We start from the raw sequence: 54,246 nt of genomic DNA on the forward strand, positions 1-54,246 counted from the left end.
GTATGCCGGTGTTGTATATAGGTATATCACCGGCCCGGAAAGCCACCATCCGCCGAAGGTCATGGTGACTGGAGCCATGCATTTATTCTGAGGCACGGTAAGCGCGAGCGGCCGCGGCCGCCGTCATTCCGGCCCCGAAGCATGGATGCGTCGAACGACGACTTCGTTGCAGTCGCGTCGCCGGCTATACTCGCCCACTTGTGCGCGGTCTCAGGCCGCGTAGAGCCAGCCACCACCTTTCGCTAGCCATTCGAGATTGCGGACTACGACATGATGCGACCGCTGACGATCGCCTGTTTCGCTCTGACCCTGGCCGCCGCTACGGCGTACGCGCAGGAACCCGCCAAGGCGCCGGCCGCGCCCGCCACGGCCGCCCCCGCCGCTGCCGCCCCGGCCAAGTCGCCGGCGAAAGGCAACGCCGAAACCGGTCGCCAGCTGACCTACACCTGCCAGGGTTGCCATGGGGTCACCGGCTACAAGAACGCTTACCCCAACTATCACGTGCCCAAGATCGTCGGGCAGTCGCAGGAGTACCTGGTCAACGCGCTGACCGAGTACAAGAAAGGCACGCGCAAGCACCCGACCATGCAGGCCCAGGCCCAGAGCTTCTCGGACCAGGACATCGCCGACATCGCCGCCTTCCTCTCCAGCGCCAAGTGAGCCGCCCCATGACCCAGATCCGTTCGATCAAGCGCGGCTTCGCTCTGGCTGCCCTGTCGCTGGCCCTCGCCGCCTGCTCCAATGCCGACGCGCCGGCCGGCCACTCCTCGGCCGACCGCAACGCCGGCCACACCTCGTCCTCGTCGGGCCTGCCGGCCGGTCGCATCGCCGAGGGCGAAAAGCTGGCCAGCGTCAAGGGCGCGGCCACCGGCCAGTCCTGCGTCGACTGCCACGGCGCCGAAGGCAATGCGCCGATCGACCCGACCTACCCCAAGCTGGCCGGCCAGTACCACGACTACATCGCCCACTCGTTGCAGATGTACCGCGACGGCGACCGCGAGCACGCGCTGATGTCGAACCAGGCCAAGACCCTCAACGATCAACAGATCGCCGACCTTGCCGCCTACTTCGGTTCGCGCGACAAGGGCCAACTGCGCGACCTGCACGGCATCCACTGAGCCGGCGCCGGGTTCGAGCGGCACACGACAAACGGCCCGCTCGCGCGGGCCGTTTTGTTTTGCGCGGTTTTCTTTCGGACCGCGCCTTGCGCCGGCCCTGGCTGCCGCGCGGCCGACGCCGGGCCGGCGGCCGCGGCGGCGCTCAACCGCCCGGCGGCGGCCGCACGCTGCCGTTGTCTTCCTGCAGGTGCGGCTTGAACGGCACGTCCGGCGGCGGCCGCGCCTGCGCCGGTTGATCGTTGAGGTTGGGGTCGTTGATGCCGCAGCCGCCGCCGGCCATCAACAGCACCACCGAGCACTGGATGCGCTTGCCGGTGCCCGGGATCGGAATCATCACCGTCTGCACGCTGCGCCGCACCCATTCGGCGAGCAGGGTCTCGTTGGGGCGCCAGTACTTGTCGAACGTGGTCGGCTCGTAATCGTTGGGCTTGCGCCGCAGCCAGGTGCCGGCGCGGTCGAGGTCCTTGATCTCCTGAGTGATCGTCCCCGGCGGCTGGCCCGGCGAAGCCGAGCCCGGGGTATCGGCCAGGCGCACGCGGCCGTCGCTGCCGTACAGGCCGGGCGCCTGTCCGGGCTGGCCCGGCTGGCCGCCGGGACGGTTGCGCGCCGCCTCGCCCCAGTCGTCGCCGCGCTTGGGCGAGGACCAGGTGCCCGGGGCCGGCGTCGGCTTGGGGCCGGCGCCCGCGGTCGCGGCCGGCGGGCGCGCGGCGGCGTTCGGCGCGCTCGCGGCGGCATCCACCGCCGCCGCCGCGTCCGCGGCGGAGGCCGGAAACGCCGGCGCCGCGGTCGGCGCTGAGGCGGTGGCCGCCGGCGCGCGCGCGGCCGGCGCCGCGACCGAGGCCGGCGGGCTGGGCGTCGGAATCTCCGCCACCCGCACCGACGGCGCGGCGCTGCGCAGTTGCGGCGCGCTGATCGGACGGGTCGGCAGGTTCACGTTCGGCAAGGCCGGCGCGGGCGTCGGCGCCGGCACCTCGCGCACCGCGACCTCGCGCGGCCGCGCGCTCAAGCTGGGCGCGGCGATATCGCGCTGCGGCAGCTCGCGCGCGATCGGTTGCACCGGCGCGGGCACGTCCTGCGACGGCACCGGCCGGGTGGCGGCTTCCAGCTGCGGCACGCGAATGCTGTCGTCGACCCGGCGCCGGGTCGGCGGCAGGACGAATTCCTGCGGCGCGTCGGGCAAGGCCTTGCTGACCATCACCGGTTGCTCCGCGGCGGGCGGCGGCAATTGCGGCTCGGGCACGTCGCGTTGCGGCACCTCGGGGACCGCCGCCTGCAGCTCCGGCGCCGGCGGCGTCGGCAAGTCCGGCGGCGCCAGGTCCTGCTGCGGCGGCGCCGGCTCGGCCGCGACGGCCTGGCTGGGCGCCTGGGTCTGCGCCGGCGCGGGCTCGGCGGGTCGTTCGCTGGGCTGCTGCTGGCCGCCGCCGGGCCGTTCCGGCGTGCCGTCGCCGACCAGCTCGATCAGGGTCACGTCCTCGCCCCGCGCCGGCGGGCGGGCGGCGAAGTACTGCAGGTACATCAGCCAGATCAGCAGGCCGCCGAAGATCAGATGCCACAGCAGCGAAGCCGAACCGGCGAACCAGCGCAGGCCGCGTTCCTCGCGCGCCGGCGGATGCCATTCCTGCCGCCACAGGGTCGCGAACGCCTGCCAGCGGTTGAGCGCGGCGGCGCGCGTCGGCGGCTGCGCCAAGGGACGCTGCGCCAGTACCGCCAGCACCGCATCGGGAGTGGCGCCGGTCACCGCATCGGCGCGCGCGGGCATCGCATCCAGCCACTGCTGCCAGCCGGCCGGCAGCTCGCCGGGCGCCTGCGAATCGCGGCGCGCCGACAGCCGCAACCGGCGTTGCAGGGCTTCGATGAGCGAGGCGGCGGTGGGCATGGGCTGCGCCGCGCCGCGCTCAGGCCGCGCTGTCTCGGCGGATGTAAGGCGCGTCGCCGCTGTCGTGGTCGGTGGCGTCGCGCACCGCGGTCACGCCCGGCACCTTGCTCATCAGCGTGGTCTCGATGCCCTGCTTGAGGGTCACGTCGGCCATGCCGCAGCCGTGGCAGCCGCCGCCGAAACGCAGCACGACCACGCCCTGCGCGGTCACTTCCTGCACCGCGACGTTGCCGCGGTGCTGAGCCAGCTGCGGATTGATCTCGTGCTCGACCACCCAGTGCACGCGCTCGACCAGCGAGGCCGAGTCGGCCGGCGCCTCGCCCTTGATCTTGGGCGCGCGGATCTGCAGCTGGCCGCCGGTGGCGCGGGTTTCGTAGTCGATCTCGGCGCCGTCGAGGTAGCGCACGCTGTCGGCCTGCAGCCAAAGGGTGAAGCCTTCGCAGTCGATCGCCCACTCGTCGCCGTGCAGGTCCGCCGGCTCGGCGAACTCCAACCGCACGTCGGCGCGCGGCGTGCCCGGGTGCATCGCCGACAGGCGCACGCCCAGCCCCGGCAGGGCCTCGCGTTCGATCAGCTTGCGGAAGTGCGCCTGGGCGGATTCGGAAATATTGATCATCGGGCTATTCTAGCGGGGTCGACGCGACCGGAAGTCGCGCGCCTATCCTACGACCGCCGTCGATACGATTCCGTTCAGCGGAACCGGTCGCGGTGCCGACGCATCGCCCCGGCCGCCGCGCCGGGCCGCCAGGAGTCCGCCATGAACGACCTCATCCCCCTGTCCCAGGCCCATTGCATCGCCCGCCGCGGCAGCGAGCACCGGCTCAGCGAGGCGCGGGTGCGCGAGTTGCTGCCGCAAGTGCCGGGCTGGGAGCTGGCCGAAGACGGCCATGCCCTCACCAAGACTTTCCGCTTCGACGACTACTATCGCACCATGGCCTTCGTGAACGCCCTGGCGTTCATGGCCCACCGCGAGGACCACCACCCCGACCTCGGCGTGCATTACGATCGCTGCGTGGTGCGCTACTCGACCCACGACGTCGGCGGACTGAGCGAGAACGACTTCATCTGCGCCGCCAAGGCCGAAGCCCTGACTGGTTGACTGCCATGACCCTGCACCGTCCGCTGTCCCTCGCCCCGGCCTTCGCCGCCGTCCTGGCCGCGACGCTGGCCGCCGGCTGCCAGCGCGCGCCCGAGGCGCCGATCATTCCCTCGACCCCGCTGCGCGCGGTCGACACGCCGCCGCCGGAGTATCCGCAGACCATCGGCTGCGACCAGATCGGCGGCAAGGTGGTGCTGCAGCTGACCGTCGGTCCGGAGGGCAAGCCGACCAAGGTCAACGTGCTCGAAGGCAGCAAGGTCGCCGCGCTCGACCAGGCCGCGGTCGACGGCGTGCAGCGCTGGCGCTTCGAGGCTGCGACCCGCAACGGCAAGCCGGTCTCCACCGACATCCAGGTGCCGGTGACCTTCCACGCTCCGAGCGAACGGCCGCCGCACTGCGGCGCGGGGCCGGCCGCCGGCTGATCCGGCGGCGCCTGGAAGGCGGATCGGTTCGAACGCCTGGCCGGTCGAAGGCCAGGCAGGCCGCGGCGCGCGCAACGCCGCGGCGAGGTGCATGCCCGCCCTGCCCGGCCCGCGCTTAGCCCAACCGGTCCAGCACCTCGATCAACTCCGGCGCCAACGGCGCGTTGAGCAGATAAGGCTCGCGTCCGCCGTCGAGGGCGAACTCCAGGGTCGAGGCGTGCAGGAACAGCCGGCGCAGCCCGGCCTGGTCGCGCAGCCGCTTGTTGGCCTCGGCCTCGCCGTACTTGTCGTCGCCGGCCACCGGGTGGCCGATGTGCTGGGAATGGACCCGGATCTGGTGGGTGCGGCCGGTTTCGATCCGGACCTCGCAGTAGGACTGTCCGCCGCGGCGTTCGAGCACCTTGAAATGACTCAGCGAGGGCTTGCCGTCGCGGTGCACCTGGACATGGCGCTCGCCGCCCTGGCGCAGGCCGATGTGCAGCGGCGCGTCGACGCTCATGACCCCGTCGGGCATGCGCCCGGTCAGCAGGGCCAGGTAGCGTTTGGCGATACCGCCCTCCTCGCGCATCAGCGCCTGCAGCTCGGTCAGGGCCGAGCGCTTCTTGGCCACGATCAACAGCCCGGAGGTGTCGCGGTCCAGGCGGTGGACCAGCTCCAGGGTCTGGCCGGGGCGCAGCGCGCGCAAGGTCTCGATCGCGCCGAAGCTGATCCCGCTGCCGCCGTGGCTGGCGACCCCGGAAGGCTTGTTCAGGGCCAGCAGGCGGGCGTCCTCGAACACGATCGCCGCGTCCAGGGCGTCCATGAAGCCCTTGGGCGGGGTCGGTTTGTCGCCGGCCTCGCTGAGACGGACCGGCGGGATGCGCACCTCGTCGCCGGCCTCGAGCTTGCACTCGGCCTTGGCGCGGCCGCCGTTCACCCGCACCTGGCCGGAGCGGACCAGCTTATAGATCAAGGACCTGGGCGCGCCTTTGAGCTGGCCGAGGAGGAAATTGTCGAGCCGCTGGCCGTCGCGGTCGTCGGGCACGCGCACGGTGCGCGCGCCGCTGGAGCCGGGGTTTGCTGATTGGGTCATCCCGAAGCGTTATCTGTTACACTCGCGACGCGAGATAAGGTTTTGATTTCGCTGGGAGTTGTACCGGTCTTCGCGCCTGACAAGCGTGCCTACCGGTACGGGGCCGAAAGCCCCTCCCGCGATTCCGATCCGCGTCTAACCACTGCCCACGGGGCAGCCATGTTAGCAGCGACGGAGCGGCGGAACCGGCCATCGCCCGATGGGTCAAAGCATCGAGATGAACACCCGTGCGGCGCCAGAGCCTGCGCTCCAGAAGAGCCGGCTCGAAGCTGCCGCCGCCCCGCCCCGAGCGACGTTCGCGTCGCCGGCCCGAAAGAACTGGAAAGGTAACAAGCGCTCCCGCGGCGTGCCGTGGTGATGTAGCGCTGGTAGTGGAGGCCTCGCCGGCGCGGCGGGCGGCCCGCAGACCTGCGGCCGGCGCGCGCGACGGAGCGGACTCAGTTCCCAGATAGCGAAACGCCATGGCGTTCCGCGCGGTAGAGCGCGCGAGGAACGCAACAATGAAGCGCATGCTGATCAACGCGACGCAGGCGGAAGAACTGCGCGTCGCCATCGTCGACGGCCAGAACCTGTACGACATCGACATCGAACAGCCGTCCAAGGAACAGAAGAAGTCCAACATCTACAAGGGCCGCATCACCCGGCTCGAGCCCTCGCTGGAAGCCGCCTTCGTCGATTACGGCGCCGACCGCCACGGCTTCCTGCCGCTCAAGGAAATCTCCCGCGACTACTTCCAGCCCGGGGTCGACCACAACAAGGCCGGCCTGCGCGAACTGCTGCGCGAAGGCCAGGAGATCGTGGTCCAGGTCGACAAGGAGGAGCGCGGCAACAAGGGCGCCGCCCTGACCAGCTTCATCTCCCTGGCCGGCCGCTACATGGTGCTGATGCCGAACTCGCCCACCGCCGGCGGCGTCTCGCGCCGGATCGAGGGCGACGATCGCGCCGCGCTCAAGGAGGCGATGGACAAGCTCAACATCCCCGACGACATGGGGGTGATCATCCGCACCGCCGGCGTCGGCCGCGACGCCGAAGAGCTGCAGTGGGACCTGGACTACCTGGTCAGCGTCTGGAAGGCGATCACCGACGCCGCGCTGAGCAAGCAGGCGCCGTTCCTGATCTACCAGGAGTCGCGCCTGATCATCCGCGCCCTGCGCGACTACATGCGCCCGGACATCGGCGAGATTCTGGTCGATACCGACGAGATGTACGCCGAAGCGCGCGAGTTCGTCGAGCAGGTGATGCCGCACAACCTGCGCAAGCTGAAGAAGTACGCCGACGACACCCCGCTGTTCAACCGCTTCCAGATCGAATCGCAGATCGAGAACGCCTACGAGCGCACCGTGCGCCTGCCCTCCGGCGGCGCCCTGGTCATCGACCAGACCGAAGCGCTGACCGCGATCGACGTCAACTCGGCCCGCGCCACCAAGGGCGGCGACATCGAAGAGACCGCGTTCAACACCAACCTGGAAGCGGCCGAGGAAGTCGCCCGCCAGATGCGCCTGCGCGACCTTGGCGGCCTGGTGGTGATCGACTTCATCGACATGTCGTCCAACCGCCACCAGCGCGACGTCGAGAACCGCCTGCAGAACGCCCTCAAGCAGGACCGCGCCCGCGTTCAGATCGGCCGCATCTCGCGCTTCGGCCTGCTCGAGCTGAGCCGCCAGCGCCTGCGCCCCTCGCTCGGCGAGTCCAGCCAACTGGTCTGCCCGCGCTGCGACGGCCACGGCCGCATGCGCAGCGTCGAGTCGCTGTCGCTGTCGATCCTGCGCGTCGCCGAAGAGCACGCGATGAAGGAGAACACCGGCCAGGTGCTGGTGCAGGCGCCGACCGAGATCGCCAACTTCCTGCTCAACGAGAAGCGCCGCGCCCTGTTCGAGATCGAGCAGCGCCACGACGCGCCGATCGTGATCGTCGCCGACGAGCAGCTGGAAACCCCGCATTACGAAGTCACCCGGGTGCGCGAGAACGAGCTCGGCGAAGAATCCAGCAAGCCCAGCTACCAGCGCGGCACCCAGCGCAAGCTGCCCCTGCACGCCCTGACCAAGGCGCACCTGAACATTCCGGACGCGCCGGCGGTCACCAACGTCCGCCCGGCCCAGCCGGCGCCGCTGCGCGAACCGCGCGAAGCGCCGGTCGCCGCCGCGCCCGAGCCGGCTCCGACGCCCGCGCCGGTCGCCGCGCCGACCCACTCGGTGGGCCTGGTCGAGCGCATCCTGCGCATCTTCCGCGGCACCCCGCAACCGGCCGCTCCGGCCGCCGCCGAACCGAGCGCGCGCAGCCAGGACAACCGCGGCCGCAACGAGCGCAACGAGCGCAACGGCCAGCGCCGCGGCGAGCAGCGCAACGGCAAGAACGGCCGCGACGGCAGCCGCCGCGACGAGCCGCGCCAGGAGCAGCGTCGCGACGAACAGCGCCGCGACAACAAGGCGCAGGCGCAGAACCCGCAACCGCAGCAGGGCCAGAAGCAGAAGCAGCCGGCACAGGGCCAGCCGCAGCCCAAGCCGCAGCAGGCCCAGGCCAAGCCGCAGCAGGCCGGCCAAGGCCAGCCGCAGCCCAAGCCGCAGAACGAGGCGCGGGCGCAGAACGAGGCCAAGCAGAACGAAGCCCGGGCGCAGAACGAAGCGCGCCACAACGAAGCCCGCCAGGGCGAGCAACGGGCCCAAGCCGACAAATCCGGCGAAGAGCGCAACGCCGCGCCGCGTCCGCCCAAGCCGCCGCGCCAGGACGCGCCGGCCGAGGCCGTCGCCGCTGCGGTGGTGCCGGCCGCGGTCGTCGCCGCCCAGGCCGGCGCCGGCGCCCCGGTCGCTGTTGCGCCGGTCCCCGCCGTCGATGACGCCGCCGCCAAGACCGAGGCCGGCGCGATCGAAGCCGACGCCGACAAGCGCGAAGGCGATGCGGCCGACGCCGCCGGCGAAGGCGGCGGCCGCCGCCGTCGCGGCCGTCGCGGCGGCCGTCGCCGTCGTCGCGGCAACGGCGAAGCCGGCGCCGCCGGCGAAGGCGCGCTGCAGGACGAGAACGCGTTCGACGACGAAGACGAGATCGGCGGCGAGCCGCTGCCGGCTCCGGCCGCGGCGCACCGCTCGCAGCCGGAATTCGACTTCGACGACGACCTCGGCGCACCGGCCGCCAAGCCGGCGGCAGCGGTCGTCCCGGCCGCGTCCTCGATCGTCGCGCCGACCGCCGCTGCAGCCGCAGCCGATGCGGTGACCGGTCTGGCAGTCGAATCCGCTACCCCGACCGCATCGACTCCGGCCACGCAGCCGGCGGCCGCCGAACCGGTGCGCGAGCCCGTGCTCGAACCGGCCATGCCGGTGATCACCCGCCAGCCCGAAGCCGCCCCGGCGGCCGCTCCGGCCCAGGACGCGGCGATCGCGATCGAACGCGTCCAGCCGGCGCTCGAAGCGGCGCCGAGCGCGCCGGCCAAGCCGGACGTGGCCGAAGCGGTCGTAGTCGAACCGCAGCCGGTGCAAGACACCGTGGTCGAAGCCGAAGTGGTCGCACCGACCGCGGTCGAACCGCTGGTGATCGAGCCGGTCCAGGCCCCGGCCCCGCGCCAGGCCCAGGCCGAAGCGCCGGCCGTGCATGCGGCGGCCGTGCGTGCGGTAGAAGCCGAGCGTCCGGCCTCGGCCGAGCGCGAGGTCGATACCGCTCCGGCGACGACTCCGGCCGCCGAATCCGCTGCGGCCCAAGCGCCGACGGCCGTTGCGCCGAGCGCCGTCGAAGCCTCGGCTCCGATCGAAACCGCCGCGGCCGAAGCCGCGCTCGATCCGGCGCCGGCCGCCGATACCGCGGCCGTCCCGGCGGCGCCGGTCGAAACCGTCGTCGAGCCGGCGCCTGTTGCTGCGCCGGCCGCGATCGAACCGGCCACGCCGCGCACCGGCAGCCTGTTCGACCCCCTGCCCTCGCCGCAGGCCCCGAACCCCTCCGACGCCGCCAACGCGGCGGTCGAGGGCGAGGCCGATGCCGCCGACAGCAAGGGCGACGACAGCGACGAACGCCGCGCCTAACCCGCCGCGCTCGTTCCCAGCGTCGACGAAACCACCGGCCGCGCGAGCGGCCGGTGGTTTTTTTGTAGTCGTGGTTCGAAGCGAACACCCGCCTGCGTCGCACCCTCCGCTCGCGCCGAGAGGCAACAGCAAATCCCCCTGCCCCTTTTTCAAGGGGGGGAACAGCAAGGCACGCGCTAGGCGCGGGCAAGCGTCGCCCTCGCAAAGAAACGGCAGAACGGCATCTCGCAGGGAAACGGGCAACGCTTTCGTGGAGCAACAGCAAGAAGCCCACAAGCTCGCCGCATACCCAGCCGATCGCCTTCCCCCTTTGGGAAAGGGGGCAAGGGGGGATTTGCTCTTGCTCTGCTGCCGAAGCAGCCCCGCGCGGCTAGCGCCGTGCGATCACAGCGAATGCGCCGGATCCGCCAGCCCGTACTGCGCCGCCAGACGCGCCAGGGCGATGGTGTCGGTGATCGCCAGCTTCTCGAACAGCCGGGTCTTGTGGGTGTTGACGGTCTTGGCGCTCAAGCTCAGGCGCTTGGCGATTTCTTCCTGGCGGAACCCCTGCACCAGCAGCAAGGCGATCTCCAGCTCGCGCGGCGAGAGCTCGTCGAACGGCGACGCGCCGCCGTCCAGGTTCGACAGGGCCAGGTTCTGGGCGATGTTGCTGGCCAGGTAGCGCTTGCCGCGGGCGACGTCGCGGATCGCGCGCAGCAGCTCGCTGGCGTCGCCGCCCTTGCCGACATAGCCCGAGGCGCCGACTTCGAGCAGGCGCTTGGGCATCGGCCCGTCTTCCAGCACCGAGACGATGATCACCCGGGTGCCGTGATCGCCCTTGATGATCCGCTCGGTCACTTCCAGGCCGCTGACGCCGGGCAGGTGCAGGTCGCACAAGACCACGTCGGGCTTGAGCTTGCGGATCAGCGGCATCGCCTCTTCGCCGCTTTCGACGTCGCCCAGTACCTCGATATCCGTTTCCGCAGACAGGATCATGCGCATGCCGGTTCGCACCAGCGCATGGTCGTCGACGATGAAAACACGGATGGTCATGTCCTTCCCCTGCCGCAGTGCTGCCACGACAAGGAGGCTACGCGGCCGCTTTGTGCGGTGCAAGGCACTGATAATGTTACTAGGTTCACAATGACCGCTCCGCTTCGCCCATCCCATTCCGAGGATCTCATGCAACGACGCCGCTCCGTTTCGCTCGTGACCGCCATCGCCGCCGCGCTGTGGCTGACCGCCGCGGTTCCCGCCCTCGCCCGCGAAGCGGCGCCGGCCGCGGCCGAGCGCTGGATCGGCGACGTCGGCGCGATCGCGCAGGCAGACGCCGGCGAGGGTCGCCGCGTCGCGATCGAACGCCGCCTCGACGCGATCGGCCTGCGCTGGAATGCGCAAACGTTCGAAGCCGGCAAACACGGCCGCGGCACCAATCTGCTGGCCGACGTGTCCGGTCCGGCCGATGCGCCTTTGCTGCTGTTCGGCGCGCACTTCGACCGGGTCGGCGAAGGCCGCGGCGCCACCGACAACGCCTCCGGCAGCGCGACCGTGCTGGCCCTGGCCGAACGCTTCAAGCAGCGTCCGCTGACCCGCCATCGCGTCGCGGTCGCGTTCTGGGACCTGGAGGAAGCCGGCCTGCTCGGTTCGACCACCTACGTCGCCCAGAATCGCGCCAAGCCGGCGCTGTACGTCAATTTCGACGTGTTCGGCTGGGGCAAGACGCTGTGGATGATGACGCCCGAGGCCGACACCGCCCTGGTCGCGGCCAGCCGCGACGCCGCCCAGGCCGGCGGCCTGAGCCTGGCGCCCGGCGAACAGTATCCGCCCAGCGACCATCGTTCCTTCCTCAAGGCCGGCTGGCCGGCGGTGTCGTACTCGCTGATCGGCGCCGAGGAAGTGCCGCTGATCCTGGCCGCCTACCGGCGCGAGAAGACCGCCGAGACGGCCAAGGTGATGCGGGTGATCCACAGCGCCCACGACACCCTCGGCGAGATCGATCCAGCCGCCGCTGCGCTCGGCGTCGACGCGGTCGAGGACGCGATCCGGCGCTGGGACGCCGACACCCGTCTGGCACCGACGTCGAAGTCCGAAAACGGCAAGTAAGCGACACTGGGCGCAGCCGATACTGCGCCCCTTTCCGAGGAATTCCCCGATGTCCGCTACCGCCGATCGCGCCGCGCAGTTCCACCGTTTGCATCGCGACGGCGTGCTGCTGCTCGCCAATTGCTGGGACGCCGGCAGCGCGCGGCTGATCGAAAGCCTCGGCGCCAAGGCCCTGGCCACCACCAGCGCCGGCGTCGCCTGGGCGCTGGGCTATGCCGACGGCGATCGCTTGCCGGCGCAGCGTCTGATCGATGCCGCCGCCGGCATCGCGCGCGCGATCCGGATCCCGCTGTCGATCGACGTCGAAGGCGGCTACTCCGACGATCCGGCGCAGGTCGCCGACACCGTCGCGGCGCTGATCGACATCGGCGCGGTCGGGATCAACCTGGAAGACGGCGGCGCCAGCCCCGAGCTGCTGTGCGCGAAGATCGAGAGCGTCAAAAACGCCGCCGCCCGGCTCGGCGTGCCGCTATACCTCAATACCCGCACCGACGTGTACCTGCGCGGCCTGGCCGCGCAGGGCGAACGGGTCGAGGCCACCCTCGCCCGCGCCGCGCTTTACCGCGAGGCCGGCGCCGACGGCCTGTTCGTGCCCGGCCTGACCGCCGAAGCCGAAGTGCGCGCGATCGCCGCCGGTTGCGGCCTGCCGCTGAACCTGCTCGCGCGTCCGGCGCTGCCGCCGGCCGCCGAGCTGCAAAGCTGGGGCGTGCGCCGGCTCAGCGCCGGATCGGACCTGGCCCAATCGGCCTATGCGCGCTTGGCCGGGCTCGCCGGCGGCTTCCTGCGCGATGGCGACTCGCGGCCGCTGCAGGCCGAGGCGATGGAATACGGCCGGCTCAACGCCTTGTTCGACGAACGCTGAGCCGCACACGAACCGCAACGGCGGCAAGCCCACCTGCCGCCGTCGCAGGCATCGATTCAACAACGAGGAGTCGGCACCGACGATCCGGCCTGCGCTTCTGCTCGGCCAATCCCGAATCCCCCATCCCGGCAACTCAGAACGTCCCCGCCGTCGGCCGAACGATCACCTCGCTGACGTCGACGTCGTCCGGCTGCTCGATCGCGAAGGCGATCGCGCGGGCGATCGCATCGGGCCCGATCGCGATGCGGCGGAACGCCTTCATGCCTTCGCGCGCGGCCGGGTCGCTGATGCTGTCGGCCAGCTCCGACTCGACCACGCCGGGCGAGATCGTGGTGACCCGGATCCGCTCGTTCTCCTGGCGCAGGCCGTCGGAAATCGCCCACACCGCGAACTTGGTCGCGCAGTACACCGCACCGGTCGGCACCACGTAGTGCGCGCCCAGCGAGGCGACGTTGACCACCTGGCCGTAGCCCTGCGCGCGCATCGCCGGCAGCACCGCGGCGATGCCGTGCAGCACGCCGCGGATGTTGACGTCGATCATCCGGTTCCACTCGTCGAGCTTGAGCGCGTCCAGGGTCGACAGCGGCATCACCCCGGCATTGTTGACCAGCACATCGATGGCGCCGAACTGCTCCTGCGCATAGGCCGCGAACGCGGCCACGTCGGCGGCGTCGGTGACGTCCAGCACGCGCTGGCGCACCTGGCCGCCGGCCGCCGCGATTTCGTCGGCCAGGGCCTGCAGGCGCTCGCCGCGGCGGGCGCCGATCACCACCCGCGCGCCGCGTGCGGCGAGCAGGCGCGCGGTGGCCTCGCCGATGCCGCTGCTGGCGCCGGTGATCAATACGGTCTTGGCCTGGGTCGCCGGAACGGTTTGGATCGAAGACATGGCGGAACTCCTGGGAAGTGAAGTGGCGGACGCGGTCCGTCCGGCCTGGCGCCACTGTCCTCGGCCGGGGCCGGGCGGCGGTAGAACGATCGCCGGCGGTTCTTGCACGATTCTCCAAATCGCGAACGCCAGCCTTGTGGGCACGGCAGGCGCGGAGGATCATCGCCGCATCCCCGACCGGCGAATCCGCGCGTATTCGCCTGGTTTTTCCCTATCTCCGCCACGGAGCGCCGATGTCAGCCCTCGCCGAACTGACCGACCTGGTTGCCCGAAACGCCGCCGACGACGGCATGTATCCGACCGCAATCCCGCGCCTGGCGCTGATCCGCAGCGCCGCCCCGACCGAGGCCCTGCACGTGTTGCACGAGCCGGCGGTGTGCATCGTCGTGCAAGGGCGCAAGCGGGTGCTGCTCGGCGATCGGGTCTACGAGTACGACCGCAACCGTTACCTGACCGTATCGGTCGATGTGCCCATCGTCGGCCAGGTGATCGAAGCCACGCCCGAGCGGCCTTATCTGTGCCTGCGCCTGGACCTCGACCCGGCCATGCTGGCCGCGCTGTGGATGGAGATGGGCGCGGCGCCGGCCGCCGCCGCGCCCGGCCCCGGCCTGATGCTCGGCGAACTGGAACCGGAACTGGTCGACGCCGCCTTGCGCCTGCTGCGCCTGTTGCGCACGCCCGACGACATCGCCCTGCTCGCACCGCTGATCGAGCGCGAGATCCTGTACCGGCTGATGAAGGGCGAACAAGGTCCGCGCCTGCGCGAGATCGCCCAGGCCGACAGCCGCCTGGGCCAGGTCCAGCGCGCGATCGGCTGGATCAAGCGCCATTTCCGCGAGCCCTTCGATCTGGGCGAAATCGCCGCCCAGGCGCGGATGAGCCCCTCGACCCTGCATGCGCATTTCAAGTCGGTGACCCGAATGAGCCCCTTGCAGTACCAGAAACAACTGCGCCTGCAGGAAGCGCGCGGACTGATGCTGGGCGGTGCGCTCGACGCCGCCAGCGCCGGCTACGCAGTCGGCTACGACAGCCCCTCGCAGTTCAGCCGCGAGTACAGCCGCCTGTTCGGCGCGCCGCCTTTGCGCGACGTGGCCCGGCTGCGCCGGAGCCCGGACGCGATGCGCGGCGGCTAGGCCTGGGCGCGCAGCCAGGCCAACAGCGCCGCCGCCGGCGATTGCGGCGGCAGCGGCTGCGGCGACAGCAATTCGTAGCGGCTGCCGTCGGCGACGAAGCCGAACGGCGCTGCGAGCAGGCCGGCGGCGATGTCGTCGCGCACCGCCTGCCAGGGCCCGATCGCCACGCCCAGGCCGGCCGCGGCGGCTTGCAGGCTGAAATAGAAATGCTCGTAGCGCTGGCCGCGCCGGGCCGGCAGCGCCGCGCCGCAGGCCCGCGCCCAATCGTCCCAGGCCCCGGGCCGGGTCGCGGTATGCAGCAGGCTGGCCTGCGCGCGCAGGCGCGGCCGCGCGCCGGCGGTCAGCCACTGCGCGCGCGTGCGCGGGCTGCACACCGGGCCGATGCGTTCTTCGAACAGGAATTCGGCATGCGCGCCGGCGCGGTCGAAATCGTTGCGCCGGATCGCCAGGTCGACCTCGCCGAACGGCACCGGCCCGCCGCCGGCGACCAGTTGCAGGGCGATGCCCGGATGCTGCGCCTGGAAGTCGGCCAGGCGCGGAATCAGCCAGCGCATCAGCAGGGTCGGCTCGCAGGACAGGCGCAACGGTTGCGGCCCGGCCGCGGCGCGCAGTTCACGCACCGCCGCGCTCAAGCCGTCGAACGCGTCCGCCGCGGCCTCGCGCAGACGCGCGCCGGCCGGGGTCAGCCGCACCCGCTGATGGCGGCGTTCGAACAAGGCCACGCCCAGCGCGTCTTCGATCGAGCGCACCGCGCGGCTGATCGCGCCGTGGGTCAGGTGCAGTTCCTGCGCGGCGCGGGTGAAGCTCTGCCATCGCGCCGCCGCCTCGAAACAACGCAGGGCTCCCAGCGGCGGCAGGTCGATACGCGAAAATCGTGAGTTTTTCTCACCATCTGTGTGATCAATCATCGTTTGTGGCCCGGCAGCGGCCGGCCTAATTTAGCGCCGAACCTCCACTTCCGCGCGGCCGCCGGCATGCACGAATCGATAGCCGTACTCACCATTACCCTGATCGCGGTGATCAGCCCCGGGCCGGACTTCGCCATGGTCTCGCGCAACAGCCTGCTGCTGTCGCGCCGTGCCGGCGTGCTGACCGCGCTCGGCATCGGCCTGGGCGTGTGGGTGCACGTGGCCTATACGCTGTTAGGCGTCGGCCTGGTGATCCAGCAGTCGCTGCGCCTGTACGCGGCGTTGAAACTGATCGGCGCGCTGTACCTGCTGTGGCTGGGCCTGAAGATGCTGCGCGCGCCGGCCGGCGAGGTTTCCGGCCCAGCCGCGGCGACGCCGCTGTCGGACCTCGCCGCGCTGCGCACCGGCTTTCTGACCAACGCGCTCAACCCCAAGAGCACGGTGTTCGTGGTCAGCCTGTTCCTGCAGGTGGTGCAGCCGGACACGCCGCTGGCGCAGCGCATCGGCTACGGCGCTTTCGTTTCCGCCACCCACGTCGCGTGGTTCTCTCTGGTCGCGCTGGCCCTGTCCGGCGACGCGGTGCGCGCCCGCCTGCTGCGCGTGCGGCACTGGCTGGATCGCGTATTCGGCGGTTTGCTGGTCGGCTTCGGCGCCCTGCTCGCGGGTTCGGCGCTGCGGCGCGGTGGGCCTTGAGGATCGGTCGCGACGAGCATTGAAGGAACCGTCGCGATGAAGCCCTGGATCCCCGGGTTCGCGGGGATGACGGCATGAGCGGCTTCGCGAGCATGACGGCATGAGTCGCCGCGGCGAAACCCACCGCCGTCATCCCCGCGAACGCGAGGATCCAAAGACTTCAGTGCCATGTCGCGGCGAAGTCCTGGATTCGGCCTTAGCGCGACCGGCGACACACCGATCGTGCGACAAGGCTCCCGCCCCATCGCCGGCCCGCAGGCTCAATGCGAAAACAACACCGGCACCGGCGCATGCTCGAGCAGATGCCGGGTGACGCCGCCGAGCACGTCCTCCAGCAGCCGCGGATGGCTGTAGCCGCCGGCCACGATCAGGTCGGCGCCCGATTCGCGCGCATGCGCCGCGACGACTTCGCCGACCGGCCTGTGTTCGGCGCTGCGTCGCACCAGTTCGGCCGCAATGCCGTGCCGCTGCAGATGGCTGCCGAGCAGGAACCCCATCGGGTCGGCGCACGAGTCGCGTTCGAAATCGTGATCGACCATCAGCAGATCGACCGAGCGCGCCCGCGCCAACAACGGCATCGCATCGTGCAGCGCGCGCGCCGCCTCGCGCGAGGACTTCCACGCCAGCACCACATGTTCGACCCGGCCGTCGCCGGCCCAGTCTTCGGGCACCAGCAGCACCGGCCGGCCGGAGCCGCCGAGCAAGGCGGCGAACAGGCGTCGCCGCGCCGGCGCCTCGCGCTGGCCGGTGCCGAGCACGGTCAGGTCGGCATAGCGCGCGTGCTGCACGCAGACTTCGCCCGGGGTCAGCCAGAACGACTCGCTCTTGCGTATCGACCAGCGCGCGGTTTCGCCGGCCAGGCGCAGCTCGGCCGCCTCGGCGATCGCATCGGTGGTCGCCAGCGCGCTTTCGCGCATGGTTTCGTACAACCCGGCCGGGTAGTAGTCCCAGGCGTCGGCGACCGGTGCGGCCAGGCTGACCCCGACCAGGGCCGTCACCTGCCCGCCGCCGGCCTCGGCCAGCGCGCAGGCCGCGCGCAGCACCGGCGGCTGGATGTCGCCGAGCAGCAACGGCACCAGGATGTCCTTGAACATGGCCTATCCGCGTGGGAGACGGCGCCAGCTTGGGCGATCCGAGCATGGCGCGGCTTGATCTGGATCAGGTCCCGCGCGATCGTCGATCGCGGTCTCCGGCCGGGCGTCGCGGCGGGTCTTGCGCGGTCGGTCGGCAAGCCGCGCGCGGCTTGCGGGCGCTGCCCGATGAGACCATCCTGGGCATCGTACGCCGCCCGTTCGCGGGCCGCTTTCCCGCCATGCGAGCCCGCCGATGGATCCTGCCGCCGCATCCGCTCCCGCACCGAAACTGCTGCTGGTCGACGACGACCCCGACATCGCCTCGCTGCTGGGCCGCTACCTGCAGGCCAACGGCTTCCGCACGGTCAACGCCGCCAGCGCGGCGCAGGCGCGCGCCGCGATCGACGACTCGATCGACCTGGTCCTGCTCGACCTGGGCCTGCCCGACGAGGACGGACTGTCGCTGCTGCGCCACCTGCAGGGCCAATGGCGCGGTCCGGTGATCGTCGTAAGCGGGCGCGGCGAAGCGATCGAACGCGTGGTCGGGCTGGAGCTCGGGGCCGACGACTATGTCGCCAAGCCGTTCGACTTCCGCGAACTGCTGGCGCGGATCCGCTCGGTGCTGCGCCGCGCCGCGGCCACGGCCGCGCCGGCGGCCGCCGCCGCGCAGTGCCTGGAGTTCGGCGGTTATCGGCTGGACCTGCCGGCACGCCGGCTCAGCGACGCCAACGGACAGGAAGTCGCGCTGACCACCGGCGAATTCGAGCTGCTGCGCGCCCTGGCCGAACGCCCGCGCGAGGTGCTCAGCCGCGACCAGCTGATGAACCGCGTGCACGGCCGCGATGCCGGCCCCTTCGACCGCGCCATCGACGTCGGCATCGGCCGCCTGCGGCGCAAGATCGAGGCCGACCCGGCCGCGCCGCGGCTTATCAAGTCGGTGCGCGGCGCCGGCTACGTGCTCGCGGTCGAGGTGCGACGCCGATGAGCGTCTCGTTTCCCGGTTTGTTCGAGGCGGTCCCCGACGCGCTGATCGTCGCCGACGGCCGCGGCCGCATCGTCCAGGCCAATCTCCAGGCCGAGCGCCTGTTCGGCTACCCGCGCGGCGGCCTGAGCGGGATCGAGATCGAGCGACTGATGCCCGACGAGGCGCGCGAGCGCCACCGCGCGCATCGCGACCACTACATGGCGCGGCCGCATGTGCGGCCGATGGGCGTCAGCGGCCAGAGCCTGATCGGGATGCGCCTGGACGGCACCCGCTTCCCGGTCGAGATCGCGCTGAGCCCGATCGACGACGGCAAGCATCTGCGTTACCTGGCCTCGATCCGCGACATCTCCGAAACCCAGCGCGCGCGCCAGGCTCTGGTGCGCGCGCGCTACGACGCGCTGGTCGCGCGCATCGGCCAACTGGCGCTGGAAGCGCAGGACGAGTCCGGAGTCATCGACCACGTGCCGTCCCTGCTCGCCGGCGCCTTGCGCGCCGCCACCGTGGCGGTGCTGTTCGTCGCCAACGACCGGCAGAGCCTGGACACCCGCGCCGCGATCGGCCTGGACCGCGAGGCCTCCGGCGCCGCCGACACCGCGGCGGTGCTGCAGGCGCTGGCGCGCGGAGAACTGTGGCTGGTCGAGGACCTGCGCCAACACCGCGCCCAGGGCGGCCGCTTCCCGTTCGCCGCCCAGGCCGACGGCAGCGCCGCGCTGGTGCCGCTGTTCGACCGCGGCCGTCCGCTCGGCGCGGTATTGGCGATCGCCGCCGAACCGGGCTTGTTCGATCACGATGCGGTGCACCTGCTGCAATCGGTGGCCAACCTGATCGCCGCCTTCGTCCAGCGCCGCCGCACCGAGGAGCAACTGGCGCATTCGCAGCGCCTGGACGCGATCGGCCAGCTCACCGGCGGCATCGCCCACGACTTCAACAACCTGCTGACGGTGATGTCCGGCAGCCTGCAGCTGCTGGAACTGGAATGCGAGCACACGCCCGAAGCCGGCGAATTGATCGCCAGCGCGCTACGCTCGGTCGGGCGCGGCGCCGAGCTCACCGGCAAGCTGCTCGCTTTCGCCCGCCGCCAGCGCCTGAGTCCGCGCGCGGTCGACGCGCCGGCGCTGCTGCGCGACGTCGACTCCATGCTCAAGCGCACCCTCGGCGAAAGCGTGCGCCTGTACCTGCACTGCGCCGAACGGCTGCCGCCGGCCTACGCCGATCCGGCCCAGCTCGACGCGGCCCTGGTCAATCTGGCCTTGAACGCGCGCGACGCGATGCCGCGCGGCGGCGAGATCACGATCGAAGCGCGCGAACACCGTGTCGGGCCGGATCGGGGCGAGGCCGAACGCGCCGGGGTCGACCTGGCGCCGGGCCGCTACGTGCGCATCAGCGTCGCCGACACCGGCCGCGGCATGACCCCGGACACCCTGGCGCGGGCGATGGAACCGTTCTTCACCACCAAGGAAAGCGGCCGCGGCAGCGGCCTGGGCCTGAGCATGGTGTACGGTTTCGCCAAGCAGAGCGGCGGCCACCTGCGCATCGACAGCGCGCTCGGCTACGGCACCACGGTCGAGCTGTACCTGCCGGCCGCCGAAGCGCTGGCGGCGGAGCCGCCGGCGCCGGGCGAAACTCGCGTCGACGGCAAGGGCGAAACCGTGCTGGTGGTCGAGGACGACGAGGCGGTCCGCGGCATCGCGGTGTCGTTCTTGCAGGCCTCGGGCTATCGGGTGATCGCGGTGGCCGATGCGGCGCAGGCGCTGCAGCGGCTGGCGATCGGCGACGACATCGCGCTGATGTTCAGCGACGTCATGCTCGGCGCCGGCATGAACGGCAAGGAGCTGGCGCTGGCCGCGCGCGCGCTGCGGCCGCGGCTGCCGGTGGTGCTGACCTCCGGCTACGAAACCGAGGCCGCGGCCGCCGCGGCCGAAGCCGGTGCGTTCGAGCTGTTGCGCAAGCCGTATCGGCGCGAGCAACTGACCGCGGCGATCGGCCGCGCATTGAATCCGGCCGGCAACGGCCAGCGCGACTGAACCGCACGGCTCAGTGGCACAGCGCCGGATCGCGCTGCGCCGCCTGCAGGCCGGCGCGTTCGAGAATGCGGATCTCGCGCCCGTCTACCGCGATCAGCCCGCGCGCCTGCAGGCGCGACAAGGCCCGGGTCACCGTCTCCAGGGTCAGCGACAGGAAATTGCCCAGCTCGGCGCGGGTCATGCGCAGCAGCAGCCGGCTGGCGCTGAAGCCCAGGCCTTCCAGGCGCGCGGCCAGGTCGAGCAGGAACGCCGCCACCCGCTGGTCCGCGCCCAGCGTGCCCAGCGCCAGCATCCAGCTCCAGTCGCGGCGGATCTCGCCGGCCAGCATCGCGGTGATGCGCTCCTGGAACTGCGGCAGGCGCTCGCGCAGTTGCGCGTACGGCAGCTCCCACAACTCGCCGGTGTCCAACGCGACCGCATCGCAGGTGTAGACCGGCTGATCCAGCGCATCCAGCCCGAGCAGATCGCCGCGCATGCGGAAGCCGGTGATCTTCTCGCGCCCGTCGTCGCTGACCACGGCGGTCTTGAAGAAGCCGGCATGCACCAGATACAGCGCCTGGCGCGACTGGCCGGCGCGGAACACGTACTGCTTGGCGTGCACCCGGCGGCGCTGCAGCGGCCAGTCCTGCAGCAACTGCTCCAGGCTGCGCGCCGGCGAGTCGCCTGCGGCCACGGCCGCCGCCGCGAACGACGGCGCCTGGAACCCGGCAGCGGACGGAGAGAGGGCTTCGAGCAGCATGACGGCGTTCCTGCGATGGGATGGCGCCAGCGTAGGCGCGTCCGGCCGGCGAACGATGTGGCGGCGGTAACCGCCGGTAACGGTGTGTAACGAGGCCTAGCGCGGGCGGGCGCCGGCGCCCGCGCAGCTCCAGGATTGACCGGCATCAATGCCGTGCGGCGCGCCCATCGCATAGTGGATCGTCTCCTCCAGTCCGCCCCGGTACGCCGCTTGAGCACGCCCACTCGCTTCACCGACCCGCACGCGGTCGATGTCTGGGACGCCAGTTTCCGCTGGCGCAGCGGCGACCTGTTGCGCGACCGCACCATCGACGCGACCTGGCAGCGGGTCGCCGGCGCGCTGGCGGCGAACGCCGGCGCACAGACCGAACGCTGGCGCCAGCGCTACGTCGAGGCGTTCAGCCGTTGGCAACTGTTGCCCGACGAGCGCTTGCTGCGCTGTGCCGGCACCGACCGCCTGCCCACGGCCCTGCCCGAGCCGCAGGCCTGCCTCAACCTGGGCGCCTTCGTCCTGGCGCCGCGCAGCGCGGTCGCTCGCTTCGACCACGCCGGTTTCGCCGCGGCGGCGGGCCTGAGCGTGCGCCTGCTCGACGATGCGGTACGCCTGTGCGAAGGCGATCGCGCCGGCGCAGCGACGCTGGCGATCGGGGTGATGGGCCTGGCCGACGCGCTGGCCGCGCTCGGGCTGGACTACCGCGGCCGCGAAGCGCAGCTCGCTGCCGCCGCGATCGCCCGCACCCTCGCCTACGCCACGCTCGAAAGCGCGTTGCAGCTGGCGCAGGAACGCGGCCCTGGCCAGGACGGCGCGGACGGCGCGCTGGCGGCGCATTGGCGCGATCGCCCGCTGCCGCCGGAGTTGGCCGGGCCTTTGCGGCGCCATCGCCGTCACCGCCGCCTGACCCGGATCTCGGCCCAGCCCTGCCTGGCCTTGCTGGCCAACAACGCCAGCATCGGTCTGGCCGCGCAGCGCGCGCGCGGCAGTCGCGAAGGCGACCCGGCGCTCTCGGCCGAGGCGGCGCTGAGCGCGCAACGCGCACTGGCCGCGGCGATGCAGCCATGGATCGACGCGCCGGTGGAGATCGTCCGTGGCGACTGCCAGGCCCGTCTGTGCAGCAGTTGCGGTTGACCGCGCTGCCGGCTCAGCGCCCGCCCTCTTCCGCCGCGGGCGGGCCCGATGGCGCGACCGGTCCAGGATCCGGGCATTCTCCCAGTTCGGTGCGCGCCTGGCGCAGGGCCTCGAGAAAGTCGTCGTAGCAGGCGAAAAAGCGGCTCCAGGCGCGCGGCAGTTCGGCGTCGTCGCCGGCGGCCAGGGTCCGGTGCAGCTCGGCCAGCCAGTGGTATCGATGGATCAGCGGCCGGATCGACGCGCGCAGTTGTTGGTTGCGCAGGCGAGTCTCCGGCGTCGGGGCGGACGTCGCCTGCGCGCGCAAGGCATCGATCGCCTCGCCGGCGCGGCGCAAGGCCTGCGCGGCCTGCTCCCGGGAACGTTGCGGATCGCGCATCGGCGGGTCGGCCGCCGGCCGCAGCAAGGCCCGCAGCGAATGCGGGCCGCGCTCGTCAATGGCCATAGAAGACCGGTATCGCCGCGCTCATCGACAGTTCGCGGGTGACCCCGCCCAGGGCCCACTCGCGCAGTCGCGAATGGCCGTAGCCGCCGGCCACCAGCAACTGCGCATGAACCTGGCCGACGTGATCGAGCAAGACCGAGGCCACCGCCGCCCCGCGCGCCTCGCGCAGCACCAGTTCGGCGTGTATGCCGTGACGGCCGAGATGGGCCGCGATCTGCGCGCCGGAATCCTTGGCCACGCGGCCATTGCCGGTGTCGACCACCACCACGTCGACCGCTTCGGTGCCGAGCAGCAGCGGCATCGCATCGTGCACCGCGCGCGTCGCCTCGCGGGTCGGCTGCCAGGCCACCACCGCGCGCCGCGGCGGCGCCTGCGCCTTGCAGCGCGGCGGCACCACCAGCACCGGGCGCCCGGATTCGAGCAACAGGGCGACGAAGAACGCGTGCGACAGCGCCGCCTCGCGGGTGTCGCCGAGCGCGCCGGCCAGCACCGCCAGGTCGGCATAGTACGCGTGCAGCGCCGCCATCCGCGGCGCCTCGACGTACAAGGCCTCGACCAGCCGGACCTCGGTGTCGACCGGCTCGCCGGCCAGACGCTGGCGCAGGGCCTGGGCCCGGCGCTCGCCTTCGGCGCGCAGCTTCTCGTTGGCCGCGTCGGTGGTCATGTCCGGCATCAGCCCGAACGGATGCGCCAGCGGCAACGGCAGGTCGACCAACTCCAGCACTTCGACCCGGGCGCCGTGCGCCGAGGCCAGGCTCAAGGCCAGATTCAGCGCGTCGGCATCGCCGGCGCTGCGGGTCATCGGCACCACCAGATCCTTGAGCATCGCGTCCTCCGCGCCGTTGCGGACCTTTGCCCGCCATTGCAGGCCGATCGCGCCGGCGCGTATTGACCTGGATCAAGCCGCGCCGCGATCGGCCGCGGTGCCGGGCTTCCCGTGGCGAGCGCTGCGCCGGCGCCCGCCGCGCTTGATCTGGATCAAGACCGCCGACACGCCGCAACTGCCTACTGGCGCCCGGAGTTCGCCGGAGCCGATCATGCGCCGCTCTTTTCCCGTCCGTTCGCCTTCGCCTGCGCATTGCTTGCGCAGGCCGGCGGCGCGGCCGACGAGCCGGCGCCGGATCGTCGACTCGCAAGCTTCGCCGGCCCGCTGGCGGCGCGGCCTGCTGCGCCGCATCGCCCTGACGATCGCGCTCAAGCTGGCCCTGCTGACCGCGCTGTACCTGCTGTTCTTCTCGCCCTCGAACCGCCCGCAGATCGACGATGCGGCGATCGACCGGCGCCTGCTTCCCACAAGGTGACCCGCCATGCCGGACCTACACGTCGTCGACTTGTCGAGACTGCAATTCGCGCTGACCGCGCTCTATCACTTCCTGTTCGTGCCGCTGACCATCGGCCTGGCCCTGATCATGGCGATCATGGAAAGCGTGTACGTGATGAGCGGGCGCGCCATCTGGAAGCAGATGACCCGCTTCTGGGGCGTGCTGTTCGGAATCAACTTCGCCATGGGCGTGGCCACCGGCATCACCATGGAATTCCAGTTCGGCACCAACTGGGCCTACTACTCGCATTACGTCGGCGATATCTTCGGCGCGCCGCTGGCGATCGAGGGGCTGATGGCGTTCTTCCTGGAGAGCACCTTCGTCGGCCTGTTCTTCTTCGGTTGGGACCGGCTCAGCAAGCTGCAGCACCTGACCGTGACCTGGCTGACCGCGCTCGGCGCCAATCTGTCGGCGCTGTGGATCCTGATCGCCAACGGCTGGATGCAGAACCCGGTCGGCGCCGAGTTCAATTTCCAGACCATGCGCATGGAAGTCACCGATTTCGCCGCGGTGGTGTTCAACCCGGTCGCCCAGGCCAAGTTCGTCCATACCGTCAGCGCCGGCTACGTCACCGGAGCGATGTTCGTGCTCTCGATCAGCGCCTGGTATCTGCTGCGCGGGCGCAACGTGGAGATCGCGCGCCGCTCGATCGTGGTCGCGGCCAGTTTCGGCCTGGCCTCGGCTTTGTCGGTCGCGGTGCTCGGCGACGAGAGCGGCTACACCGCGTCCGAGAACCAGAAGATGAAGGTCGCCGCGATCGAGGCCGAGTGGCGCACCCACCCGGCGCCGGCCGCGTTCACCGTGTTCGGCCTGCCGGACATGGACAAGCGCGAGACTGAGCACGCGGTGCGCATTCCCTGGGCCTTGGGCCTGATCGCGACCCGCTCGCTGGACCAGGAGGTGGCCGGCATCCACGACCTGGTCGAGCACAACCGCGAGCGCATCCGCCGCGGCATCGCCGCCTACGCCGCGCTGCGCGAACTGCGCGCCGACCGCGACGATCCGCAGAAAGCCGCCGCGTTCATGGCCCTGCGCGACGACCTCGGCTTCGGCCTGCTGACCCTGCGCTACACACGCGACCCGGCCAGCGCCGACGAGGCGATCGTCGACCGCGCGGCCTGGAGCACGGTGCCGAACGTGCCGGTGCTGTTCTGGTCGTTCCGGATCATGGTCGGCCTGGGCTTCTTCTTCATCCTGCTGTTCGGCTGGGCGTTCTGGCTGGCGGCGCGGCGCAGGCTCGACAACCGGCTGTTCCTGCGCGTGGCGCTGTACAGCCTGCCGCTGCCGTGGGTCGCCGCCGAGTTGGGCTGGATCGTCGCCGAGGTCGGCCGCCAGCCCTGGGCCATCGACGGCGTGCTGCCGACCTTCCTCGGCGTGTCGGCGACCAACTCCACCCAGGTCATCGCCAGCCTGATCGGCTTCGTCGTGCTCTACACCGGCCTGGCCGTGGTCGACGTGATGCTGATGCTGCGCGCGATCCGTTCCGGCCCCGACCGGATGAAGTTCTGGCCGGCTACGCCGGCGCCCGCCGAGCACCGCCTTGCTGCCGAAAGGAGCGTCCCGTGATCGATTACGAACTGTTGCGCCTCGTCTGGTGGGTGCTGCTCGGCGTGCTGCTGATCGGCTTCGCCGTCACCGACGGCTACGACCTGGGCCTGGGCGCGATCCTGCGCCTGATCGGCCGCGACGACGTCGAGCGGCGCATGGCCCTGGAAGCGATCGAGCCGAACTGGGAAGGCAACCAGGTCTGGTTCATTCTCGGCGGCGGCGCGGTGTTCGCTGCTTGGCCGCTGCTCTACGCCGCTTCGTTCTCGGCGTTCTACTTCGCCATGCTGCTGTTGCTGGTGGCGCTGATCCTGCGTCCGGTCGGCTTCGCCTTCCGCAACCGCCTGCCGCACGCGCGCTGGCGCGGCGCCTGGGACTGGGCCCTGACCATCGCCGGCGCGGTGCCGTCGCTGGTGTTCGGGGTCGCGTTCGGCAATCTGTTCCTCGGCATTCCGTTGCGCTTCACCCCGGAACTGTTGCCGGTGTTCGAGGGCAGCTTCCTCGGCCTGTTCCATCCCTTCGCCCTGCTCTGCGGCGTGGTCAGCCTGGCGATGCTGGTCATGCACGGCGCCAGCTTCGCGGCGATGAAGATCGAGGACCCGGTCGGCCAGCGCGCGCGCCGCATCGCCCGCGTCGCCGCCGTGCTCGCCGCGCTCGGCTTCGCCGGCGCCGGCCTATGGCTGCGCTGGATCCCCGCCTCGGCCCTGGTCGGCGCCGTGCGCACCGACGGCGCCTCCGACCCCTTGGCCAAGCACGCGATTTCGGTCGGTGGCGGCTGGCTGGCCAACTACAGCCTGCATCCGTGGATGATCGCGATCCCGGTCGCGGTGCTGCTGCTGTTGGCGACGGTGCTGCTGTGCCGCCGGCGCGGACTGGCCTTCCTCGCCAGCGGCGCGGCGGTGGCCGGCATCATCCTCACCGCGGGCTTGTCGCTGTTCCCGTTCCTGCTGCCGTCCTCCACCCATCCCGGCCACGGCCTGACCGTGTGGGATGCGTCCTCCAGCCAGCGCACGCTCGGCATCATGCTGGTCGCCGCGGCGATCTTCCTGCCGCTGATCCTGGCCTACACGGCCTGGGCGTTCCGGGTCATGCGCGGCACCGTGACCCGCGCCCACGTCGAATCGCAAGACCCATCCCAAGGAGCCTACTGATGTGGTACTTCGCCTGGATCCTCGGCCTGGCCCTGGCCTGCTGTTTCGGGGTGCTCAACGCCATGTGGTTCGAACTGCACGAAGAAGACGAACGCGGCCGGCGCGAGGTGCTGGAGGACGGGCCCTGATGGCGCGGGCGGTGTCGCTGCTGCTGGCATCGGCGCTGTCCCTGGCGCTGCTGTTCCTGCCGGCGATGCGCGGCGGCGAGATGACCGCCGCCGGGCACGGTCTGCTGAGCCCGTTGATGCTGCTGATCTGCGCGGGCTTCGTCCACGGCGTCGGTTTGCGGCCGCGGCACGCGCTGGGCCGCGCCGCCCTGCACCCGGCCTGGCTGTGGCCGGCAATGCTCGGCATGGCCGCGCTGTGGGCGGCGCGCTTCTAGGGGAGGCCGGGCCGACGTGCCGGCTGCGGGGCTCTGCCCTGCGGCGCGTCGGCCCTGCTTTCGATTTCCGATCCACCGGCCGCGAACGGCCGGGCCCGATCGCGTCGGCTTGATCGCGATCAATACCGGCCGGCCGCGCCAGCGGATGCTGTACCCATCGCCCAAGCCTGCGGAGCCCGTATGCGCATCCTGATCGCCGTCGACGGCAGCGAAATCGCCCTGCGCGCCGTGCGCTACGCCGTGCGCCTGGCAGGCGAACTGGCGGAGCCGCCGGAACTGCACCTGCTGTACGTCGACGAGCCCCTGCTGCGCAGCGTCGCCATCCACCTGGGCGCGGAAGGCGCGGTGCGCTACCACGCCGAGAACGGCCGCGCCGCGACCCAGCGCGCGCGGGCGGCGCTCAAGCGCGCGCAACTGGAGTTCGAGGAACACCTGCCGATCGGCGAACCGGCTTCGGTGATCCTCAAGTTCGCCAAGAGCGAACGCTGCGACCTGATCGTGATGGGCTCGCACGGCCGCGGCGCGCTCAAGACCCTGTTCCTGGGCTCGATCGCCGGCAAGGTGCTGGCGCATGCGCAGACGCCGCTGACCATCGTGCGCTGAGCACTATCAGCGCACGCTCAAGCGAACATTCGCGACCATCTTGTCGTTCCCCCCTGCGACAAAGGGGGGCCAGGGGATTTGCCTTTGCCCCTACCCACATAAACCGCGGGCATCCATCCGAAACCGCCGCCTTACGGAAGCGGTTCGAACACCCCAAATCTCACCTCTCGCCGACCCGCACCACCAGCTTGCCGAAGTTGCCGCCCTGGAGCAGGCCGATGAAGGCCTCGGGCGCATTCTCCAGACCGTCGACGCGGTCTTCGCGCAGCTTGATCCGGCCGCTGGCGACCCACTCGCCCATCTCGCGGCGGAACGTCTCGAAGCGTTCGGCGTAGTGGTCGAAGATGATGAAACCCTGCATGCGGATGCGCTTTTGCAGCACCGCCGCGATCAGCGCCGGCAGGCGGTTGGGGCCGTCCGGCAGGGCCCGATTGTTGTAGTCGGCGATGTGCCCGCACACCGGCACCCGCGCGCCGATGTTCAACAGCGGCAGCACCGCATCGAGCACCGCGCCGCCGACGTTCTCGAAGTACACGTCGATGCCGTCGGCGCAGGCTTCGGCCAGCCGCTGGGCGAACTGCGGGTCGCGGCGGTCGATGCAGACGTCGAAACCGAGCTCCTCGACCGCGTAGCGGCACTTGTCGGCGCCGCCGGCGATGCCGACCACGCGCGCGCCCTTGAGCTTGGCGATCTGGCCGACCACGGAGCCGACCGCGCCGGTCGCCGCGGCCACCACCACGGTGTCGCCGGGCTTGGGCCGGCCGATGTCGAGCAGACCAACATAGGCGGTGAAGCCGGGCATGCCCAGGCCGCCCAGCGCCAGCGAGGGCCGGGCGTCGTCGCCGAGCGCGAGCAGGTCCTGGCCGTCGGACAGGGCGTAGTCCTGCCAGCCGCCGTTGGCCAGCACCCGTTCGCCGACGCGGAACTGCGGATGCTCCGACGCGACCACCCGGGCAATGGTGCCGCCGACCATGGGCTGGCCCAGCGACACCGACGGCGCGTAGGTCGGGCCGATTTCTTCCATCAGATTGCGCATGTACGGGTCCAACGACAGGTACTCGGTGCGCAGCAGCACCTGGCCCGGGCCGGGCGTCGGCACCTCGGCCTGTTCGAGACGGAAGTTCTGCGCGCCGGGCAGGCCGCTGGGGCGCGAAGCCAGGACGATGCGGCGGTTGACGGTGTCGGTTTGCGGCATGGGTGTGGGCCTTGAACGCTTGGGTGAGAGGAGCGCCGGCCCCCTGAGCAGGGCCGGCGCCGGTTTTGGAGGGGTCGACTCACGACCGATTAGACCGGTCGTCTAGAACGCAGTTGCAAAAAAGGCGGGAACACGATCGCCCCGCCCGGCTCGGTGGATCAGGTGTAAAGACGCAGACCAAGCAACTGCCGGGTACCGATCAGGGCGGTATCCAACGGTGCGCGGTCGTGGGTGATCTTGGCCAGCAGGCTCGCGCCGAGCCAGTTCTGGTACAGAGTGGCGCCGATGGTGCGTGCGTCGCCGACGGCCTCGGCCAGCGAACCGTCGGCCCGCCCGGCTTCGACGCAGCGCGCCAAGCGCTCGACGATGGCGCCGGTGCCGCGCGCCAGCGCCGCGCGCATGCTCTCCGACAGATCGCAGACTTCCGCGCCCAGCTTGACCACCAGGCAACGGCTCTGCGCCTCGTCGCCGGTCTGCGAGTCCAGCCAGTCGTAGAAATAGGCCAGCAACCGTTGCGCGGCCGTGCCCGGACCGGCCAACAGCCCATCCATCCGGCCCAGGTATTCGCTGAAATAGACCTCCAGCACGGCCTCGCCGAAGGCCTCCTTGGAACCGAAGTAGTGATAGAACGAGCCCTTCGGCACCTGCGCCGCGGCCAGCACCTCGGCCAGCCCGACCGCGGTGAAGCCCTTGCGCAGCAGCAAGGGATAGGCGACATCGAGGATGTGCTGGCGGACGTCCTGCTGGCCGGAAGCGGTGTTCATGGGATGCACTTTAGACCCGATTAGACCGGTCGTCTAGTCGGTAAGTGCAGTTATCTGTAGCCGGTCGACTACTACCCGTTCGCGGACAGACAGGCCCGCCCCGGAGCCGAATGGCCAGAACAAAGCCATCCGACCGAGCGCAGACCCACGGCCGGCCCGCCGCGGCACGATTTGCGCTCAGGACTATCGGTCCGCTTCCAGCGGCGGCCACGCATAGACCCCACCGCCGGTCGAGCCCATCGCCTGGAAGAAAATCTCCGGCGGGAAATGGCCGCGTTCGCATAAGGCGCCGCAGAACTCCGACCCGCCCTCGCCTTCGGTCAGAATCGCGAACGCACGCTCGCCGCCGCGGACGAACACATGGAACACGTCGCTGCGGTAGATCCCGCCGTCTTCGAAGATCACCCGCTCGATCGCGTCCCAGGCGAAGCTCCCTTCGAACGGCGCCTCGCCCGGCGGACGTGCGACGATATGCACCTCGTGCTCGTCGAAACGCACCGAAAACCAGTCGCGCACCTGCGGCGGCGGCCCGCGCAAGCCTTCGAGAAACAAGGCCGCGCCGCCGCCGAGCATCAGCAGGGCCATACCCGCCAGCAGCAGCGCGGGCTTCAGCGCGAGCGCTTGCGGCTGCCAGACCGTCCAGCCCAGCCAGCCCAGGCAGGCCAACCCGATCGCCACGCAGACCGCGGCCAGGACGAACCGCGGCAGCTCCAGGACGAAGCGGCGCATCGACCAGCGTTTGGCATCGGTCGCCTGCAACGCCTGCGCATGCAGGTCCGATCCGTACAGAATCGTCGCGATCAACGCGACCAGCCCGCCGAGCAGCCATGCGCCATGGCCGGTGAAGCGCACCAGCAGCAGCGACGACGGCAGCGCCGCCAGCGAAATCAGGAACTTGTGCGCGAGCTTCATCGCCAGGCCCGCCGCGCCGCCGGTTGATGCGGCGTCAGCGCGGACGCGAACCGCTCGATCCTGTCCGAATGCTCCACCGCCGGCCTCCCTGCGAATTCACCGGCATGTTTGCATCCCCGCCGCGCCGGCGTCGAGCGGCCGCGCCGGTCCTCCAAGGACCGCGGATGCGGCTCCGCCGCAATGGTTGCACGGCCGACCCCGCACCCACCGATTGACGCTTCCGCAGCCCGGCAACAGAATCCGCCGACTCGTTCCGCATCGATCGCAGAGGGATCCATGCCGCAGGCGTTCACCGCCGAACTCGAACGCCTGCGCACCGAGTTCGCCGCCCGCGGCGTGGGCTCCCAGACCGCTCCGGCGTCCGCCTGGGAGGCGTTCAAGGCGTTCGGGCGCGGCCTGGAAACATCCCACGACGGCAGCGACCGGATCGGCCTGCTGGTCCAGTTCGGCACCTACGACTTCAGCGGCCAACCGCGGTTCTATTTCGATCCGCTGTGCCAGTTCGAACTGACCGACCAGGACGACGAATTCCTCGGCTACGAACAACTGCACTGCGAACTGAGCTGCGCCCCCACGCCGGCCACGGCCGGCATCCAAGCCAACCTGTGGTCGTTCGACTTCGCCGATGTCGAAGCCTATTACTCGGCGGTGGAAGCCATGCCCGAGTTCGCTGTCGCGATGGCGCAGCCCGGTTACGAGCTCGCCATCGAACTGGAGCAGGTCTGAGCCGACGCCCTGGCCCGCCCTCAACCCACCCATCGCCGCCGCATTCCCGCCGCCTCAGGACCCTCCCATGCGCAAGCTCCTCGCCATCGCCCTGCTCGCCCTGTGCCCGGCTTTCGCCAGCGCCCAGCCCGCAGCGCCCGTCACCGGCGCCACGCCCGAGGCCGTGGCCCAGGCCTATGTCGAAGCGCTGCGCAGCAAGGGCATGACCGCCCTGCCCGAGTACATCCATCCCGACGAACTGCAGCGCTTCAAGGACATGCTGGCGCCGATGTTCGCGCAGGCCGAGGAACCGGCCAAGCAGAACATCGCCCGGATGATGTTCGGCCCCAAGGCCACCGCCGAGTCGATCCAGGCCCTGAGCCCGACCGACTTCATGCGCGGCTTCATGACCTTGGCCGAGACCCAGATGAAGGCCATGAACGTCACCCTCGGCGACAGCCGGATCCTCGGTGCGGTCAAGGAAGGCGAGATCGTGCACCTGGTGACCCGCAACAGCGCCGGCGCCGGCGAACTGCGCTTGACCCAGCTCGAAGTGGTCAGCCTCAAGCCCTACCAGGGCAGCTGGCGAGTGCTGCTGTCGGGCAAGCTGGAAGGCATGGCCCAGGCCATGAAGGCGCAAGCTGGCAAGGGCGGCTGATCCGACATCGACGGATGCATCGAGGATGCACCATGAAACTTGCGTCTTTAGCTGTGCTTCTGCCTACGCTCATCGCGCCCGCAGTCGCACAGGATCAGCAGCGTTGGGTCCGTGTTCCACAATCCCTGCGTTGCACGCCCACGGAACTTGCGGACGGCGGCGTGCTCCAGCTCGATCTCGGCCGAAGCCACGGCAAGGAACTCGCCATCCGGCGACGCTCCGATGGGGCGTTCTTCTTCCTGGTAGTGGCCAACCCTCCGTCGGACATGAAACCTTTGATGTCGACTTCTTCGTTCGAGCGGGCTAAAGAAGTACTGATACCGTCCACGCTCGTGGCCAACGAATGGCGCGAGGGCGCACTCCCGGAACGCGTTTTCGCAGTTCCTGGCTTCTATGATTTATTGGCTTCGGACAACCTTGAATCCGAACTGGGCGGGGCGATATGTACCATCCGTTACGCACCGAGCTAAGGAGCGGTGCGGGCTAAAAAGTCCAATCACTCGATCACGTGCCACCCGTCTCTCGAGTAAACCCCTAAGTTTTCCCTGTAGCTGCCAAGGTCGCAGTCCACAGCCGGCTGAAACGACGAAACATCGTGCCTGACTGACAGCGGCATCGCCCCCGCGGACAACGCGTCGGCACCTGACGCCGGCTGTCTTTGCAACGCAATCGCGGCCGTCCCTAGGCGGCCGCACGCCCCTTCACGCCTGGCAGACCTCGCCGTTTGAACCGGTAAGCAACGTCGCCGGCTTCGCGCACGGCTGGTGCCGTTCGTTCGAGCACCGTTGCCGACGGACCGCGCCCCGCATCGCGTCGCGGCCTACCGCAAACGTCTACAGGAGCCCTGCCATGCCTATCACGCTCTACCGCGGCGACAGCCGTACCCCGGACCAGATCCGCACCGCCAAGGGTTTTTCGCCCTGGGTGATCACCACCCCGGACACCGGGCGGGGGATCATCCTGCGCTGCATCGCCCCGCGCGAGCCCGCGCCCAAACTGCCGAAGCCGGCCGACGACACCACCCTGCAAGCGCTGCTGAACTCCGCAGCGCCGACCCTGTGGGACGTGCTGCGCAACATCAAGAACGAGAAGACCCGGCGCACCGTGCACGTCTCCACCGACACCAGCCAGGACACCGGCGGCTACTCGTCCAGCTACGTCTACAAGATGAGCATCGGCTTGAACGTCAAGGCCCTGGGCACCGGAGCGGTCACGCCGGTGGCCGGCGCCAGCGACCTGGCCTCGGCGGTCAAGGCCAACGTGTTCTTCGACGCCGCCACCCTGGCCATGTCCAGCCTGTTCGGCATCAGCGGCGGCCCGGTCAATCCCGGGGTCGAAGTCGCGTTCCTGACCACGATTCCGAAGGCCTACATCACCCATTATTGCGATCCGGGCAATACCGATCCGGGCAGCGCGACGCGGCCGTGGAAGGTGTTCACGCAGTAAGCCGAACCGTCGCAACGGCGCAGCCCTCCACGTCCCGCCGTTACGACCGTGCATGGCCGAGGCTTGGTGCCACACCGGCAGACATCCCATCCGGAAAGCCGAGCCACAGCGCCCGGTCGCAGCACCCTTCAGCGCCGACCTAATGTGATGCAGTTAACCGAACGATATCGAGGCTGCAAGTCGGATGGCCTGAGCCCAAATCGTCGAACGTTGCTGGAAGTGTTTCTGCTCGACGCAGGCCGGTCGATCGACCATGCAACGGCAGATTCCCTTCCACCGCCGACGAAGGAACCATTCCCATGGGCCACGCATCCAGCACGGACAAGCCATCCTCCAAGGAGTCGTTGCAGGCCTGCCTGCTGCGCCACTCCGGCAAGCCGGTGAGTAGCTCGGCCGACAAGGTCACCCTGGAAGGTCTCCAGGCCTACATGCCGTCCACCGAGGCAATGATCAACAGCCACTACGCCAAGCGCGAGGACAAGGTCAAATCGTACAAGACCATCGTCAAGCTGACCGGCGAGATCGGCATGAGCGAGGATCGCCAGTACGAGATCTGCCTCACCGCGTTTCGCAACCTCAATCGCCACACCGGAACGCTGTCGGCGGCCAATATCGCCGAGCCGGTCCGCCCCGGCCAAGCGAAGCCGGTCGCGTCGCCCCCGAACGCGGAACCCGTCAAGCTGCCGGAGGCCGTCCGCCGCGAGTTGCAGGGCTTGCTTGCCAATCCGCACAGCTTTCTCGCCCTGGGCGGGCGGGACCTCAAGTCCTACCAGGACTGCGACCCCAAGCTGCTCATGGCCGCGATCAACGCCGACCAGGGCTTCCTGCGCAAGAGCGCCGGACATTGGGCCTTGCCGCCCGACCAAGCCTTCCGCAACGAGTTGGCCGAAAGCTGGAAAACCCACCTCAGTTCGCCCCAGGCCCGAACCGGTGGCGGCGTCGGCGCCACCAACGCCGTGCCTTTCGAAGCGATTCGGAACGCGCAGGCCGAGTTGAGCAACGCGATCAAAGGCGGCTACGACATCCGCATCCCGCAGGCGCAGGCCGATTTCGCCCAGGTCGCCCTCAGCGTGAACCTGGCGCTCAACTCCTCGCACACCCTGGCTGGACGCGGCACGGACTCGATCACCGAGCAGACGATGATGTTCAGCGCCGACGGGCACAGCAACAAGTCGTCGACACCGCGCTTCATGTAACGATCGCGACGGCCATCGAACGGTTCGAGGAAAGCGGTGAAGGCCGGGGGCGATCGGCGCCCTGGCCTTCGCCGGCAGTCGACGACGGTCCGGGCGGCAACGATTCGCCTCGCGAAACTCGTCCGCCTGTCCGCTAGTCGTCGTTCGACGCGCTGACCATGACGTAATAGCCATCCGGGTCGCGAAGCGCGAATTCCAATGTGCCCGTAGCCGGGTTCCGGCTCGGCTCTTCCTCCAGACGCGTCGTCAGCGCGCGGGCGCGAAGCAGCGCTTCGGAAAAATCGTCCACGCGGAAGAACAGCAACAGCCCGTTGCCGGACTCGGCGCGATCCGGGCTGGCCAAAGTCGGATGCTCGTGCGCGCCCCACCGGTGCAGGCATAGCAACACCGTCCCGTCCGAATCGACGAGTTGGCCGAAGTAGTCGTGCGCCGGCGCTGTGTGCGGTTGCCCGAACAGCGACTGGTACCAGCGGAAGCTGCGAGCGACATCGGCGACGGCGATGATGGTCCAGGTGCGTGTCGTCATGAGATGGTCTCCGTGCGTGTATTTTCTCGCTCGAAGCACAGCAACGCTTTTGGGACAGCTCGCGACTATCTAAGCATGGACCTCGCACTCGCGGCCATCAATCGCACTACGTCCACGATGCGCCCCTGGGCATGCTGCTCTTCGCCTAAAGAGATCAAATGTAACGGCGGCTGGCGATTGGCTCGCTGGACCAGCAATCGACCAAGGCTTTGGGCCATACCAACATTATCCTTGAAGGCATTGCGGAGAACTCGACGAATAGATGAGGCCAAGAGATCGGCAATTTGGACGCCGGGGACGCCGTGAGATTTCACGAAGGCTGAGTCCTTCAGAACCTTCCCTAAGTCCGCCCCGGATTTTATCTCAACGCCTATTTCTTCCTGAAGGTAGGTTGGCGCTTCGCCCGGGCCAAACCGAAAGGAGCGTTCGAAGTGGGAATAGTCGAATCCGTCTACAAATATGACCGGATCTCTAATGGACTTCGTTTGAAGCAGTGGAGGAGCCATGTGGCGCATAGTCTCCTCAAAGACCGGACGGCTTGCGTTCTTTTCATCTATTCGCCAGCGAAAACTACTCAGCGTGGCTGGCACACGCTGTGCATAGTAGAGAGTCGACGCTCGATAGACTTGATCAATCAAATCAATTTGCGTGACCATTTGAGTGTAAAGTTGGGGCGAAAGACGCTGCACTCTATTCGCCAATTCCTCAATCAGTTCTCGTCCCTCTGCGTAGATCATTCGCGGCACGTTCTCGAGGATCTTTTCGACCTGGCTTCGTTTGTGCTCAGCGATAACAACAGGATCTTGCGCCCCCAGATCTATACAAGATACAAATAAAGTGGAATCTAGCTGACCAAGGTCCGTGAAAAAGGCAGCAAGCTGCGCCTCCGAAAGATCATTGAGCTTTATTTCATCTGTATGAATACGCTTCGCAGCAAGCTTTAGACGGGTCAAAAGCGCCTCGGCCTGCCTCCTCGTAGCCTCTGGCGTAACATATGCGGCGACTACATTCCAACTGTTGGTCGCAGACGCCGGAACAAAGCTTCCAGATTCATCGATATAAATAAACATGCGGCAAGACGGCCTTTAGTCAGCTGTTGCGTACAGTCCGGGCCACCGACCATCCGGCAAAATAAGGCGCCGAGATGATACTCACCTTCGCCCCTTGGTTGGCTCACAGTCTTGTTAATTTGCAGCATGCCCCGATTAAATGACGAAGGGAGTAAACTAAGGAGATACTATCCCTCTATTCAATACTCAACCTAATTTGGCTGCATTGGTAGTGGCGGAGAGAGTGGGATTCGAACCCACGGAAGGTTTGACCCTTCGGCGGTTTTCAAGACCGCTGCCTTAAACCACTCGGCCATCTCTCCGTAGAACGGCTGTCGATCGGTCGCGGTGCTGCGGAGCCTGCAGGGCGACGATCGGGGGCGGTCGCTGCGCGCCGCCGGCGCCCGGCTTTGCGCCGGACGCGGAGCATTCTCTCATGCCGCCGGCGCTTATGCCGCCGCGGCTCAGGCCGCGGGGGCGGAAATCTTCGCCGACTTGTCGGCCTTGGCGGCCTTGTCGCGGCCGGCGATGCCGTCGGGGCACGGGATGCCCTTGATGTCGCTGCACTGCAGGCGGGCGGATTCGACCAGGGACGGGGCCTTCTCGGCCAGGAAGTCGATGAACACCCGCACCGCCGGCAGCAGGCCGCGGCGCGAGGCGAACACGGCGTGGAAGATGCCCTGCGGCAGGCGCCAGTTGGGCAGCACCACTTCCAGTTCGCCGCGGCGCACGGCTTCGGCGCAGACGGTTTCCGGCAGCAGGGTGATGCCGACGCCCTGCTCGGCCAGCGCCATCAGCATCGGGAAGTCGAAGCCCATCACCCGCGGCTTGAGCTCGACCCGGCGCACTTCGCCGTCGGGGCCGTGCAGCTCCCAGCGCTGGCGGGCGTCGTCCTCGCTGATGCTCAGGGTGACGTGGTCGGACAGTTCGTCGGGATTGCTCGGCCGGCCCATCCGGGTCAGGTACTTCGGGCTGGCGACCAGCAGTTCCTGGATCTGGCCGAAGCTGCGCATCACCAGGCTGCCGTCGTCGTCGAGCTTGGAGCGCACGCGCAGGGCGACGTCGATGCCTTCGTTGATGATGTCGACGCGGCGGTTGCTGACGTGCAACTGCACCCGCACCTGCGGGTACTTGGCGAGGAATTCCGGCAGCAGCTTGGGGATCTGCTGCTGGGCCAGGCCGACCGGCACGCTGACCCGGATCACCCCGCGCGGCTCGGCGCTGAGGCGGTCGACCACTTCGCGCGCGGCCTGGGCCTCGGCGAGCATGGACTGGGCATGGCGGTAGACGCTGTTGCCGACTTCGGTGACGGCGAAGCGGCGGGTCGAGCGCTGCAGCAGGCGCACGCCCAGGTCGGTCTCGAGCTGGCTGATGCGCCGGCTCAGGCGCGACTTGGGGATGCCCAGCGCACGCTCGGCGGCGGCGAAGCCGGCGTGGTCGACGACCATCGCGAAGTAGTAGAGGTCATTCAGGTCGTGCATGAGGATAGTTCCAAAATTAGAACAGCCAGTGATATTGAAGCAGCTTTATTCCACCATCGCAACGATCCAGACTTTGCTCCAACGCGGCGGGCATGCCGCCAGCCAACCGAAGCGAGGTCCGTCATGAAGCTGCTGCACATCGATTCCAGCGCCCTGGGCACCCAGTCCGTCACCCGCGAGCTTAGCGCGGCTGTAGCGGCGCGCTGGCAGGACGCGGTGCCGGGCCTGAGCATCGAGTACCGCGACCTGGATGCCGATCCGATCCCGCATCTTACCGGTCGTTCCCTGGCCAAGGCCGATCCGCTCGAAACTGAAACGTCGGAACGCATCCTGCAACAGTTCCTGGCCGCCGACGTGATCGTGCTTGGCGCGCCGATGTACAACTTCGGCATTCCTTCGACCCTGAAGGCCTGGATCGACCGGGTCGCGGTCGCCGGCAAGACCTTCCGCTACACCGAGAACGGGCCGGAAGGGCTGGCCAAGGGCAAGAAGGCGATCGTGGTCAGCGGCCGCGGCGGTTTCCACACCGATCAGCCCAGCGATTTCCAGGAGGCCTACCTGCGTCACGTGCTCGGCTTCATCGGCGTGACCGATGTCGAGTTCGTGCGCGCGGAAGGTGTGGCTTACTCGCCGCAGCATCGCGCCGATGCGCTCGCTGCCGCACATGCTTCGATCGTTACTCCGCTGCCTCGCGCAGCGTGAAGGCGAAACTGCATGAGTTTGCGTGAGCGCGCCTCGACGCAGTAGTGCGGTTGCGTGCAGCACCGTTCCCCAAGTCCGGCGTTCCCTCCCCCACGCCGGCATTCGACCGGGCCTCGAAAGGGCCCGGTCTTTTTGTTTGCAGCAGCGCGATCGGGTGCGCTGGCGCGAGCGCGCGTCAGCTACCGGAATCGACGCCGCTACAGCCGTCAGTAGCGCGGAACAGGGGTAGGAGCGGCGCGAGCCGCGCCCCGGAATTGCGCAGGCAGACAACGTTGCGCCGTGGCGAAATTGGCGCGGTCGCGGCTTATGACTGAAGGAAATCCCTGTGGGACGCCGCTCCTACAATGGGGCGACGCTGCGCCTCCGGTAGGAGCGTCGTCCCACAGGGATGTCCTTCGGTCATAAGCCGCGATCCGAGGGGGGCGCAGGCCGATGGGGTTGCGCCGTAGGGGCATTGACGCGGTCGCGGCTTGCGCCGCTCCTACCCCCGGGCGACGCCGCGGGCAAGGCTCAAGCGCGCGCAGCGGCCGGCTGCGGCGCCGCGCCGTCGGGCGTGCGCCGCAACAGCCAACGGGCGAAGAAATAGCTGGCCAGCAGCGCGGCCACGCCGCCGACCGGAAAGGCGAGAAACATCATCAGCCAGGGCAGGCCTTCGTAGTCGCCGGTCACCCAGGACGGCACGACCATGGTCGCCCACAAGGCGGCGAAGCCGACCAGGCTGCCGAACAGCACGCCGGCGGCGGCGCGCCACATCAGTCCGGCGGTCGCCAGCGGCGCGTTGCGCTTACGGTTGCTGACCAGCAATACGGCGAACTGCAGGGCGAAAAAGCCGACCAGGGCCGGGGCGGCCATCATCACGACGGTAAGCAACTGCGCGAACATGTCGAAAGCGGCGTTCATGACGATTCCTTTCGTAGCGCCGGATCGCTCCGGCGATGAGGTCCATGGGCGCGCCGCGCGGCGCCGGCGCGACTAGGCCCGAAGGCGAAAGCCCGAGGCGCCTGCCGTCGGGCCGAAGCGACTCGGCCCCCAGGGCGCGAAGCTCCGCTTCGAACCGGCCGCGGCCGCGGCTCAGGCCAGCGTCTCGACTCCGCCCATGTACGGGCGCAGCGCTTCGGGCACGGCGATGCTGCCGTCGGCGTTCTGGTAGTTCTCCATCACCGCGATCATCGCCCGGCCGACCGCGACGCCGGAGCCGTTGAGGGTGTGCGCCAGCTCCGGCTTGCCGGTGGCCGGGTTGCGCCAGCGCGCCTGCATGCGCCGGGCCTGGAAGGCCTCGCAGTTGGAGCAGGAAGAGATCTCGCGGTAGGTGTTCTGGCTCGGCAGCCAGACTTCCAGGTCGTAGGTCTTGGCCGCGGCGAAGCCCATGTCGCCGGTGCACAGCAGCATGCGCCGGTACGGCAGGCCGAGCTTTTCCAGCACCACTTCGGCGCAGCGGGTCATGCGCTCGTGCTCGTCGTAGCTTTCTTCCGGGCGGACGATGCTGACCAGTTCGACCTTCTCGAACTGATGCTGGCGGATCATGCCGCGGGTGTCGCGGCCGTGGCTGCCGGCCTCGGCGCGGAAACACATCGAATGCGCGCTCATCCGCAGCGGCAGCGCGGCGTCTTCGAGGATGGTGTCGCGGACGATGTTGGTCAGCGGCACTTCCGAGGTCGGGATCAGATAGCGCTTGCTGGCCGCCTCGCCCTCGCCGACCACGGTCGCGAACAGGTCGTCCTCGAACTTCGGCAACTGGCCGGTGCCGCGCATCGAATCGGCGTTGACCAGCAGGGGCACGCTGGTTTCCTCGTAGCCGTGCTCGCCGACGTGCAGGTCGAGCATGAACTGGGCCAGGGCGCGGTGCAGCCGGGCCAGGCCGCCGCGCAGCACGGTGAAGCGCGCGCCGGACAGCTTGGCGGCGGTGTCGCCGTCGAGCCAGCCGTTGCGGGCGCCGAGCTCGACGTGGTCCTTGACCTCGAAGTCGAACGCGCGCGGCGTGCCCCAGCGGTGCTGCTCGACGTTGTCGTTCTCGTCCTTGCCGGCCGGCACCGAGGGGTGCGGCAGGTTCGGCAGGCCCAGGGCGATGGCTTCGATCTCGGCCTTGATCGCGTCCAGGCGGGTTTCGCTGGCCTTGAGCTCGTCGCCGAAGCCGGCGACTTCGGCCATCACCGGGCCCACGTCCTCGCCCTTGGCCTTGAGCTGGCCGATCAGCTTGGACTTGGTGTTGCGCAGGTTCTGCAGTTCCTGGGTGCGGACCTGGATCTGCTTGCGCTCGCTTTCCAGCGATTCCAGCACGGCCGGGTCGAGGTCGTAGCCGCGCGAGGCGCGCAGGCGTTCGGCGAGGTCGGCGGGCTGTTGGCGCAGCAGGGTCGGATCGAGCATGACGGAGCCGGATTCAGGTGGCGAAGAGAACCGCAGATTATCGCGTCGGCGGCGGTTTTTCGCGAATTCGCGGCTGGCCGGGCCGGGCCGGCGTGCTGCGGCGGCCGGCGCGAACCGGCATTTCGTAGCAGAATGTGCCGATCGAATCACCGGACCGCCCATGTCGACCCAGTCCCCCGCTCCGTCGCCTCGCGCTTTCGATTTCGCCGCCTGGCGCCCCACCGGCAAGTCCTGGTGGCTGATCCTGGCGGCGTTCGCGGCCGGCCTGGGCCTGTTCGCCTGGATCTGGTCGGGCGACCGCAACCGCAGCGACGACTTCTACCGCGCCAACCAGGCCGCGCCGACCAGCGATGCGCCGTTCTACGCGCCGCTGCCGGCGCCGGCCCCGGCCGGCGGCGACGGCGCCGCGCCGGCGACCCCGCAGCCCTTGCCGGCGGCGGTACCCGGCGAGGAGCAGGAACGGCCGCAACTGGTCGAGAACCCCAACCCGCCGGCGCCGCCGCAGAGCGCGCCGGCCGCGCCGCCGAGCGCACCGGCCGCCCCGGCCGGCGCCCGCACCGCCGCGTCCGCCCTGCCCGGCAACCGCGCCCCGCAGTACCCGGCCCAGGCGCTGCGCCGCGGCGAAACCGGCACGGTGCGGATCCGGGTCGAGGTGACCGAGTCGGGCGAGGTCGGCAACGTGGAAGTGGCCGAAGGCAGCGGCTCGCGGCTGCTCGACCGCGCCGCGCTGGCTGCGGTGCGGCAATGGCGGTTCCGCCCGGCTACCCGCGGCGGCCGCCCGGTCGCCGATACGGTGATCGTGCCGATCACCTTCAACGCCAACCAGTAAGCGCCAACTGCGTCGCAGGTTCGTGCTGCGCTTACGCGCCGTTCACCCCTGGCTAACCCGCGCGCCGGGAAGCTCGGCCGGCGGTCCCGCCCCCGGGGAACGCGCGCAAGGGATCCGCTCATGACCGCAACCCATTCTTTCGAGCCGACGGCCTCCGCCCTCGGCTCCGACCGCGACGGCGCCGATGCCCCCGCGGCCTACGCCTCTTCCGGCACTGGCCTGTGGCTGCTGCTGATCCTGCTCGGCAGCGCTTTCATGGGCTGGTACTACTACGGCAAGCGGCCGGTGGCGCGCCCGCCGGCGCCGGCGATGCCCTTGGTGGTGCTGCCGCCGATCGAGCGCCCGGGCGAGACCGCAGCCCCGGCGGGCGACTCCGTCCCCGCCGCGCGCCTGGCCGTGCGCCGGGTCGGGCCGATGTCGCCGGCGCACAGCGCCGCGGCCAGCGCCGCCGTGCCGGCCCTGGCGGTGGTCACCGCCGCCAGGCCGCTGTTCGACCGCAGCCCCGAGCCGGGCTACCCGCCGACCGCCCTGCGCCGCGGCGAAGGCGGCACGGTGGTGGTGCGGGTCGAAGTCGGCGCCGACGGCGTGCCGGGCGAGATCGGCCTGGCGCGGCGCAGCGGTTCGCGCGAACTCGACCGCGCCGCGCTGATGGCGGTGCGCGACTGGCGTTTCCGCCCGGCCACCCGCGACGGCCTGGAAGTGGCCTCGGTGGTCGAACAGCCGGTGGAGTTTCGGCCGCGGCAGTGAGGCGCTCGGGAGTTGCGGATGCGAAAACGGCGGCCTTGGGCCGCCGTTTTTGTTTTTGTTTTTGTTGAGATGATCGCGACCTGAGCGTAATCCCCCGGCGCAACCTAGCCGCGCGCTCGATCGTGCCGGCGCAGGCGCCTGCCCCCTCAACAAAGGGGGCGAATTTTCCGGCGCGCCCGGTTGGCGACGCCGGCTTCGGTGGCCTGCGTAGGGCGCCGACTGACGTTCCAGGCTTCGGCGCCCTGCGCGGGGCACCGGCTGGCGTTCGCGGCTTCGGCAACCCGCGCAGGGCGCCGGCTGTTGTTACGCCGGCCCTACCCGCATGCCGGCTTGCGCCGCCAGCGCTTCGAAGCCCGGGAACGAGGTGGCGACGTTGGCGACGTCGCCGATCCGCACCGGAGCGCTGGCGCATTGCGCGGCGACCGCGAAGCTCATCGCGATGCGGTGGTCGCCGTGGCTGTCGATCTCGCCGCCGTGCAGCGCGCCGCCGTCGATGATCGCGCCGTCCGGGGTTTCTTCGATGCGCGCGCCCAGCGCGCGCAGGCCGGCGGCCATGCTGGCGATGCGGTCGGATTCCTTGACCCGCAGTTCGGCGGCGCCGCTGACCACGCTGCGGCCTTGGGCCAGGGCGGCGGCGACGAACAGCGCCGGGAACTCGTCGATCATGTCCGGCACCAGCGCTTCCGGCACCGCGACCCCGCGCAACGGCGCATGGCGCACGCGCAGATCGGCGACCGGTTCGCCGCCTTCGCTGCGCGGGTTCTGTTCGGCGATGTCGGCGCCCATCAGGCGCAGCGCGGCCAGCAGGCCGGTGCGGCGCGGGTTCATGCCGACCGCTTCCAGCACCAGGTCCGAGCCCGGCACCACGCTGGCGGCGACCAGGAAGAACGCGGCCGAAGAGAAATCCGCCGGCACCGCGACCTCGGTGGCGCGCAGCGCGTGGCCGCCGCTCAGCCGCGCGTAACCGGGCGCGAACTCGATCGGCCAGCCGAACGCGGCGAGCATGCGCTCGGTGTAGTCGCGGGTCGGATGCGGTTCGTGGACCACGGTCTCGCCCTGCGCGTACAGGCCGGCCAGCAGCAGCGCCGATTTCACCTGCGCGCTGGCCACCGGCAAGGTGTATTCGATGCCCTGCAGCGCGCGGCCGCCGTGGATGCGCAGCGGCGGCAGGCCGCCGTCCTGGGTGTCGATGCGCGCGCCCATCGCCGCCAGCGGCTCGGTCACCCGCCGCATCGGCCGCTTGGACAGCGACGCGTCGCCGACCAGCACGCTGTCGAAGCCCTGCCCGGCCAGCACGCCGGCGAGCAGGCGCATGCCGGTGCCGGCGTTGCCGCAGTCCAGCGCCGCGTCGCTGCCGCGCAGGCCGCGCAGGCCGGCGCCGTGGACGATGCGCTCGCTGGCGCTGGGGGTTTCGATGCGCACGCCCAGGCGCTCGAACACGCGCGCGGTGGCGCGGGTGTCCTCGCCTTCGAGGAAGCCGGTGACCCGGGTGACGCCGTCGGCCAGGGCGCCGAGCATGATCGCCCGGTGCGAGACCGACTTGTCGCCGGGCACGCGCAGGCGGCCGCGCAGCGGCGCGCCGGCGACGGCGGTCCAGGCCTGCTGCAGTTCGGCGGCGGCGCTCATGCCAACACCTCGTCGAGCGCGGCCAGCAGGCGCCGGTTCTCGTCGGCCGAGCCGACGCTGATGCGGATGCAGTCGGCCAGGCCGTAGCCGCCCATCGGCCGCAGGATCACCCCGCGTTCGACCAGGGCCGCCTCGACCTGCGGCGTGCGCGCGCCGAATTGCGCCAGGACGAAATTGGTCTGCGACGGGAACGCGCGCAGGCCGCGCGCGTTCAAGGCTGCGCTCAACGCCTCGCGCTGCTCGGCGTTGCGCGCGCAGGCCCAGCGCAGGTGCTCTTCGTCGCCGAGCGCGGCCTCGCAGGCGGCCAGCGCCGGGCCGTTGACGTTGAAGCTTTCGCGCAGGCGGTCCATGACCGCGATCAGCCCGGGCCGGGCGATCAGATAGCCCACCCGCAGACCGGCCAGGCCGTAGGCCTTGCTGAAGGTGCGGGTGACGGCGACATTGGGATAGCGCTCCAGCACGCTCAGCGCGCTGGCGTAGTCCGGCGCCTGCGCCATTTCGGCGTAGGCCTCGTCCATCACCACGATGACCTGCGGCGGGATCTTGTCCAGGAACGCGACCAGCGCGTCGCGGCCGAACCAGGTGCCGGTCGGGTTGTTCGGGTTGGCGACGTACACCAGCCTGGTGTCCGCGCTCACCGCCGCGGCGATCGCGTCGAGGTCGTGGCCGCAAGGCATCGCCGCTTCGCGCGGCAAGGCGTCGACGATCTTCATGCGCGCGCCGGCGGCCTGGGTGGCGAGCGCGAACACGGCGAAGCCATAGCGCGAGAACACCACCTCGTCGCCTGCGCCGGCGAACACCTGGCCGAGCTGCATCAGCAGTTCGTGCGAGCCGTTGCCGAGCAGGATCTGGGCGACGTCGACGCCGTGCTTGCGCGCCAGCGCGCGCTTGAGGTCGCCGCCGAGCGGATCGGGGTAACGGTGCAGCGCATGCAGCGACTCCAGGATCGCCTCGCGCGCGGCCGGCGACGGGCCGTAGGGGTTCTCGTTCGAGCCCAGTTCGACCAGGTTGGCCTCGCCGTAGCGCCGGCGCAGCGCGACCAAGTCGTGGCCGGGGTCGTAGGCCTTGAGCCGCTGCACGCCCGGCTGGGCGCGCGCGGCGAACCAGGCCTCGTCGAAGCGGGCTTCATCGAAGCGGGCTGGGTCGGGGGCCGGCGCCGCAGCGGGCGCCGATTGCGCGGCCGGCTGGCTCATGCGATCGCCACCGGGTAGGAGCCGAGCACCTTGACCTCGTGGGCCAGGTCCTGCAGTTCCTCCAGCGCCTCGCGCATCGCGTCTTCCTGCACGTGGCCGCCGATGTCGACGAAGAAGGCGTACTGCCAGCGGCCGGTGTGGCCAGGGCGCGACTCGATCCGGTTCATGCTCAGGCCGCGCTTGGCGAACGGCGACAGCACGTTGTACAGCGCGCCGGGCTGGTCCTTGATGAAGATCAGCAGCGAGGTGCGGTCGTTGCCCGACGGCGAGAACAGCTCGCGGCCGATGACCAGGAAGCGCGTCGTGTTGTCCGGCCGATCCTCGATCGGACCGGCCACGCTGCGCAGCCCGTACACGGTGGCGGCGGCGACGCCGGCGATCGCCGCCGCGTCGTCGGCGTTGCGCGCGCGGCGCGCGGCCTCGGCGTTGCTGGCGACCGGGATCTTCTCCGCCTTGGGCAGGTACTGGCGCAGCCAGGCCTTGCACTGGGCGAAGGACTGCGGATGCGAATACACCCGTTCGATGTCCTCGATCCGGCCGCCGCGCGAGAGCAGGTGCTGGTGCACGCGCAGCTCGACTTCGCCGCTGATCTTGAGCCTGGAGGTCAGGAACATGTCCAGGGTCGACTGGATCGTGCCCTGGGTCGAGTTCTCCACCGGCACCACGCCGAAGTCGGCGTTGCCGGCCTCGACCTCCTGGAACACCTCTTCGATGCTCGACAGCGGCAGGCCATGGATGGAATGGCCGAAATGCTTGTACACCGCCTGCTGCGAATGGGTGCCTTCCGGGCCGAGGAAGCCGATCTTGAGCGGCTCCTGCTGGGCCAGGCAGGCCGACATGATCTCGCGGAACAGCCGCACCAGCACTTCGTCGTTGAGCGGGCCGTCGTTGCGGTCGACCACCCGGCGCAACACCTGCGCCTCGCGCTCGGGGCGGTAGTAATCCACCGCCGCGGCCAGCTTGCCCTTGGCCTTGCCGACCTGGTTGGCGAACTGGGCGCGCTCGCCGATCAGTTCCTGGATATGGCGGTCGATGCCGTCGATGCGCTGGCGCAGGGTGGCCAGGTCGGGAACGGCGGCGAGCGGCGCCGCGTCCTCGGCCTTGGCCCGCTTGGCCTTGGCGGCGGCTTTCTTCTTCGCCGCGCCGGCGGCGGCTTGCTTGCCGGCCTTGGCCGGCGGGGTCGCGCCGGGTTGCTTGGTCTTGCGGGACTTGTCGTTCATGGTCGTCTCATCGCTTCCGAAGGCGGTCGCCGCCGTGCCTGGCGGATGGTTTGCCTTCGGATCGCCAGCCCGGCCTTCCTGGCCGGGCGCATGCCGCCGCGGCCGATGCGACAAGGCATCGGCCCGACGCGGCGGTCTCAGCCGTGCCGCTGCTGGAAGTCCTGCATAAACGAGGCCAGCGCCTGCACGCCGGCTTCCGGCATCGCGTTGTAGATCGAGGCGCGCATGCCGCCGAGGGCGCGGTGGCCCTTGAGCGAGATCAGGCCGGCCGCTTCGGCTTCCTTCAGGAACGGCTTGTCGAGCGCTTCGTCCTTGAGGAAGAACGGCACGTTCATGCGCGAGCGCACGGCGGCGGAGACTTCGTTGCGATAGAAGCCGCCGGAGTTGTCGATGGTCCGGTACAGCAGCTCGGCCTTGCGCGCGTTGCGCTTGGCGAACTCGGCCACGCCGCCTTCGGCCAGCATCCACTTGAACACCAGGCCGGCCAGGTACCAGTTCCAGGTCGGCGGGGTGTTGAGCATCGACTCGCCCTTGACGTGGGCGCGGTAATCGAAGATCTCCGCGCGCGGCTGGCCGGCGCGTTCGAGCAGCTCGCGCCTGACGATCACCACGCTGACGCCGACCGGGCCGAGGTTCTTCTGCGCGCCGGCGTAGATCACCCCGAACTTGGACACGTCGACCGGCTCGGCGGCGATCGACGAGCTGAAGTCGGCGATCAGCGGCACGTCGCCGACGTCCGGCACCTCGCGGAACTCGACGCCGTGGATGGTTTCGTTGGCGGTGTAATGCACGTAGGCGGCGTCGGCCGACAGGTTCCAGCTGTCGCGCGCCGGGATGTCGCGGAAGCCGCCGGCCTCGCCGCTGGCGGCGACGTTGGCGCTGACGTAGGGCTTGACCTGCTTGAGCGCGGTCTTGCCCCAGTGGCCGGTGACCACGTAGTCCACGGTCTGGCCGGGGTCGGCGAAGTTGAGCGCGATCAGCGCCTGCTGCGCGGTCGCGCCGCCCTGCAGGAACAGCACCGCGTAATCGTCCGGGATCGACATCAGCGTGCGCAGGTCGCGCTCGGCCTCGGCGGCGACCTGGATGAATTCGGGGCCGCGGTGGCTGAGCTCGACGATCGAAGCCCCGGCGTTGTTCCACTCCAGCATCTCCGACTGCGCCTGCAGCAAGACCGATTCGGGCAGGGTCGCGGGACCGGCACTAAAGTTGAACGCGCGGGACATCGGAGGCTCCGTGAGCTGGGGGTTGGCCCCCAAGTATGCCGCAGTGCAACACCCCGTGCGCCTCCGTTTCGCGCGCAACTTTTGCCCCCTCGGGCGCCTCTATGCTGGTAACGGGTCCGCTTGCCGTTCCGGCCCGCCGACCGCCCTGGAGCCCCCTCATGTCGTTGCGTGCCGCCCTGAACATTCCCGCCTCGCAGATCACCGACGAGACCGTCTACCGCGAGCGCCGCCGCCTGCTCGGCGCCCTGGCGCTGAGCCCGGCCCTGGCCGGCCTGTCCGGCTGCGCCGAGGCCGAACCTCCGCCGCCGCCGCCGGCCCAGCCGCTGAGTCCCGAGCAGGCCCGCGCCGGGTTCCGCACCGACGAGACCCTGACCCGTTACGAGGACATCACCACCTACAACAACTTCTACGAGTTCGGCACCGACAAGTCCGACCCTTCCAGCGCGGCCAAGACCCTGCGCACCCGGCCGTGGACGGTCGCGGTCGGCGGCGCCTGCGCCAAGCCGGGCCGGTTCGGCCTGGACGAGCTGATCAAGGGCCTGGCCCCGCAGGAACGGGTCTACCGGCTGCGCTGCGTGGAAGGCTGGTCGATGGTGATCCCCTGGCTGGGGGTGCCGCTGGCCGAGCTGCTCAAGCGCTTCGAACCGACCTCCAAGGCCAAGTACGTGGCCTTCACCACCCTCGCCGACCGCAAGCAGATGCCGGGCCTGGCCTATCCCTCGATCGACTGGCCCTATCGCGAGGGCCTGCGCATCGACGAGGCCATGCACCCGCTGACCCTGCTCGCCACCGGCCTGTACGGCAAGCCGCTGCCGCAGCAGAACGGCGCGCCCTTGCGCCTGGTGGTGCCGTGGAAGTACGGCTTCAAGAGCATCAAGTCGATCGTCGCCATCACCTTCGTCGAGCATCGGCCGCTGACCAGTTGGAACGATCTACAGCCGAGCGAGTATGGCTTTTTCTCCAACGTCAATCCGAACGTCGACCACCCGCGCTGGAGCCAGAAGACCGAACGCCGCATCGCCGGCACCGGCAGCAAGCTGTTCGCCGAGCGCATCCCGACCCGGTTGTTCAACGGCTACGGCGAGCAGGTCGCCGGCTTGTATGCGGGCATGAATCTGCGGACCTGGTTCTGAGATGGCGGACGAATCCTTGCCGGCCGCGCCGGCGGCGGCAGCAGCGCCCCCCGCTCCGCAACGCCGGCCCGGACGGCCGGCCCAACGCCGGACTGCGCCTGGCGTGATTGCGGCCAAGGCCCTGGTGCACGCGCTGGCGCTGACCCCGGCCGCGATCCTGGCCTGGCAGATCCGCGAGGAACTGGCCGGCCACGGCGGCCTGGGCGCCGACCCGGTGGCCGAAATCGAGCACCGCCTGGGCCTGTGGGCGCTGCGCCTGTTGCTGATCGCGCTGGCGGTGACCCCGCTGCGCCAGCTCAGCGGTCAACCGGTGCTGCTGCGCTTCCGCCGCCTGCTCGGGCTGTACGCGTTCTTCTACGCCAGCCTGCACCTGGCGGCGTATCTGATCCTGGACTTGAAGCAGTACTGGGCGCAGATCTTCGAAGAGATCGCCAAGCGCCCCTACATCACCGTCGGCTTCGCCGCCTGGTTGCTGCTGGTGCCGCTGGCGCTGACCTCGACCCAAGGCATGATGCGCCGGCTCGGCCGGCGCTGGGGCCAGTTGCACAAGCTGGTGTACGCCGTCGCGGTGCTGGCGGTGCTGCATTTCTGGTGGCTGGTGAAATCCGACATCCGCGAGCCGTTGCTGTACGCGACGATCCTGGCCGCGCTGCTGGGCTGGCGGCTGTACCGGCGCATCGCCGACGCGCGGCGGCGAAACCGCCCCCCTGCAGGAGCGGCGTGAGCCGCGACAGCCGAAGCTTCGTTCGACGCGCGGCATCCGAAGCCCGGCTATCCGAAAAGCTTACAAGGCACTGGCCCTGAGCCGTCCGGTCTTCGGATCGAACGCTCGCGGACGTCGCTGCGGTTGTCGCGGCTTACGCCGCTCCTACAGGGAAGCTTCATCACAGCCTCCCGCCCGGGCTTCGGAACGCGCGCTGCCGCGCACCGCTGCGGTTGGCTCAGCGCGCGCCGTACAGCAGCAGCAGGCCGAGCAGGCCGGCCATCGCCACCGCCGCGAGCAGCAGCCAGGGCATGCGCCGCACCGAGGACGGCAGGGCCGAGGGCGGTGCGGGACGCTCGTCGCTGCTTGCCGCCTCCTGCGCCAGTTGCGCCTGCAGGGCTTCGGCGGCGCTGAGCTGGCGGGTCGGCGCTTCGATCACGAAGCGGTGCTGGCCGTCGAGCAGCAGCTGGTCGCCGGGCTTGAGCAGGGCGTGGCGCACCGGGTTGCCGTTGACCACGGTGCCGTCGACCGAGCCGACGTCGCGCAGGACCACGCCGTCGGCGTGCGCCTCCAGGCGCGCGTGGCGATCGGCGAAGGCGGGTTCGTTGATGCGGATATCGCAGTCGCCGGCGCGACCGATCACCCGCGGCTGGTCCAGGGTGTAGCAACGCCCGTGATGGATGCCGCCGACGCCGCGTACGACCATGCGCGAATCGGCCGGGATCTCGACCCCGAACGGCGGCGCCGGGTCCGGCTTGTCGTCGACCAGCAGCAGCTCGACCCCGTCGAGGAAGATCGCGTCGCCGGCGCGCAGCATGGCCATGCGCTTCACCGGCCGGCCGTTGACGTGCAGGCCGCGCAGGCCTTCGCGCACCTGCAGCCAGATGCCGCGGCGGTCGACGCTGAGCTGGGCGATCGCCGCGCCCGCGTCCTCGACCAGCACTGCGCGGCCGCCGGCGTCGCGGCCGATCGCGTGCACGCCGGCGCGCAGCGGCAGGTCGGCCTGTTCTCGATTCGGGTATCGGAGTTTGAGAGCGCTCACCGCAGGAATCTAACAGGTTGTCGCACCGCGCACACCCCGCCGCGCGGCTGCGCTTGGATGCGCCCGTCCCTGCCCGCACAATAGGCGGTTCCAGGGAGAACCCAGACCATGTCCAGCATCGATATCCGCCATCCGCATTCGCTGGCTCCGGCCAAGGCCCGCAAGGCCGTCGAGGAAGTCGCCAAGAAGCTCGCCGAACGTTTCGACGTCGAGTACGACTGGGTCGGCGACACGCTCAATTTCGCCCGCAGCGGCGTCGACGGCAAGATCGACCTGCAGCCGAACCAGCTGCGGGTGACCGCCCAGCTCGGCTTCCTGCTCGGCGCGCTCAAGGGCCCGATCGAGTCGGAGATCCGGCGCGTGCTCGAGGAACGGTTCAAGTAAGTACGTAAGTACGGCCGGGATTCGGGACTCGGTAAAGCGGTTCGGTCCCGGTCCGAGGCGACCTAGCCCGGAGCCGTTCGCTGCCGCGCTCAATCCGGCTCGGGACAGGGCGCCGGGTGACCGGCGAACAGGCGCTCGGATACGCTGCGCTCGTCCTGTTCGATCTCGGCGATGAACTCGCGCACGTCGCCGAGTTCGCCGAAGGCGGCGAAGCCGCGCTCGAGAAAGCCCTGCAGTTCCGACAGCCCGGCCGCGCGCGCCGGGCCGCGCGAGAGTTTCAACAGAGTGCGGATGCCCGGCATCCGCACCGCCCGCCCCAGGCCCAGGCCGACCGCGCCGATCAGGTCGATCTGGTGCGCGCGCAGGCGCGGCAGGCCGCAGTCCCGATAGGCCTGCGCGTACAAGGCCCGGTCCAGGCGCTGGCGGCGCGGCGCCAGCCGATGCAGGCCTTGGGCCATGCGCAGGTCGAAAGCCTGGGTCAGCACGCCCAGTTCGATCGCATCGGCCACCGTGCCCAGCAACGGACCGGGCAATAGCTTCTGCATCGTCGGCAAGACCCGGGCGATGTCGGCGTCGCGGCGGCTGAAATCGCCGTCGTTGTAGACGTCGCTGAGAAAGAACTGCGCCGCCGGGCGGCGGCGCGGGTCGCGCAGGAAACGGTCGAAGCTGGCTTCCAGCCGCCGCGCCTGCCAGCGCCGCAATTCGACCAGCCAGCGCAGCCGGTTGCGCGGCTCGCGCTCGGGATCGTGCAGGGCCTGATGGCGGGCCAGCAGCCCGCCGATGCGTCGGCTCGTGTCGGTCGTCCTGGCCATCTGCGCCGGATCATCGCGGCCGCCGGCCCGTCCCGCAAGCCGGCCGCGCCCGCCTACGACCATCGTCCGGGGCCCCTGGCGCGCCCGCCGTCCTGGGCTACACTCGACCGAATTCCGCCAAGGCCGTGCTGCCGATCACATGCTTTCACTCCACTCCGCCCGCCACCGGGCGAGCCGCAAAGCCAAGACGAACGGCGCCGCCGAGCACCCGCCGAAAACCGCGAAAATCGGCCTGGCGATCGCTGGCGGCGGGCCCATCGGCGGCATGTACGAACTGGGCGCGCTGCGCGCCCTGGACGAGGCGATCGAAGGCCTGGACCTGACCCGGCTGGATTGCTACGTCGGGGTCAGCAGCGGCGCCTTCCTCGCCGCCGGCCTGGCCAACCGCATGGACACGGCCGAGATGTGCCGGATCTTCGTCACCGGCGACAGCGCCGACGTCGAATTCCGCCCCGAGACCTTCATGCGCCCGGCGTTCCTGGAATACGTCAAGCGCGCCGCCAGCTTCCCGCGCCTGGCCGCGGAATGGTGGCGCGAGCTGCTGTTCTCGCCGCTGGAAGCGCGCTGGTCGGACCTGATCACCCGCTTCGGCGGGCTGATCCCCAACGGCCTGTTCGACAACGCCCAGGTCGAGCGCTTCCTGCGCGAGGTGTTCACCCGGCGCGGCCGCAGCAACGATTTCCGCGAACTGGACGCCAAGCTGTACGTGGTCGCTGTCGACATCGACAGCGGCGACGCGGTGCGCTTCGGCGGCGAAGGCTGGGACCAGGTGCCGATCTCGCAGGCGGTGCAGGCCAGCGCCGCCCTGCCCGGCCTGTACCCGCCGGTGGAGATCGGCGGCCGCCACTTCGTCGACGGCGCCCTACGCCGGACCATGCACGCCTCGCTGGTGCTGGAACAGGGCATCGACCTGCTGATCGGGATCAACCCGCTGGTGCCGTTCAACCACGCCCAAGGCGCGCCGGTGGTCAGCGAAGACCGCAGCCTGGCCGCGGGCGGCCTGCCGGCGGTGCTGTCGCAGACCTTCCGCACCCTGCTGCAGTCGCGCATGCAGGTCGGCCTGGCCCGCTACGCCCAGCAATACCCCGACATCGACCAGTTGATCTTCGAGCCCAACGCCGAAGACCGCGAACTGTTCTTCACCAACGCCTTCAGCTTCTCGGCCCGGCAGCGGATCTGCGAGATCGCCTACCGCAACACCCTGGCCGACCTGCGCCTGCGCGCCGACACCCTCGCCCCGCTGCTGGCCGCGCACGGCCTGCGCCTGCGCGAGGACGTGCTGGCCGACCGCGAACGCTCGATCCTCGACGGCATCGCCCCGCCCAGGCGCGACAGCGAAACCACCGCGCGCCTGCGCCGCGCGCTGGACGACGCCGAGCGGATGGTGGCGGGGCAACCGCGCCGGCCGCGACGCCGGACGCCGCGCAAGCAAGCCGTCTGAACCACGGCCACCAGCGCGCAAACGGCGAGCGAGCGGCGCCGATGCCGCGGTTCGGACGCCGCCGAACGACGGGCTCCGCGCTGCGGACCGATACCCGTTTCTCGTTCCCGCGCGCTCGTTCCCGGCTGGTGTGAATACTCTAGACAGCCGCTCCATCGTGACCTACAGCGCTTACCCTCATTACAGGACGTCCATGGCCGCCAAGTTCAAGAAGACCGCGAAGAAAACCACCGGCAAGGGCGGCGCCAAGCGCGGCGCGGACAAGCCGGGCGCACAGGAGCAGGCCGAACGCCTGTCCAAGACCCTCAGCGAGTCGGCGCAGCAGATCTGGCTGGCCGGCGTCGGCGCGTTCGGTCGCGCCCAGGCCGAAGGCACCAAGCTGTTCGAAGGCCTGGTCAAGGAAGGCCTGAACCTGGAGCAGACCGCGCGCAAGTTCACCGGCGGCCAGGCCGGCGCGCTGCGCGACGCGGTCGAGTCCAAGGTCGGCCAGGCGCGCGAACGCGCGTCCGACACCTGGGATCGCCTGGAAAAGGTGTTCGAGGAACGCGTCCAGCGCGCCCTGGTCAAGCTCGGCGTGCCGGGCCGCGACGACCTCAACGAGCTCAGCGAACGGGTCGAGAACCTGACCCGCGAGCTGCGCCGCCAGGGCGGCGCCCCGGCCGCGCGCAAGGCGCCGGCCAAGAAGGCCGCCGCCGAGCCGAAGCCGGGCAAGACCGCCGCGGCCAAGAAGCCACGCAAGTCGATCGCCAAGCCCAAGCCGCCGGTCGCACCGTAATCCTTCCTGTTTCACCGCCTCGCGCCGCGCGCGAGGCGCCGCTTAAGCCCGCCAGTCCGCGCTTCCGTATGCTCCCCTCCCCTTACGGTTTCGGATTGGCGGGCTTTCTTATGCCCGGCGCCGGCCCGCCGCGGCTTCACTGGCAGCGCCTGCGCGCGTTGTGCGGACGACGGGGTACGGCAGACGCAGCTATTTCGCGAACTGCGTCGCAGTTTTGCGAACTGTGCCGCGTGGCAAACCCGTTATCCTCAGCGACTTTTATGGGCCCATCGCTGCATGTCGAGTTTTTCCCTGTGGGCCGCCGCCGCCGTCGCCTTGACGATCGGCCTGGCGTCCACCGCCTATCTTTGGACCCACCGCCGGCAACGCACTGAAGTCGCGACCGGCGTCGCCGTGCTGGCCAAGATGCGCTGGCGCGAGTTCGCGCGCTTGATCGTCGATGCGCTGCGCGAGCGCGGCTTCGAAGCCGAATCGGTCGAAGAATCCCTGGCCCGCGGCACCCAGGCCGAACTGCGCCTGCTGCGTGCGGGCAAGCCCTGGCTGCTGGCGTGCAAGCTCGGCGATGCCGACT

At 70.1% G+C, this 54,246-nt stretch carries 56 protein-coding genes and 1 tRNA gene (1 of these 57 cut by a window edge); 32 read left to right on the forward strand and 25 right to left on the reverse strand.

Annotation, left to right across the window (positions count from 1 at the left end; genetic code table 11):
• The first annotated feature begins 273 nt into the window (after window positions 1–273).
• The gene (locus tag AC3A57_RS05860; protein ID WP_487578404.1) at window positions 274–660 is read left to right on the forward strand and encodes a c-type cytochrome; all 387 of its coding nucleotides are present in this window, start codon (window positions 274–276) and stop codon (window positions 658–660) included.
• Between the two features lie 8 nt (window positions 661–668).
• Complete coding sequence (locus AC3A57_RS05865) at window positions 669–1,118, forward strand: c-type cytochrome (RefSeq protein ID WP_221672433.1); 450 nt, start codon at window positions 669–671, stop codon at window positions 1,116–1,118.
• A 142-nt stretch (window positions 1,119–1,260) separates the two neighbouring features.
• Here the strand turns inward: AC3A57_RS05865 and AC3A57_RS05870 are convergent, their stop codons facing one another.
• Window positions 1,261–2,994: a serine/threonine-protein kinase gene (locus AC3A57_RS05870; protein WP_487578030.1), complete on the reverse strand. Its 1,734-nt coding sequence runs from the start codon at window positions 2,992–2,994 to the stop codon at window positions 1,261–1,263.
• Between the two features lie 19 nt (window positions 2,995–3,013).
• Entirely contained in the window at window positions 3,014–3,610 is a 597-nt protein-coding gene (locus AC3A57_RS05875) for an NfuA family Fe-S biogenesis protein (protein WP_487578031.1), read from the reverse strand.
• Between the two features lie 141 nt (window positions 3,611–3,751).
• Between AC3A57_RS05875 and AC3A57_RS05880 the strand changes: the two genes are divergently transcribed.
• Both AC3A57_RS05880 and AC3A57_RS05885 read left to right on the forward strand, forming a co-directional pair.
• Window positions 3,752–4,093 (forward strand): 4a-hydroxytetrahydrobiopterin dehydratase, encoded by a 342-nt coding sequence (locus AC3A57_RS05880; RefSeq protein WP_363796854.1) that lies wholly within the window; start codon window positions 3,752–3,754, stop codon window positions 4,091–4,093.
• Between the two features lie 5 nt (window positions 4,094–4,098).
• Window positions 4,099–4,515: an energy transducer TonB gene (locus AC3A57_RS05885; RefSeq protein WP_487578032.1), complete on the forward strand. Its 417-nt coding sequence runs from the start codon at window positions 4,099–4,101 to the stop codon at window positions 4,513–4,515.
• Window positions 4,516–4,630: 115 nt separating this feature from the next.
• Here AC3A57_RS05885 and AC3A57_RS05890 read toward each other — a convergent pair whose 3' ends face one another.
• On the reverse strand, window positions 4,631–5,587 hold the full coding sequence (locus AC3A57_RS05890; RefSeq protein WP_487578033.1) for an RluA family pseudouridine synthase: 957 nt from the start codon (window positions 5,585–5,587) through the stop codon (window positions 4,631–4,633).
• A 509-nt stretch (window positions 5,588–6,096) separates the two neighbouring features.
• Between AC3A57_RS05890 and rne the strand changes: the two genes are divergently transcribed.
• Window positions 6,097–9,594, forward strand: coding sequence for a ribonuclease E (gene rne / locus AC3A57_RS05895; RefSeq protein ID WP_487578405.1), 3,498 nt, complete (start codon window positions 6,097–6,099; stop codon window positions 9,592–9,594).
• 384 nt (window positions 9,595–9,978) lie between these two features.
• Here rne and AC3A57_RS05900 read toward each other — a convergent pair whose 3' ends face one another.
• The gene (locus AC3A57_RS05900; protein ID WP_221672426.1) at window positions 9,979–10,626 is read right to left on the reverse strand and encodes a response regulator; all 648 of its coding nucleotides are present in this window, start codon (window positions 10,624–10,626) and stop codon (window positions 9,979–9,981) included.
• A 156-nt stretch (window positions 10,627–10,782) separates the two neighbouring features.
• Here AC3A57_RS05900 and AC3A57_RS05905 point away from each other — a divergent pair, with 156 nt between their 5' ends.
• Together AC3A57_RS05905 and AC3A57_RS05910 are read left to right on the forward strand one after the other, a co-directional pair.
• On the forward strand, window positions 10,783–11,676 hold the full coding sequence (locus AC3A57_RS05905) for a M28 family metallopeptidase (RefSeq protein ID WP_487578034.1): 894 nt from the start codon (window positions 10,783–10,785) through the stop codon (window positions 11,674–11,676).
• 49 nt (window positions 11,677–11,725) lie between these two features.
• Window positions 11,726–12,538: an isocitrate lyase/PEP mutase family protein gene (locus tag AC3A57_RS05910; protein ID WP_487578035.1), complete on the forward strand. Its 813-nt coding sequence runs from the start codon at window positions 11,726–11,728 to the stop codon at window positions 12,536–12,538.
• A gap of 133 nt (window positions 12,539–12,671) precedes the next feature.
• Here the strand turns inward: AC3A57_RS05910 and AC3A57_RS05915 are convergent, their stop codons facing one another.
• Window positions 12,672–13,424: an SDR family oxidoreductase gene (locus AC3A57_RS05915; protein WP_487578036.1), complete on the reverse strand. Its 753-nt coding sequence runs from the start codon at window positions 13,422–13,424 to the stop codon at window positions 12,672–12,674.
• A 233-nt stretch (window positions 13,425–13,657) separates the two neighbouring features.
• On the opposite strand from AC3A57_RS05915, the gene AC3A57_RS05920 reads away from it, so the two are divergent.
• Window positions 13,658–14,557 carry an AraC family transcriptional regulator gene (locus AC3A57_RS05920; RefSeq protein ID WP_487578037.1) on the forward strand — a complete coding sequence of 300 codons (900 nt, stop codon included), beginning with the start codon at window positions 13,658–13,660 and terminating at the stop codon, window positions 14,555–14,557.
• On the opposite strand, the gene AC3A57_RS05925 is transcribed toward AC3A57_RS05920, so the two are convergent.
• Window positions 14,554–15,465, reverse strand: a complete 912-nt coding sequence (locus AC3A57_RS05925) for a LysR substrate-binding domain-containing protein (protein WP_487578038.1) — start codon at window positions 15,463–15,465, stop codon at window positions 14,554–14,556. The two genes, AC3A57_RS05920 and AC3A57_RS05925, sit on opposite strands and share 4 nt — an antisense overlap.
• A 66-nt stretch (window positions 15,466–15,531) precedes the next feature.
• Here AC3A57_RS05925 and AC3A57_RS05930 point away from each other — a divergent pair, with 66 nt between their 5' ends.
• Window positions 15,532–16,158 carry a LysE family transporter gene (locus tag AC3A57_RS05930; RefSeq protein ID WP_487578039.1) on the forward strand — a complete coding sequence of 209 codons (627 nt, stop codon included), beginning with the start codon at window positions 15,532–15,534 and terminating at the stop codon, window positions 16,156–16,158.
• Between the two features lie 260 nt (window positions 16,159–16,418).
• On the opposite strand, the gene AC3A57_RS05935 is transcribed toward AC3A57_RS05930, so the two are convergent.
• Window positions 16,419–17,252, reverse strand: coding sequence for a universal stress protein (locus tag AC3A57_RS05935; RefSeq protein ID WP_487578040.1), 834 nt, complete (start codon window positions 17,250–17,252; stop codon window positions 16,419–16,421).
• Window positions 17,253–17,484: 232 nt separating this feature from the next.
• Between AC3A57_RS05935 and AC3A57_RS05940 the strand changes: the two genes are divergently transcribed.
• Window positions 17,485–18,216, forward strand: coding sequence for a winged helix-turn-helix domain-containing protein (locus AC3A57_RS05940; RefSeq protein WP_487578041.1), 732 nt, complete (start codon window positions 17,485–17,487; stop codon window positions 18,214–18,216).
• Entirely contained in the window at window positions 18,213–20,240 is a 2,028-nt protein-coding gene (locus AC3A57_RS05945) for a PAS domain S-box protein (RefSeq protein WP_487578042.1), read from the forward strand. Before AC3A57_RS05940 ends, AC3A57_RS05945 begins: the two co-directional genes overlap by 4 nt.
• Before the next feature lie 10 nt (window positions 20,241–20,250).
• On the opposite strand, the gene AC3A57_RS05950 is transcribed toward AC3A57_RS05945, so the two are convergent.
• Window positions 20,251–20,979, reverse strand: coding sequence for a helix-turn-helix domain-containing protein (locus AC3A57_RS05950; protein ID WP_487578043.1), 729 nt, complete (start codon window positions 20,977–20,979; stop codon window positions 20,251–20,253).
• Window positions 20,980–21,189: 210 nt separating this feature from the next.
• On the opposite strand from AC3A57_RS05950, the gene AC3A57_RS05955 reads away from it, so the two are divergent.
• On the forward strand, window positions 21,190–22,104 hold the full coding sequence (locus tag AC3A57_RS05955) for a hypothetical protein (RefSeq protein ID WP_487578044.1): 915 nt from the start codon (window positions 21,190–21,192) through the stop codon (window positions 22,102–22,104).
• Between the two features lie 13 nt (window positions 22,105–22,117).
• Here AC3A57_RS05955 and AC3A57_RS05960 read toward each other — a convergent pair whose 3' ends face one another.
• Complete coding sequence (locus AC3A57_RS05960; RefSeq protein ID WP_487578045.1) at window positions 22,118–22,546, reverse strand: hypothetical protein; 429 nt, start codon at window positions 22,544–22,546, stop codon at window positions 22,118–22,120.
• Window positions 22,536–23,372 (reverse strand): hypothetical protein, encoded by an 837-nt coding sequence (locus AC3A57_RS05965; protein WP_487578046.1) that lies wholly within the window; start codon window positions 23,370–23,372, stop codon window positions 22,536–22,538. Before AC3A57_RS05965 ends, AC3A57_RS05960 begins: the two co-directional genes overlap by 11 nt.
• A gap of 256 nt (window positions 23,373–23,628) precedes the next feature.
• Here AC3A57_RS05965 and cydP point away from each other — a divergent pair, with 256 nt between their 5' ends.
• The 6 genes from cydP (at window position 23,629) to AC3A57_RS05995 (ending at window position 27,549) form a co-directional block, all read left to right on the forward strand.
• A complete protein-coding gene (cydP, locus tag AC3A57_RS05970) occupies window positions 23,629–23,847 on the forward strand; it encodes a cytochrome oxidase putative small subunit CydP (protein ID WP_487578047.1) in 219 nt (72 codons plus the stop codon).
• A 6-nt stretch (window positions 23,848–23,853) separates the two neighbouring features.
• Window positions 23,854–25,434, forward strand: coding sequence for a cytochrome ubiquinol oxidase subunit I (locus tag AC3A57_RS05975; RefSeq protein ID WP_487578048.1), 1,581 nt, complete (start codon window positions 23,854–23,856; stop codon window positions 25,432–25,434).
• A complete protein-coding gene (cydB, locus tag AC3A57_RS05980) occupies window positions 25,431–26,564 on the forward strand; it encodes a cytochrome d ubiquinol oxidase subunit II (protein WP_487578049.1) in 1,134 nt (377 codons plus the stop codon). The genes AC3A57_RS05975 and cydB overlap by 4 nt, the downstream gene beginning before the upstream one ends.
• Window positions 26,564–26,692: a cytochrome bd-I oxidase subunit CydX gene (gene cydX, locus AC3A57_RS05985; protein ID WP_487578050.1), complete on the forward strand. Its 129-nt coding sequence runs from the start codon at window positions 26,564–26,566 to the stop codon at window positions 26,690–26,692. The genes cydB and cydX overlap by 1 nt, the downstream gene beginning before the upstream one ends.
• The gene (locus AC3A57_RS05990) at window positions 26,692–26,946 is read left to right on the forward strand and encodes a cyd operon YbgE family protein (RefSeq protein WP_487578051.1); all 255 of its coding nucleotides are present in this window, start codon (window positions 26,692–26,694) and stop codon (window positions 26,944–26,946) included. The genes cydX and AC3A57_RS05990 overlap by 1 nt, the downstream gene beginning before the upstream one ends.
• A gap of 180 nt (window positions 26,947–27,126) precedes the next feature.
• Window positions 27,127–27,549 carry a universal stress protein gene (locus AC3A57_RS05995; RefSeq protein WP_363796830.1) on the forward strand — a complete coding sequence of 141 codons (423 nt, stop codon included), beginning with the start codon at window positions 27,127–27,129 and terminating at the stop codon, window positions 27,547–27,549.
• 160 nt (window positions 27,550–27,709) lie between these two features.
• On the opposite strand, the gene AC3A57_RS06000 is transcribed toward AC3A57_RS05995, so the two are convergent.
• From AC3A57_RS06000 to AC3A57_RS06010, 3 genes are all read right to left on the reverse strand, one after another.
• Window positions 27,710–28,744 (reverse strand): NADP-dependent oxidoreductase, encoded by a 1,035-nt coding sequence (locus tag AC3A57_RS06000; RefSeq protein ID WP_487578052.1) that lies wholly within the window; start codon window positions 28,742–28,744, stop codon window positions 27,710–27,712.
• 158 nt (window positions 28,745–28,902) lie between these two features.
• Entirely contained in the window at window positions 28,903–29,508 is a 606-nt protein-coding gene (locus AC3A57_RS06005; RefSeq protein ID WP_487578053.1) for a TetR/AcrR family transcriptional regulator, read from the reverse strand.
• Window positions 29,509–29,691: 183 nt separating this feature from the next.
• Window positions 29,692–30,420, reverse strand: coding sequence for a hypothetical protein (locus AC3A57_RS06010; RefSeq protein ID WP_487578054.1), 729 nt, complete (start codon window positions 30,418–30,420; stop codon window positions 29,692–29,694).
• Between the two features lie 276 nt (window positions 30,421–30,696).
• Here AC3A57_RS06010 and AC3A57_RS06015 point away from each other — a divergent pair, with 276 nt between their 5' ends.
• From AC3A57_RS06015 to AC3A57_RS06035, 5 genes are all read left to right on the forward strand, one after another.
• Window positions 30,697–31,146: a hypothetical protein gene (locus tag AC3A57_RS06015; RefSeq protein ID WP_487578055.1), complete on the forward strand. Its 450-nt coding sequence runs from the start codon at window positions 30,697–30,699 to the stop codon at window positions 31,144–31,146.
• Window positions 31,147–31,213: 67 nt separating this feature from the next.
• The gene (locus tag AC3A57_RS06020; RefSeq protein ID WP_487578056.1) at window positions 31,214–31,783 is read left to right on the forward strand and encodes a hypothetical protein; all 570 of its coding nucleotides are present in this window, start codon (window positions 31,214–31,216) and stop codon (window positions 31,781–31,783) included.
• Between the two features lie 32 nt (window positions 31,784–31,815).
• Window positions 31,816–32,253, forward strand: coding sequence for a hypothetical protein (locus AC3A57_RS06025; protein ID WP_487578057.1), 438 nt, complete (start codon window positions 31,816–31,818; stop codon window positions 32,251–32,253).
• 379 nt (window positions 32,254–32,632) lie between these two features.
• Window positions 32,633–33,229 (forward strand): hypothetical protein, encoded by a 597-nt coding sequence (locus AC3A57_RS06030; RefSeq protein ID WP_487578058.1) that lies wholly within the window; start codon window positions 32,633–32,635, stop codon window positions 33,227–33,229.
• A 299-nt stretch (window positions 33,230–33,528) separates the two neighbouring features.
• A complete protein-coding gene (locus AC3A57_RS06035) occupies window positions 33,529–34,425 on the forward strand; it encodes a hypothetical protein (RefSeq protein WP_487578059.1) in 897 nt (298 codons plus the stop codon).
• Window positions 34,426–34,558: 133 nt separating this feature from the next.
• Here the strand turns inward: AC3A57_RS06035 and AC3A57_RS06040 are convergent, their stop codons facing one another.
• From AC3A57_RS06040 to AC3A57_RS06055, 4 genes are all read right to left on the reverse strand, one after another.
• Window positions 34,559–34,951, reverse strand: coding sequence for a VOC family protein (locus tag AC3A57_RS06040; RefSeq protein WP_487578060.1), 393 nt, complete (start codon window positions 34,949–34,951; stop codon window positions 34,559–34,561).
• Window positions 34,952–35,016: 65 nt separating this feature from the next.
• Window positions 35,017–36,021, reverse strand: coding sequence for a DUF3800 domain-containing protein (locus AC3A57_RS06045; protein WP_487578061.1), 1,005 nt, complete (start codon window positions 36,019–36,021; stop codon window positions 35,017–35,019).
• 212 nt (window positions 36,022–36,233) lie between these two features.
• A tRNA-Ser gene (locus AC3A57_RS06050) sits at window positions 36,234–36,323 on the reverse strand.
• Between the two features lie 141 nt (window positions 36,324–36,464).
• The gene (locus tag AC3A57_RS06055; protein ID WP_487578062.1) at window positions 36,465–37,481 is read right to left on the reverse strand and encodes a LysR family transcriptional regulator; all 1,017 of its coding nucleotides are present in this window, start codon (window positions 37,479–37,481) and stop codon (window positions 36,465–36,467) included.
• Between the two features lie 123 nt (window positions 37,482–37,604).
• Between AC3A57_RS06055 and AC3A57_RS06060 the strand changes: the two genes are divergently transcribed.
• The gene (locus AC3A57_RS06060) at window positions 37,605–38,183 is read left to right on the forward strand and encodes an FMN-dependent NADH-azoreductase (RefSeq protein WP_487578063.1); all 579 of its coding nucleotides are present in this window, start codon (window positions 37,605–37,607) and stop codon (window positions 38,181–38,183) included.
• A gap of 510 nt (window positions 38,184–38,693) precedes the next feature.
• On the opposite strand, the gene AC3A57_RS06065 is transcribed toward AC3A57_RS06060, so the two are convergent.
• Together AC3A57_RS06065 and serS are read right to left on the reverse strand one after the other, a co-directional pair.
• Window positions 38,694–39,083, reverse strand: a complete 390-nt coding sequence (locus tag AC3A57_RS06065; RefSeq protein ID WP_487578064.1) for a hypothetical protein — start codon at window positions 39,081–39,083, stop codon at window positions 38,694–38,696.
• Between the two features lie 171 nt (window positions 39,084–39,254).
• Window positions 39,255–40,547, reverse strand: a complete 1,293-nt coding sequence (gene serS, locus AC3A57_RS06070) for a serine--tRNA ligase (RefSeq protein WP_487578065.1) — start codon at window positions 40,545–40,547, stop codon at window positions 39,255–39,257.
• Between the two features lie 160 nt (window positions 40,548–40,707).
• Here serS and AC3A57_RS06075 point away from each other — a divergent pair, with 160 nt between their 5' ends.
• Both AC3A57_RS06075 and AC3A57_RS06080 read left to right on the forward strand, forming a co-directional pair.
• Entirely contained in the window at window positions 40,708–41,376 is a 669-nt protein-coding gene (locus tag AC3A57_RS06075) for an energy transducer TonB (protein ID WP_487578066.1), read from the forward strand.
• A gap of 120 nt (window positions 41,377–41,496) precedes the next feature.
• Window positions 41,497–42,123, forward strand: a complete 627-nt coding sequence (locus AC3A57_RS06080) for an energy transducer TonB (RefSeq protein ID WP_487578067.1) — start codon at window positions 41,497–41,499, stop codon at window positions 42,121–42,123.
• Window positions 42,124–42,426: 303 nt separating this feature from the next.
• Here AC3A57_RS06080 and aroA read toward each other — a convergent pair whose 3' ends face one another.
• The 4 genes from aroA to serC form a co-directional block, all read right to left on the reverse strand.
• Window positions 42,427–43,749, reverse strand: coding sequence for a 3-phosphoshikimate 1-carboxyvinyltransferase (gene aroA, locus AC3A57_RS06085; RefSeq protein ID WP_487578068.1), 1,323 nt, complete (start codon window positions 43,747–43,749; stop codon window positions 42,427–42,429).
• Complete coding sequence (gene hisC, locus AC3A57_RS06090) at window positions 43,746–44,942, reverse strand: histidinol-phosphate transaminase (RefSeq protein WP_487578069.1); 1,197 nt, start codon at window positions 44,940–44,942, stop codon at window positions 43,746–43,748. Before hisC ends, aroA begins: the two co-directional genes overlap by 4 nt.
• Window positions 44,939–46,162, reverse strand: coding sequence for a prephenate dehydratase (gene pheA / locus AC3A57_RS06095; RefSeq protein WP_487578070.1), 1,224 nt, complete (start codon window positions 46,160–46,162; stop codon window positions 44,939–44,941). Before pheA ends, hisC begins: the two co-directional genes overlap by 4 nt.
• Before the next feature lie 137 nt (window positions 46,163–46,299).
• Window positions 46,300–47,385: a 3-phosphoserine/phosphohydroxythreonine transaminase gene (gene serC / locus AC3A57_RS06100; RefSeq protein WP_487578071.1), complete on the reverse strand. Its 1,086-nt coding sequence runs from the start codon at window positions 47,383–47,385 to the stop codon at window positions 46,300–46,302.
• Between the two features lie 158 nt (window positions 47,386–47,543).
• Between serC and msrP the strand changes: the two genes are divergently transcribed.
• On the forward strand, window positions 47,544–48,518 hold the full coding sequence (msrP, locus tag AC3A57_RS06105) for a protein-methionine-sulfoxide reductase catalytic subunit MsrP (protein WP_487578072.1): 975 nt from the start codon (window positions 47,544–47,546) through the stop codon (window positions 48,516–48,518).
• Between the two features lie 103 nt (window positions 48,519–48,621).
• The gene (gene msrQ, locus AC3A57_RS06110; protein WP_487578073.1) at window positions 48,622–49,242 is read left to right on the forward strand and encodes a protein-methionine-sulfoxide reductase heme-binding subunit MsrQ; all 621 of its coding nucleotides are present in this window, start codon (window positions 48,622–48,624) and stop codon (window positions 49,240–49,242) included.
• 217 nt (window positions 49,243–49,459) lie between these two features.
• On the opposite strand, the gene AC3A57_RS06115 is transcribed toward msrQ, so the two are convergent.
• Entirely contained in the window at window positions 49,460–50,263 is an 804-nt protein-coding gene (locus tag AC3A57_RS06115) for an FHA domain-containing protein (RefSeq protein ID WP_487578074.1), read from the reverse strand.
• A 108-nt stretch (window positions 50,264–50,371) separates the two neighbouring features.
• Between AC3A57_RS06115 and AC3A57_RS06120 the strand changes: the two genes are divergently transcribed.
• On the forward strand, window positions 50,372–50,647 hold the full coding sequence (locus tag AC3A57_RS06120) for a polyhydroxyalkanoic acid system family protein (protein WP_221672380.1): 276 nt from the start codon (window positions 50,372–50,374) through the stop codon (window positions 50,645–50,647).
• Between the two features lie 89 nt (window positions 50,648–50,736).
• Here the strand turns inward: AC3A57_RS06120 and AC3A57_RS06125 are convergent, their stop codons facing one another.
• The gene (locus tag AC3A57_RS06125; protein ID WP_487578075.1) at window positions 50,737–51,459 is read right to left on the reverse strand and encodes a DUF8198 family protein; all 723 of its coding nucleotides are present in this window, start codon (window positions 51,457–51,459) and stop codon (window positions 50,737–50,739) included.
• Between the two features lie 139 nt (window positions 51,460–51,598).
• On the opposite strand from AC3A57_RS06125, the gene AC3A57_RS06130 reads away from it, so the two are divergent.
• From AC3A57_RS06130 to AC3A57_RS06140, 3 genes are all read left to right on the forward strand, one after another.
• Window positions 51,599–52,900, forward strand: a complete 1,302-nt coding sequence (locus tag AC3A57_RS06130; RefSeq protein ID WP_487578076.1) for a patatin-like phospholipase family protein — start codon at window positions 51,599–51,601, stop codon at window positions 52,898–52,900.
• A 193-nt stretch (window positions 52,901–53,093) separates the two neighbouring features.
• Complete coding sequence (locus AC3A57_RS06135; protein ID WP_487578077.1) at window positions 53,094–53,675, forward strand: phasin family protein; 582 nt, start codon at window positions 53,094–53,096, stop codon at window positions 53,673–53,675.
• A 276-nt stretch (window positions 53,676–53,951) separates the two neighbouring features.
• Window positions 53,952–54,246 carry the start of a restriction endonuclease gene (locus AC3A57_RS06140; protein WP_487578078.1) on the forward strand. Its footprint extends 788 nt past the window's final position, so the window shows 295 of its 1,083 coding nt (coding positions 1–295); the start codon lies at window positions 53,952–53,954; its stop codon lies off the right edge, out of view.

The organism is Lysobacter sp. Soil_C_15 (assembly GCF_057657315.1).

Excerpts from the sequence above, each read along its gene's own strand:
- AC3A57_RS05950 (WP_487578043.1), bottom strand. The coding sequence starts at position 20,979 with ATGCTGCTCGAAGCCCTCTCTCCGTCCGCTGCCGGGTTCCAGGCGCCG.
- AC3A57_RS06040 (WP_487578060.1), bottom strand. The coding sequence starts at position 34,951 with ATGACGACACGCACCTGGACCATCATCGCCGTCGCCGATGTCGCTCGC.
- AC3A57_RS06000 (WP_487578052.1), bottom strand. The coding sequence starts at position 28,744 with ATGCCGCAAACCGACACCGTCAACCGCCGCATCGTCCTGGCTTCGCGC.
- serC (WP_487578071.1), bottom strand. The coding sequence starts at position 47,385 with ATGTCCCGCGCGTTCAACTTTAGTGCCGGTCCCGCGACCCTGCCCGAA.
- AC3A57_RS05920 (WP_487578037.1), top strand. The coding sequence starts at position 13,658 with ATGTCAGCCCTCGCCGAACTGACCGACCTGGTTGCCCGAAACGCCGCC.
- AC3A57_RS06120 (WP_221672380.1), top strand. The coding sequence starts at position 50,372 with ATGTCCAGCATCGATATCCGCCATCCGCATTCGCTGGCTCCGGCCAAG.
- AC3A57_RS06055 (WP_487578062.1), bottom strand. The coding sequence starts at position 37,481 with ATGCACGACCTGAATGACCTCTACTACTTCGCGATGGTCGTCGACCAC.
- AC3A57_RS06075 (WP_487578066.1), top strand. The coding sequence starts at position 40,708 with ATGTCGACCCAGTCCCCCGCTCCGTCGCCTCGCGCTTTCGATTTCGCC.
- AC3A57_RS06060 (WP_487578063.1), top strand. The coding sequence starts at position 37,605 with ATGAAGCTGCTGCACATCGATTCCAGCGCCCTGGGCACCCAGTCCGTC.
- serS (WP_487578065.1), bottom strand. The coding sequence starts at position 40,547 with ATGCTCGATCCGACCCTGCTGCGCCAACAGCCCGCCGACCTCGCCGAA.
- AC3A57_RS05865 (WP_221672433.1), top strand. The coding sequence starts at position 669 with ATGACCCAGATCCGTTCGATCAAGCGCGGCTTCGCTCTGGCTGCCCTG.
- AC3A57_RS05975 (WP_487578048.1), top strand. The coding sequence starts at position 23,854 with ATGCCGGACCTACACGTCGTCGACTTGTCGAGACTGCAATTCGCGCTG.
- AC3A57_RS05860 (WP_487578404.1), top strand. The coding sequence starts at position 274 with ATGCGACCGCTGACGATCGCCTGTTTCGCTCTGACCCTGGCCGCCGCT.
- rne (WP_487578405.1), top strand. The coding sequence starts at position 6,097 with ATGCTGATCAACGCGACGCAGGCGGAAGAACTGCGCGTCGCCATCGTC.
- AC3A57_RS05885 (WP_487578032.1), top strand. The coding sequence starts at position 4,099 with ATGACCCTGCACCGTCCGCTGTCCCTCGCCCCGGCCTTCGCCGCCGTC.
- AC3A57_RS05930 (WP_487578039.1), top strand. The coding sequence starts at position 15,532 with ATGCACGAATCGATAGCCGTACTCACCATTACCCTGATCGCGGTGATC.
- msrP (WP_487578072.1), top strand. The coding sequence starts at position 47,544 with ATGTCGTTGCGTGCCGCCCTGAACATTCCCGCCTCGCAGATCACCGAC.
- AC3A57_RS05870 (WP_487578030.1), bottom strand. The coding sequence starts at position 2,994 with ATGCCCACCGCCGCCTCGCTCATCGAAGCCCTGCAACGCCGGTTGCGG.
- AC3A57_RS05900 (WP_221672426.1), bottom strand. The coding sequence starts at position 10,626 with ATGACCATCCGTGTTTTCATCGTCGACGACCATGCGCTGGTGCGAACC.
- hisC (WP_487578069.1), bottom strand. The coding sequence starts at position 44,942 with ATGAGCCAGCCGGCCGCGCAATCGGCGCCCGCTGCGGCGCCGGCCCCC.
- cydX (WP_487578050.1), top strand. The coding sequence starts at position 26,564 with ATGTGGTACTTCGCCTGGATCCTCGGCCTGGCCCTGGCCTGCTGTTTC.
- AC3A57_RS05925 (WP_487578038.1), bottom strand. The coding sequence starts at position 15,465 with ATGATTGATCACACAGATGGTGAGAAAAACTCACGATTTTCGCGTATC.
- AC3A57_RS05945 (WP_487578042.1), top strand. The coding sequence starts at position 18,213 with ATGAGCGTCTCGTTTCCCGGTTTGTTCGAGGCGGTCCCCGACGCGCTG.
- AC3A57_RS05940 (WP_487578041.1), top strand. The coding sequence starts at position 17,485 with ATGGATCCTGCCGCCGCATCCGCTCCCGCACCGAAACTGCTGCTGGTC.
- AC3A57_RS06135 (WP_487578077.1), top strand. The coding sequence starts at position 53,094 with ATGGCCGCCAAGTTCAAGAAGACCGCGAAGAAAACCACCGGCAAGGGC.
- AC3A57_RS05875 (WP_487578031.1), bottom strand. The coding sequence starts at position 3,610 with ATGATCAATATTTCCGAATCCGCCCAGGCGCACTTCCGCAAGCTGATC.
- AC3A57_RS05910 (WP_487578035.1), top strand. The coding sequence starts at position 11,726 with ATGTCCGCTACCGCCGATCGCGCCGCGCAGTTCCACCGTTTGCATCGC.
- AC3A57_RS06030 (WP_487578058.1), top strand. The coding sequence starts at position 32,633 with ATGCCTATCACGCTCTACCGCGGCGACAGCCGTACCCCGGACCAGATC.
- AC3A57_RS05990 (WP_487578051.1), top strand. The coding sequence starts at position 26,692 with ATGGCGCGGGCGGTGTCGCTGCTGCTGGCATCGGCGCTGTCCCTGGCG.
- AC3A57_RS05890 (WP_487578033.1), bottom strand. The coding sequence starts at position 5,587 with ATGACCCAATCAGCAAACCCCGGCTCCAGCGGCGCGCGCACCGTGCGC.
- aroA (WP_487578068.1), bottom strand. The coding sequence starts at position 43,749 with ATGAGCGCCGCCGCCGAACTGCAGCAGGCCTGGACCGCCGTCGCCGGC.
- AC3A57_RS06130 (WP_487578076.1), top strand. The coding sequence starts at position 51,599 with ATGCTTTCACTCCACTCCGCCCGCCACCGGGCGAGCCGCAAAGCCAAG.
- AC3A57_RS05935 (WP_487578040.1), bottom strand. The coding sequence starts at position 17,252 with ATGTTCAAGGACATCCTGGTGCCGTTGCTGCTCGGCGACATCCAGCCG.
- AC3A57_RS06035 (WP_487578059.1), top strand. The coding sequence starts at position 33,529 with ATGGGCCACGCATCCAGCACGGACAAGCCATCCTCCAAGGAGTCGTTG.
- pheA (WP_487578070.1), bottom strand. The coding sequence starts at position 46,162 with ATGAACGACAAGTCCCGCAAGACCAAGCAACCCGGCGCGACCCCGCCG.
- AC3A57_RS05915 (WP_487578036.1), bottom strand. The coding sequence starts at position 13,424 with ATGTCTTCGATCCAAACCGTTCCGGCGACCCAGGCCAAGACCGTATTG.
- AC3A57_RS06015 (WP_487578055.1), top strand. The coding sequence starts at position 30,697 with ATGCCGCAGGCGTTCACCGCCGAACTCGAACGCCTGCGCACCGAGTTC.
- AC3A57_RS06045 (WP_487578061.1), bottom strand. The coding sequence starts at position 36,021 with ATGTTTATTTATATCGATGAATCTGGAAGCTTTGTTCCGGCGTCTGCG.
- AC3A57_RS05960 (WP_487578045.1), bottom strand. The coding sequence starts at position 22,546 with ATGGCCATTGACGAGCGCGGCCCGCATTCGCTGCGGGCCTTGCTGCGG.
- AC3A57_RS05965 (WP_487578046.1), bottom strand. The coding sequence starts at position 23,372 with ATGCTCAAGGATCTGGTGGTGCCGATGACCCGCAGCGCCGGCGATGCC.
- AC3A57_RS06065 (WP_487578064.1), bottom strand. The coding sequence starts at position 39,083 with ATGAACGCCGCTTTCGACATGTTCGCGCAGTTGCTTACCGTCGTGATG.
- AC3A57_RS06010 (WP_487578054.1), bottom strand. The coding sequence starts at position 30,420 with ATGAAGCTCGCGCACAAGTTCCTGATTTCGCTGGCGGCGCTGCCGTCG.
- AC3A57_RS05880 (WP_363796854.1), top strand. The coding sequence starts at position 3,752 with ATGAACGACCTCATCCCCCTGTCCCAGGCCCATTGCATCGCCCGCCGC.
- AC3A57_RS06020 (WP_487578056.1), top strand. The coding sequence starts at position 31,214 with ATGCGCAAGCTCCTCGCCATCGCCCTGCTCGCCCTGTGCCCGGCTTTC.
- AC3A57_RS06125 (WP_487578075.1), bottom strand. The coding sequence starts at position 51,459 with ATGGCCAGGACGACCGACACGAGCCGACGCATCGGCGGGCTGCTGGCC.
- AC3A57_RS05995 (WP_363796830.1), top strand. The coding sequence starts at position 27,127 with ATGCGCATCCTGATCGCCGTCGACGGCAGCGAAATCGCCCTGCGCGCC.
- AC3A57_RS06080 (WP_487578067.1), top strand. The coding sequence starts at position 41,497 with ATGACCGCAACCCATTCTTTCGAGCCGACGGCCTCCGCCCTCGGCTCC.
- AC3A57_RS06025 (WP_487578057.1), top strand. The coding sequence starts at position 31,816 with ATGAAACTTGCGTCTTTAGCTGTGCTTCTGCCTACGCTCATCGCGCCC.
- AC3A57_RS06005 (WP_487578053.1), bottom strand. The coding sequence starts at position 29,508 with ATGAACACCGCTTCCGGCCAGCAGGACGTCCGCCAGCACATCCTCGAT.